Source organism: Rathayibacter sp. AY1F8 (genome assembly GCF_002932165.1).
Lineage (GTDB): Bacteria > Actinomycetota > Actinomycetes > Actinomycetales > Microbacteriaceae > Rathayibacter.
On record NZ_PSVB01000005.1, the window covers coordinates 1 to 56416 of the forward strand.

A 56416-nucleotide genomic window follows, 5' to 3' on the forward strand; every position below is an offset into this window, starting at 1 on the left:
CCTGCCCGCGCGAGGACACCCAGCCCGCGTAGACGCTGACCTGGGTGTCGTAGGAGCGGTAGGCGCTCTGCACCGCCAGCGAGAGGCCGGCCTCGGAGCGGGCGGCGGCGAAGAGCGGGACGAGGGCGTCCGCGGTCGCCTGGCGCATCGGCTGCCGATTGACGTAGGGCACGTCGGGGAAGGTCAGGTCGGCGGGGACGTAGTCGACCGGCGCGAGCGTCCGCAGCTTGTTGACGACGACCCAGGTGCTCGCCGGGTCGTCGACGGACTGCGCGGTGAGGTCGATCCCGGAGGCGGTGGGAGTGGGTGTGGGAGTCGGAGTGGCGGTCGGCTCCGCTGTGGGCGCCGAAGTGGTCGCGGCGGCGGAGGGCGACGGAGCGGGCGGCGCCGTCGAGGGGGTCGGCGAGGGCGCCGGCGCTCCGTTCCCGATGGCGGCTCCGACCCCCAGCGCGGTCAGGCCCGCCGCGGCGGCCACACCCCCGATGACCAGGGCTCGGCGGCGGACGGGGCGCCCATCGGTCGGCTCGTTCTCGTTCGACGTCATCCTCCGAGCCTAGACAGACCCGTTCCTGCGCATCTGCTGAAGCACCGGCGATCGGTTCTGTCCACCCGTGCCCCTCCACGCGGGTCGCGCATATCCTCTAAGGATTCACATAAGCAGACCCCCTAGCTTGAGTGACAGCCACGACTCCGCGTGCGACCGCCCCCTCGGCTGCACGGCCCCCCACGGAGCCGTCGATGGAAGGACCCCATGCTCCGACCCCTCACCGCACCCTCCGTCCCTCTCGCCGCCCTCGCTCGGACGCTCGAGATCGGCGACGAGGGCGGCCTGACGGCCGAGATCAGCGGAGTGACGCTGATCGCCTCCGACGTCGAGCCCGGTGACCTCTTCGTCGCCCTGCCCGGGGTCAACCGTCACGGGGCCGAGTTCGTCGAGCAGGCCGTGGCCCGCGGCGCCTCCGCCGTGCTGACCGACGCCGCGGGCGCCGACGCCGCGCGCGCGACCGGTCTGCCCGTCCTCGTGGTCGACGACCCCCGCTCCCGCCTGGGCGCCGTCGCCGCCGCCGTCTACGGGACGGCCGAGCGCTCCCCCGTGCTGCTCGGCGTGACCGGCACCAACGGCAAGACGTCGACCGTCCACATGCTCGAGGGGATCCTCCGCCAGCTCGGCGTCGTGCCCGGCCTCAGCTCGACCGCGGAGCGCCACATCGGCGACACCTCGGTGACCAGCGGCCTGACCACCCCGGAGGCGACGGAGCTGCACGCGCTCGTCGCCCGCATGGAGGAGGAGGGCGTCGGCGCGGCCGCGATCGAGGTCAGCGCCCAGGCGCTCACCCGCCACCGCGTCGACGGCGTGGTCTTCGACGTCGCCGGCTTCACGAACCTCAGCCACGACCATCTCGACGACTACGGCGACATGGACACCTACTTCGGCGAGAAGGCCCAGCTGTTCCAGCCCGATCGCGCGCGCCGGGCCGTCGTCTCGCTCGACTCCCCCGCGGGCGCGCGCCTCGTCGAGGTCGCCGGCGTGCCGGTCACCACGATCACCTCCCTCCCGGGCGTCGACGCCGACTGGACCGTGACGGTGCTCGAGCAGGAGTTCGGCCGCACCCGCTTCCGGATCGGCAACCGCGAGGGCCGTGCCATCACGACCTCCGTCCCGATCATCGGCACCCACATGGCCGCCAACGCCGGACTGGCGATCGTGATGCTTATCGAGTCCGGTCGGCCGATCGGCGAGATCCGCGCCGCGCTGCACCGCGACGGCGGAGTGGACGCCTCCCTCCCCGGCCGCACCGAGCGCGTCTCGGGCGAGCGCGGCCCCACGGTGTACGTCGACTTCGGACACAGCGCCGACGCCTTCGCGCGCACACTGGAGGCCGTCCGCGAGGTCACTCCCGGCCGCGTGGTCATGGTGTTCGGCGCCGACGGCGACCGGGACGCGCTCAAGCGCCCGGCGATGGCCGAATCCGCCGTCCTGGGCAGCGACGTGCTGGTCGTCACCGACCACCACCCGCGCTTCGAGGACCCGGCCTCGATCCGGCGCACCCTCGTCGAGGCCGCCCGCGCCGCACGTCCGGACGCCGAGATCCACGAGGTCGACGACCCCAAGCGCGCCATCCGCGTCGCCGTGTCCCTGGCGCACGAGGGCGACGCCATCCTCTGGGCCGGCCCCGGGCACCAGAACTACCGCGACATCCTCGGCGTGCGCACGCCGTACTCGGCCCGAGCCGAGGCCCGCGCAGCGCTCCGTGAGGCCGGCTGGGCGGACGAGGCGGTCCCCGCTCCGGCCTGATGCACGGCCCCGGCACGGCGGCCCTGAGATCCCGTTCAGGCTCGCCGGACGCTCTGTCGCGCTCTCCGCACGCGGTGTAACTTTGCGCAGCACGCAACGTTTGCGGCGGATCGCCGTGCCTGGACGCGTCCGCCAGACAAGGGGACCACCGTGGCCGACTCCGCCTCCGCTCCATCCGCTCCGACCTCGACGCCGTCCGGCGCCGTGATGTCGCACCGGCAGATCCTGTTCGTCATCTTCGGCCTGATGGCGGGGATGTTCCTCTCCTCGCTCGACCAGACCATCGTCGGCACCTCGATGCGCACCATCGCGGACGACCTCGACGGCCTCTCGCAGCAGGCGTGGGTGACCACCGCCTACCTGATCGTCTCGACGATCGCGACGCCGATCTACGGCAAGCTCTCCGACATCTTCGGACGCCGCCCGCTCTACCTGATCGCGATCGTGCTGTTCCTGATCGGCTCGACGCTCGCCGGATTCTCGACCTCGATGCTCGGCCTCGCGGGCTTCCGCGCCGTGCAGGGCCTCGGCGCCGGCGGGCTCATGTCGCTCGCGCTCACGGTGATGGGCGACATCCTGCCCCCGCGCGAGCGCGCCAAGTACCAGGGCTACTTCCTGGCCGTCTTCGGGATCTCCAGCGTCGTCGGACCGCTCATCGGCGGCCTGCTCGCCGGCACCCCCGAGATCCTCTTCATCACCGGCTGGCGCTGGGTCTTCCTGATCAACCTCCCGATCGGCGCCGTCGCGCTCTTCATCGTCGTGCGGTTCCTCCACCTGCCCAAGCCCGCCGGCAAGCGCTCGGTGCGGATCGACTGGTGGGGCGCCTCCCTCGTCGTCATCGCCGCGGGACCGCTGCTGCTGATCGCCGAGCAGGGCCGCGAGTGGGGCTGGGGCTCGCCGGTCGCGTGGGTCTGCTACATCGTCGGCGCGCTGGGCGTCATCGGCTTCATCGCGGCCGAGCGGATGATGGGCGACGACGCGCTCATCCCCCTCAAGCTCTTCCGCTCGCCGACCTTCTCGATGGCGACCGTGCTGGGCGTCCTCGTCGGCTTCGGCATGTTCGGCGGCATGATGGCGATCCCGCTGTACCTGCAGCTGGTGAACGGCGCCACGCCGACCGAGTCCGGCTTCCTGATGCTGCCGATGATCCTCGGCCTGATGATCGCCTCGATCGTCTCGGGTCAGATCATCTCGCGCACGGGCCGCTACCGCGCCTTCCCGATCGTCGGCACCTTCCTGATGTCGGCCGCGTTCTTCTACTTCACCTTCGTGACGATCGACAAGCCGGTGATCTTCATGATGGGCGGGATGCTGATGCTGGGCCTCGGGCTCGGGCAGATGATGCAGACCCTCACCCTGGCCTCGCAGAACTCGGTCGACGTGGCGAACATGGGAGTCGCGACCAGCGCCTCCACGTTCTTCCGCCAGATCGGGGGCACCCTGGGCACCGCCGTGATCTTCTCGGTGCTCTTCAGCCGCATCCCCGACACCATCGCCGCGGCCTTCAAGAACCCGGCGCTCGCGGCGGATCTGCAGCGGGCCGCCACCGACCCCGCCGTCGCCGCGGATCCGGCCAACGCCGGGATCCTGAAGCTGCTGCAGTCGCAGGACACCGCCGCGATCGGCTCCGCGCTCGACGGGGACACGTCGTTCCTGAACACCGCGGACCGCGCCCTGTCGGCCCCGTTCCTGACCGGGTTCAACGACGCGACCGTGACCGTGTTCCAGGTCGCGCTGGGCGTGGTCCTGCTGGCCTTCGTGCTCTCGTGGTTCCTCAAGACCCCGCCGCTGCGGGCGAAGTCAGCCATGCAGGAGGCGCACGACCTCGCGGCCGAGGACAGCGCGGAGGAGCTGCGCCGCACGGACCCGCAGCTGGCCGCGCGCGCCGGGGCCGACCTGGCCGCGGGCAGCATCGAGCCGGACGTCCGGACGGACTCGATCCGCACCGCTCCCCCCCGCGACGGGCACGGCGCCCACCGGGCCTGATCGGGAAGCGCCGGCCGACCGCGCCTGCGCTCCGCTGCTCTCCTCCGAGGCGCCGCCTCCGCCGCCCGGACACCGCCCTCACCGCGGTGTCCGGCCGGGGAGGCGGCGCCTCGCGGTCGTCCGGGGCACGATGTCCCGCGTTCCAGGGAGAGAGCGCTCCACCGGGGCTCTAGGATGGTCGGACCGCTGCCGAAGGAGTCCGCAATGAGCGCCGCCCCCACCCCCTCCCCCGCGACCCCGAGCCTCTCGGAGCAGGTCGCCCGCGCCGACCGGCTCGCCGTCCGCGACTGGCCCGCCGGCTTCCTCTGGGGATCCGCGACCGCCGCCGCCCAGATCGAGGGCGCCGGCCACGAGGGCGGCAAGGAGGACAGCATCTGGGACGCCTTCTCCCGCGTCCCCGGAGCGGTCGCGAAGGGCGACACCCCCGAGGTCGCGGTGGACCACTACCACCGGATGCCCGCGGACGTGCGGCTGATGAAGGAGCTGGGGCTCGGCTCCTACCGCTTCTCGGTCAGCTGGGCGCGCGTGAAGCCGGGCGACCGCGCCGTGAACCCCGAGGGCCTCGACTTCTACTCCCGCCTGGTCGACGAGCTGCTCGGCGCCGGCGTGCTGCCGTGGCTCACCCTCTACCACTGGGACCTCCCGCAGGCCGTCGAGGAGACCGGCGGCTGGGCGAACCGCGACACCGCCGAGCGATTCCGGGACTACGCCGAGGCCGTCTACGAGAGCCTCGGCGACCGGGTGCAGCACTGGACGACGTTCAACGAGCCGTTCTGCTCGACCCTGCTCTCCTACGGCGCGGGCGTGCACGCCCCCGGCGTGATCTCGCAGCAGAAGGCCCTCGCCGCCGTGCACCACACGCACCTCGCCCACGGGCTGGCCGTCTCGACGCTCCGGCAGCTCGGAGCGCAGAACCTCGGCATCACGCTCAACCTCTCGAACGCCGTCCCCGACGACCCCGAGGACGAGGCCGACCTCGACGCCGCACGCCGCTTCGACGCCCTCCAGAACCGGATCTTCCTCGACCCGCTGCTGCGCGGCGAGTACCCCGGGGACCTGCTCGAGGACGTCGCCGGGCTCGGGCTCGACGAGCTGATCGTCGACGGCGACCTCGATCTCATCTCGCTCCCGCTCGACTTCCTCGGCGTGAACCACTACCACGACGACAACGTCTCTGCGCATCCGCTGCCGGCCGGAGCCGACGACTTCGCCCAGGCGACCGACCGCGAGGTCGGCTCCCCCTGGGTCGGCTCCGAGTTCATCACCTTCCCGTCGCGCGGGCTGCCGCGCACCGCGATGGACTGGGAGGTGAACCCCGACGGGCTGCGCTACCTGCTGACCCGCCTGGGCCTGGAGTACGAGAACCTCCCTCCGCTCTACGTGACCGAGAACGGCGCCGCCTACGACGACGACGTCGAGGACGGCCGCGTGCACGACGCGGACCGCACGCAGTACGTGCTCGACCACGTCGAGAAGGTCGCCGACGCGATCGACCAGGGCGCCGACGTCCGCGGCTACTTCGTGTGGTCCCTCCTCGACAACTACGAGTGGGCCTGGGGCTACGAGAAGCGCTTCGGCGTCGTGCGCGTCGACTACGGCACGCAGGAGCGGATCGTGAAGGACTCGGGCCTGGTCTACTCCCGACTGCTCGGCGGCAGCGCCGCGGCGATCCTGGACTGACCCGTGAGCGAGCCGACGGGCGTCCGCGGCGGGGGCCGCTCCCCCACCCTCGAGATGGTCGCGGCGCGGGCCGGAGTCTCGCGCGCGACGGTCTCGCGGGTGGTCAACGGCGCCCCGCAGGTGGCGGCCGAGATCGTGGCCGCCGTCGAGAAGGCGATCGGCGAGCTCGACTACGTGCCCAATCACGCGGCGCGGATGCTCGCCTCGCGGCGCACGCAGTCGATCGCGCTGATCGTGCCGGAGTCGACCGCGCGCGTCTTCGCGGACCCGTTCTTCGCCTCGATCGTGCAGGGCGCCGCGATGCGCCTGGCCGACACGGACTACACGCTCTCGATGCTGATCGCGTCCGAGACGGACGGCGAGAAGACGCGGCGGTACCTGCTCGGCGGCAATGTCGACGGCGCGCTCGTGGTCTCGCACCACTCCGGCGACCACTCCTACGCGGCGCTCTCGGGCACGCTGCCGATCGTCTTCGGCGGCCGGCCGCTCTCGCCGGACGAGCGCGGCTCCTACTTCGTCGACGTGGACAACACGGAGGGGGCGGCCGTCGCCACCGCGCACCTGATCGAGCGCGGCCGGCGCCGGATCGCCACCATCGCGGGCCCCGCCGACATGCCGCCGGGCGTCGACCGCCTGATCGGCTGGCGCGGAGCACTCACCGACGCCGGCCTCGCCGACGACCTCGTCGAGTGGGGAGACTTCTCGCCGGCCAGCGGCACCGAGGCGATGCGCCGCCTCCTCGCCCGCGACCCCGACCTGGACGGCGTCTTCGCCGCGAACGACCAGATGGCGGTCGGCGCCTACGCCGCCCTCCGCGAGGCCGGCCGCCGGATCCCCGAGGACGTGTCCGTCGTGGGCTTCGACGACGATCTCTTCGCGCGGAACGCCGTCCCCGCGCTGACCACCGTTCGCCAGCTCCCCGACGAGCTCGGCGCCCGCATGGTGGAGCTGCTGACCGCCCGCATCGAGGGGCTCCCCGTGGAGCACCGCACGCTGATGCCGACGTCGCTGGTCGTCCGCGCCAGCAGCTGACGCCGGCCCGCGACTGTCCAGGAGTCGTCGCAGTCGACGCCGAGTGCGACGACTCCTGGACAGTCGGAGAACTCCGCGTGCTCGATCGGATGCGGACGGGCGAACGGATCCGGACGGTGAGGCGGACGCGGGCGGCGGGGCGGGGATGGACGAGCGGGTCGATCCGTCGACGGGGTGCATCACGGTCGCCAGCCGTGGGCCACGAGAGCGGCACGGAGCTCGGCGATCGTGCGCGCCCTGCCCCGGGTCAGACCCTCCGCGCGGACGACCACGACGATCCAGCCCGCGAGGTGCAGGGCCAGGAGCCGTTCACGATCGCGTGAGAACTGCGCGTCGTCCGTCCGGTGCTGGCCGCCGTCGTACTCCGCCACCACCTTCCACCGTTCGAAGACCAGATCGCCGACCGCGAGCAGTCGGCCGCCGATCCTGATCTCGGCGTTCACGTCGGGCGCGGGCAGTCCCGCCTCCTCGACGAGAGCGCGGAGCCAGGTCTCCCTCCGCGAGGCGGCTCCGGTCGATGCCAGCCGCAGAGCCTCAGCCAGGCCGCGTCGGCCCCGGCCCCGATGGGAGGCCAGGCGGTCCTGCAGCTCGTGAAGCCGGACATGGGGACGCGGATCGTCCCGGCGCGGGTAGCGCGGCTCGAACAGGAGGTGGTCCGTCGCCGCGAGGAGATCGCGGGCGGACAGCAGTGGCGCGAGCGCGATCCACGTCGACACCGCTCCCGTCACCGGCAGGCCGTGCCGCTCGACCCTGTCCGTCTCCGTGAGGGTGTGGCCGATCACACCCCGGGTCCTGGGGGGCCGGTGCGGCGTCGTCGCCGACACGTGGATCGGATCGTCCTCGCCGGGTCGCGCCGGGAGCGGCACTCCCCAGGCTTCGGCCGCGGTCAGGTGGGAGAAGAGCTGCCAGGGCCGCAGCCGCGGCAGGTAGGCGGCGGCTCGTTCCAGGTGCGTCACGGGCGCCACCCGGGTGCGCACTCCGTGGAAGGGGCTGGCCAGGGCGGGAGTGCGCAGTCGGGCGTCCGTCACCCCTGCGCGGAGTGCCGCTCGCCGGGTGAAGGCTCCGAGGTCGGTGCTGGACATGCCGCGATTCTGGCGGTCCGTGATCCTCGTCCGACTCCCGCGATCCGCATTCTGTGGACGAACCCCTGATCCCGCACCTGGGGAGGCGCGCCTCCCACCACGACTGTCCAGGAGTTGTCGCAGTCGGCGTCGAGTGCGACAACTCCTGGACAGTCGGAGCGATCGATGTCGAGTGCGACACCTTCTGGACAGTGGGAGCGACCGACCTCGACACGTCTGACGAGTCGAGAGGGCCCGCGTCAGAGGAAGAGCGGCGCCGGGTCGAGGGCGGCGAAGCGGCGGCGCATGACGGCGACCGCGTCGGCGTGCTCGTCGACGAGGACGAAGCGGCGGCCGAGAGCGTGCGCGACGGCGCCGGTCGTGCCGGAGCCGGCGAAGAAGTCGAGGACGGCGTCGCCCTCGCGGCTGGACGCCTGCACGATGCGGCGGAGGATCCCCTCCGGCTTCTGCGTCGGGTACCCGGTCTTCTCGCGGCCGGTCGGCGAGACGATCGTGTGCCACCACACGTCGGTCGGCCGCTTGCCGCGCTCGGCCTTCTCGGGGGTCACCAGGCCCGGGGCCATGTACGGCTCGCGGTCCACGGCGGCGGAGTCGAAGTGGTAGCCGCGCGGGTCCTTCACGTAGACGAGGATCGTGTCGTGCTTGGTCGGCCAGCGGCGCGTGGCCTTCGCTCCGTAGTCGTAGGCCCAGATGATCTCGTTGAGGAAGCACTCGCGGCCGAAGAGCGCGTCGAGCAGCACCTTCGCGTAGTGCGCCTCGCGGTAATCGAGGTGGAGGTAGAGGGTGCCGTCGTCGGCGAGGAGCCGCCACGCCTCGGCCAGACGCGGCTCGAGGAACGACCAGTAGTCGTCGAAGCGGTCGTCGTAGCGGAGGAGGTCGCCGCGGATCCGCTCGTAGCTGCGCCCCTTGAAGCCGGCGATCGTGCCGGTGGTGGAGCGCACCGAGGTGGTCGAGGTGCGCACCTGCGCCCGGCCCGTGTTGAACGGCGGGTCGAGGTAGACGACGGTGAAGGCCCCGTCGGCCAGCTGCGGCAGGACCTCGAGGTTGTCGGCGTGGAACACCGCGCTCCGCGACTCCGGGACGCCGTCCGCGATCTGGATCGTCCTGGGCACCCGGCAATTGTGCCAGTGCGTGTGAGCCCGGCGACACGCTCCGCACCTCGCACCCGGGCTCGACGGGTGCCGGGAGGCTCCGGCGTAGAGTGGCGCGATGATCTCCGAGGTGCGCCACGACGAGGACTCGTCCCGCTACACGCTCTGGCTCGACGGCGAGACCGTCGGAGTCGCGGACTACGCGGTCCGCGGCCGCGACGTGGTCTTCCTCCACACCGAGATCGCGCCCGAGCACCGCCACGAGGGACTCGGCGACACCCTCGTCGAGGCGGCCCTCGACGACGCGCACGAGCGCTTCGGCGGGCGCATCGTCCCGGCCTGCCCGTTCGTCGCCGAGTTCATCGCCGAGCACCCGGACTACCAGGAGCTCCTCGCGAGCTGACGGGAGCCCGCCGGACCGGCCCGCCGCGTACCGCTCCGGGTCCACGGGCCGGCGACCGCCGCCCCGGACCCGCCGGTCAGGGGACGCGCCGCAGCCACTCCGGAGTCGAGTACTTCGTCCGCACCAGCTCCTCCGCCGCCGCGTACTCCTCCTCGGTCAGCGTCCCCGCCTCGCCGCCGTGCAGCTGCACGAAGGTCGCCTTCATCCGCTCGATGATCTCGGCTCGGCTGAGCCCGGTCTGGCTGCGCAGCGGGTCGACGCGCTTCACGGCGGAGGCGATGCCCTTGTCCGAGAGCTTCTCGCGGCCGATCCGCAGCACCTGCACCATCTTCTCGGCGTCGATGTCGTAGCTCATGGTCACGTGATGGAGGACGGCGCCGGAGCCCAGGCGCTTCTGCGCGGCGCCGCCGATCTTGCCCGAGGGCGAGGTGATGTCGTTGAGCGGCTGGTAGACCGCGTCGATCCCGAGCGACTGCAGCGCGCTGACGGCCCACTCGTCGAGGAAGGCGTAGGAGTCGGCGAAGGTCAGCCCCTGGACGAGGTCGCCGGGGACGTAGAGCGAGTACGTGACGACGCTGCCCGCCTCCATGAACATCGCGCCGCCGCCCGAGATGCGGCGGACCACGTCGACGCCGTACTTCGCCGCGTTGTCGAGGTCGACCTCGTTGCGGAGCGACTGGAAGCTGCCGATGACGACGGCGGGCTGGTCCCACTCCCAGATCCGCAGCGTCGGCTCCCGGCGGCCCTCGCCGACCGCGGCGGTCAGCACCTCGTCGAGCGCCAGGTGGGTCGCGGGAGGGACGGCCCGGTCGTGCACGATGCGCCAGTCGTAGTCGCGCCAGCTGGTCGCCTTCTGCAGCGAGCGGCGGATCGCGACCGCGACGGCCTCGGGCGTGAAGCCGAGCAGGACCGCGTCGGCCGGGAGCGCCTGCCGGATGGCGGCGGCGATGGACTTCGCGTCGGTCTCGGCCGGGAGGCCCACGACCGCGCGGTCGATGTCGTCGAGGGCCGTGTCGGGCTCGAGGAAGAAGTCGCCCGCCAGGCGGAACCCGGCGAACCTCCCGTCGACCACGTCGAGGTCGACGACCACGAGCTTTCCGCCGGGGACCTTGTACTCGCCATGCATGACGCCAGCCTAGGCGCGAGCCGGGGCGGGGAAGCGCTCGCCCAGCCACTCCACGAGATCGGCCGTGACCTCGGCCCGGTTGAGCTCCTGGAACAGCTCGTGCCGTGCCTCCGGGTACACCCGCACCGAGACGTCCGTGTACCCGGCCCGCCGCCGGTAGGCCTGGGCGAGCGCGCGCACCGACCGCTCGCCGCCGAGGGTGTCGTCGGCGCCCACGACCAGCAGCAGGGGCAGTGGATGCTCGGGCCCGCGCTTCGGGCGGCCGACCAGCCGCAGAGTCTCGACCAGCCCGATCCGCTTCGCGAGCGGCGTGGTGAAGGTGAGGGGGTCGTCGTGGAACCGCTGCCAGACCTCCGGGTCGCGGGAGAGCCACTCGAGGCCGAGACCGCCGGCGACGCGGTGCCGCTTCGCCAGGTCGCCCGCGTTCATGTGCCCCGGGAGGCGGTAGGCGGTGCCGCTCAGCACGAGCGCGGCGTAGGCGCCGGAGTGGCGGTCGACGATCCGCTGCGCCATGAGCGACCCCCAGGAGTGGCCGAGCAGCACGATCGGCACTCCCGCGCTCTCCTCCGCGAGCAGCTCCGTCAGCCGGAGGATCGCCGCCTCGGTCGCGCGCAGGCCGCCCGGCCCCAGCAGTCCGAGCCGGGAGGAGTCGCCGCCGTGCTGCTCGAGGCCGGTCCGGCCGTGCCCGCGGTGGTCGTCCGCCGCGACCGCGTACCCGGCGGCGACCAGCGCCTCCGCCAGCTCGACGTAGCGCCCCGAGTGCTCGCCGACCCCGTGGGCCAGCTGCACGATCGCGCGGGGCGAGGGGTGCGGCCACCAGCGGTAGTGGATGACGACGCCGGAGGCGTCCTGGAAGGTCCTGTCGACAGCGGCGCCGGTCATGGTGACCAGTGTGGCGCCCCGGCCGCTGGGCGCGAGGGACGCGCGGAGAACTGAGAAGATACTCACGATCCATCGGCGGGCACCCTGCTCATCACGGTGCCTCGCTACCTTTTCCCTTGACGAGCGACCCCCGCGACCGTCCCCCGACCCCCCCTTCACGAGCGAGGCCAGCCCCTTCATGACCGTATCGCCCCTGATCTGGACCCTGACGATCGTCTTCATCGTCCTGCTCCTGCTCTTCGACTTCTTCTTCCACGTCCGGAAGGCCCACGAGCCCACGCTGAAGGAGTCGTCGATCTGGTCGGCGCTCTACGTCGGCATCGCCGTGCTCTTCGGGCTCGGCGTCCTCGTCTTCGGCGGAGCGACGCCCGGATCGGAGTACTTCGCGGGGTACATCACCGAGAAGGCCCTCTCGGTCGACAACCTGTTCGTCTTCCTCATCATCATGGCGAGCTTCAAGGTGCCCCGCGCCGACCAGCAGAAGGTGCTCCTCTTCGGCATCGTCTTCGCGCTGATCGCCCGCACCGGCTTCATCTTCCTCGGCGCCGCGCTGATCAACTCGTTCGCCTGGGTCTTCTACATCTTCGGCCTGATCCTGCTGCTGACCGCGTTCAACCTGGTCAAGCCGGGCGACGACCACTCCAGCGACAACGTGATGGTGCGCCTGGCCAAGCGGATCTTCAAGACGAGCGACCAGTACGACGGCGACAAGTTCTACACGCACATCGACGGCAAGAAGGTCCTCACGCCGATGATCCTCGTCATGGCGGCGATCGGCGGAACGGACATCCTGTTCGCCCTCGACAGCGTGCCGGCGATCTTCGGCCTCACCAGCGACGTGTACCTCGTCTTCACGGCGACCGCGTTCTCGCTTCTGGGCCTGCGCCAGCTGTACTTCCTCATCGACGGTCTGCTCGACCGCCTCGTCTACCTCAGCATCGGCCTCGCCGCGATCCTCGCCTTCATCGGCGTGAAGCTGATCCTGCACGCGCTCCACGAGAACAACCTGCCGTTCATCAACAACGGCGAGCACGTGGAGGTCTTCGAGATCGGCACCGGACTGTCGCTCTCGGTCATCATCGGCGTCCTCGTGATCACGGTGATCGCCTCCCTCGTCAGCCCCAAGGGCCGCCGCATGGCCGCCGAGGCCTCCGAGCGCCGCCGCGTGGCCGAGGCCGCGGGCGCGGACGTCGACGCGACGCACTGAGTCGTCTCGTGCGCCGCGAGGCGGCGCACCGCAGTCGGCTCTCCTAGGCGGTCGGTTTCCCGAGAGCGGGTCCCGACCGCCTAGAACGATCCGCTGACACGCGGATCGCTCGTTCGACGGGCCGTCTCGTGCGCCGCAGAGCGGCGCACCGCAGTCGGCTCCCACGGGCGGTCGGGTTCCCGAGAGCGGGTCCCGACCGCCTAGGAGGATCCGCTGACACGCGGATCCCTCGTTCGGCTCGACCGAGCACCGCACGCCGGTGCTCCGCAGTCAGCTCCCCTAGGCGCTCAGGTCCCCGAGAGCGGGTCCCGACCGCCGAGAACGTCCCGCCGGCTCGAGCGCGGACTCCGCTCGCGGAGGGTCAGCGGGCGCGGTAGCGGTGCTCCGGACGGCCGGTGGTGCCGTAGCTGAGGGTCATCTCGACGAGGCCGCGGCCCGCGAGACCCGAGAGGTAGCGCTGGGCGGTGGCGCGCGAGATGCCGGCGCGCTCGGCCACCTCGAGGGCCGACAGCTCGGCGCCCGACTCGGCCAGGCGCGCCAGGACGAGCTGCTCGGTCGCCGAGCGCGAGGGCTGCGCGGCGGTCGCGTCGCCCGAGTGCAGGATGCGCAGCGCCCGCTCCACCGCCTCCTGATCGGCCGCGCGGTCCTCCCGCAGCACGTTCCGGAACCGCACGTACGCGTCGAGGCGCTCGCCGAGCAGGCGCGCCTCGAACGGCTTGATGAGGTACCCGAGCGCCCCCGCGTGCAGGGCGCGCCGCACCGTCGCCCCGTCGGAGGCGGCGCTCACGATGAACGCGTCGGTGTCGAGCTCGCGGAGCAGCGCGATCCCGCTCTGGTCCGGCAGGTGCACGTCGAGCAGGAGCAGATCGGGCGCGTGCTCGGCGACGGCCGCCCGCGCCGCGCGCGCCGTGTGCACCGGAGGAAGGGCCGTCAGCCCCTGCCGCGCCTCGACCAGGTCCGCGTGCAGCTGGGCGACCCGGAAGTCGTCGTCCACCACCAGCACCGTGCGCTCCCGCGCCGTGTCCGCGCTCATGACCGGTCCCCGTCCTGCTCCGGCGGCCGCACCGCTCCGGGGAGGCGCGCGCACAGCACGGCCCCCGACTCCGCTCCGCCGGCGTCCGCCAGCCAGACCTCGCCGCCGCGCCGGGCGGCCACCTCGCGGCAGAGCGGCAGGCCGAAGCCGCGGCCGTGCACGCGACCGTCGTCCTCGACGGGGTCGCCCGCGCCGGCCCGGTCGAACAGCGAGTCCGGATCGAGCACTCCGTCGCCGGAGTCGGCGACCGTCACGAAGAGCGCGTCGCCGTCGTCGAGCAGCTCGACCTCGACGAAGCGCACGTCGCGCCGCCCCTCGACCGCCGCGCGCACCGCGTTGTCGACCAGGTTCCCGACCACCGTGGCGACGTCCTCCGGCTCGACGACGGTGCCGCGCACCAGCGTCTCCTCGCCGAGCGTCAGCAGCACACCGCGCTCGGCCGCCTCGATCCCCTTCGCCCCGACGAGCGCCTGGAGGTACGGCTCCTGCAGCCGGTCGGCGTGCTGCACCGGGTACTTGAGCGGGCCGCGAGTCAGCACCTCGTCGAGGTAGTCGCGCGCCGACGCGGTCCGCCCCGCATCCAGCAGGCCCGCGACCACGTGCAGGCGGTTGGCGAACTCGTGCCGCTGCACCCGGAGCGCGTTGGTCATCGCGCCGACCGCGTCGAGGCGCCGGCTCAGCGCGGCGAGGTCGGTGCGGTCGCGCAGCACCACCACCACGCCCAGGTCGCGGTCGCCGCGGGTCACCCGGCGGATGTCGACGTAGACGATGCGGGAACGGACGACGAAGCCCTCCTCGCCTCCGGGGCGGGGCGGTTCGACGGAGTCCAGCGCGGCGCCGATCGCGTCGGCCAGTGGAACGGGCAGGTCGAGCTCCGCGAGCGGCCGCCCGTGCAGCGCCCGCCCGGTCGGGTCGTCGGAGCCGAGGATCGCGGCGGCCCGCGCATTGCAGACGCCGACGCGCCCGTCGCGGTCGAGCGCGAGCACGCCCTCGTCGACCCCGTCGAGCACGGCGGCCTGGTCCTGCACGAGCGAGGTGAGCTCCTCCGGGGCGAGGCCGAGCGTCAGGCGCAGCAGGCGGCGGCGGATGAAGACGGAGGCGACGGCGGCGAGCACCAGCCCGGCGAGCGCCGCGGCGAGGACGCCGAGCAGCGCGGTCGGCAGGTCGGTGAAGACGCTGGAGCGCGCGAAGCCGATGCTGACCTCGCCGACGACCCGCTGCTCCCCCGCGGCGAAGACCGGGACCTTGGCCCGTGCCGACTCGCCCAGCGTGCCGGTGCCCCACGAGACGCTCTCGCGCCCGGCGAGCGCCTCGTCGGGGCTCGTCGAGACCCGCTCGCCGAGGCGGTCCTCGTCGGGGTGGGCGAGGCGGATGCCCTGATCGTCGGTGATCACGACGAAGAGCGCGCCGGTGCGCTGCTCGACGGCGGCGGCGACGTCCTCGAGCGGTCCGCCGCGCAGCTCCGAGGCGGCGGGCGCGCCGGGCACCGCGGAGGACTCGGCGACCGCGTCGCGCACGTCGGGGTCCTCGGCGACGGTGCGGGCGATGGCGAGCGCCGTCCCCTCCGCCTCGCCGCGCAGCTGCTGGACGCTGAGCGCGGTGACGAGGCCGGCGCAGACCAGCACGGCGGCCGACACCGTGGCGAGCTGCAGGACCAGGACGTGGGTCGCGAAGCGCATCGGGGCCTCCTCGCCGTCGTCGTGCGCAGAATGCGCAGAAGCCACACTATGCGCAGATGTCGCCGTAATGAGCGATACCCCGGCGCCGGACGCGGAGCTGCCTAGGGTTTCCACCATCTCCCGGCCGGCTCTCCCGCCGAGCGCGGGCGGAGGCACTGGACGAAGGAGTCAGCTGTGTTGGTAGTACTCGGTTTCACCATGATCCTGGCCTTCATGGCCCTGATCATGACCAAGCGGCTGACGCCGATGGTCGCCCTGATCGTCGTGCCGACGATCTTCGGCCTCTTCGCGGGCGCCGGCCTCGGCATCGGCGACATGGTCCTCGAGGCGATCGGCAGCCTCGCGCCCACGGCAGCGCTGCTGATGTTCGCGATCATGTACTTCGGGATCATGATCGACGTCGGGCTCTTCGACCCGCTGATCCGCTTCATCGTCCGCGCGCTCGGCGACGACCCGGCGAAGGTCGTGCTCGGCACGGCGCTGCTCGCGGGTGCGGTCTCGCTCGACGGCGACGGCTCGACCACCTTCATCGTCACCACCGCCGCGATGCTCCCGATCTACCTGCGCCTGGGGATGAACCCGGTCGTGCTGACCTGCGTCGCGGGCCTGGCCAACGGCACGCTCAACATCGTCCCCTGGGGTGGACCGACGGTGCGCGCCGCCGCGGCCCTCCAGGTCTCGCCGAGCGAGATCTTCGTGCCGATGCTCCCGTCGCTCGCGGTGGGCCTGGCCGTCACGCTCGTCTTCGCCTGGTTCCTCGGGCTCGGCGAGCGCCGCCGCCTCGGCTCGCTCGCACTGGCCGAGCCGATGCTCGAGCAGGAGCTCGTCGGCGCCGGCCGCGGCTCCTCCTCCCGCTCGGGCGGCGCCCGCACCGGCGGCCTCGCGGCCCTGACCGGGGGCATCCGCACCGTCGCCCGGGAGCGCTTCTCCTTCCTCCGCGGTCCCCAGGCCCTGCGCGGAGCCCAGGTGGCGGTCGCCGCCCGCGTGCAGGCCGACGACGCCGACACCGCGATGGCCGACACGATGCTCGACCCCGAGCGCGAGACGCTGCGCCCGAAGCTGATCTGGGTGAACCTGGTCCTGACCCTCGCGGTGATGACGCTGCTGGTCGCCGACATCCTGCCGCTGCCCTACGTGTTCATGGTCGGCTCCGCGGTCGCCCTCCTGATCAACTTCCCGAAGATGAAGGACCAGGCGGCCGAGATCGTCAAGCACGCGCCGAGCATCGTGGGCGTCGTGTCGATGGTGCTGGCGGCCGGCGTGCTGATCGGCGTCCTCAACGGCACCGGCATGGTCGACGCCATGGCGGAGTGGGTCGTCGCGGTGATCCCGCCGGCGCTCGGACCGTTCCTCGCCGTGATCACCGGCGTGCTCAGCATCCCGATGACCTTCTTCATGTCGAACGACGCGTTCTACTACGGCATCCTCCCCGTGCTCTCCGAGAGCGCGGCGAACTACGGCATCTCGCCGGTCGAGATGGCGCGCGCCTCGATCACCGGGCAGCCGGTGCACCTCCAGAGCCCGCTGGTCCCGGCGATCCTCCTGCTCGTCTCCCTCGCCGCGGTGAACCTCGGCGACCACCACCGCAAGGTGCTGTGGCGAGCGGTCGTCGTCTCGCTGGTCATGCTCGCCGTCGGCGTGCTGGTCGGCTCGATCCCCTTCGGCTGAGCCAGGCGAAGCCGAGCGCCGGAGCGCGAGCGATCGGAACGAGGACGGGACCCCTTGCCGCGGCAGGGGGTCCCGTCCTCGTTCCGCGGCTCGGTCCCGCAGCCCGCGCTAGCGCAGCAGCGGCGCCAGGTTCTCGGTCCAGACGTCGGAGCCGACCTTGAGGATGAGGGCGCCGACCACGACGAGGAACGCGACCCGGATGAAGCGGCTGCCACGAGCGACGGCCATCCGCGAGCCGAGGTACGCGCCCGCCACGTTGGCGGCGCCCATCAGGAGGCCCAGCAGCCAGACCACGTGCCCGCCCGGCACGAAGTAGAGCAGGGCGCCGAGGTTGGTCGCGACGTTGACGATCTTCGCCTTGGCGCTGGCGAGCAGGAAGTCGTAGCCCAGCGCGGTGATCAGGGCGATGATCAGGAAGGTGCCGGTGCCCGGTCCGATCAGGCCGTCGTAGAAGCCGATCAGGAGTCCCAGCACGGCCGCGGTGACGAGGTGGCGCCGGCCCGCGTGCTTGAGCACCGTGACGCTGCCCAGTGCCGGGCGGGCGATCGTCACGACGGCGACCACGATCAGCGCGACGACGATGATCGGCTTGAACACCGCGGCCGGGAGGAGGCCGGCGAGTGTCGCGCCTCCGTAGCTGCCCGCGAGGGCGACTGCCGCCATCGGCAGTGCGGTGCGCAGATCGGGCTTCGCACGCCGGTAGTAGGTGATCGCGCTGGTGGTCGTGCCGAAGATCGAGGCCAGCTTGTTCGTGGCGAGCGCCTGCACGGGCGAGATCCCCGGCACGAGGAGCAGGGCGGGGAGCTGGAGGAGTCCGCCGCCGCCCACGACCGCGTCGATCCAGCCGGCCGCGAAGGCGGCGAGGATCATCAGCGCGAGGACGGGGAGTCCGAGATCCTCTGTGAAGGTCAGCATCGGTCGGAAGCGTACGCGAGCACCGCGACCCCCTCGACCTCGGGGGGCGGGCCGCCCTAGGGTCGGCGGCATGCGATTCGGACTCTTCATCCCCCAGGGCTGGCGCCACGACCTCGTCGGCGTCCCGGCCGCCGACCAGTGGCGCACCATGAGCGACCTCGCCCGGCACGCCGACGACGGCGCCTGGGAGTCGATCTGGGTCTACGACCACTTCCACACCGTCCCGCAGGTGACGGAGGAGGCGACGCACGAGGCGTGGTCGCTGATGAGCGCGTTCGGCGCCACCACGTCGCGCGTACGGCTGGGCCAGATGTGCACCTGCATGGGCTACCGGAACCCCGCCTACCTCGCCAAGGTCGCGACGACCGTCGACATCGTCTCGGGCGGGCGGGTCGAGATGGGCATCGGCGGCGGCTGGTACGAGCACGAGTGGCGCGCGTACGGCTACGGCTTCCCGCCGATCGCCGAGCGGCTGCGCCGGCTCGACGAGGGCGTGCAGATCCTGCAGCAGGCCTGGACGACCGGGTCCGCGACCCTCGACGGCCGCTACTACCAGGTGGACGGCGCGCAGAACCGACCGCTGCCCCTGCAGGAGGGCGGCATCCCGCTGTGGGTCGCCGGCGGCGGCGAGAAGGTCACGCTGCGGATCGCGGCCCAGTACGCGCAGTACACGAACTTCGCCGGGACCCCGGAGGCGTTCGACCACAAGAGCTCGGTCCTCCGCGGGCACTGCGAGCGCCTGGGCACCGACTTCTCGGCGATCACCCGGAGCTCGAACTACAACGTCGTGATCGGCGAGACGGAGGCGGAGGTCGAGGCGGCGCTGCAGCGTCTCGAGGAGCGCGTGGTCCCGTACCTCGGCGCGGAGGGAGCGGCGTCCTTCGTCGCCGAGTACCGCAGCCCCGACGCGCTCGCGGTCGGCACTCCCTCGCAGATCGTCGACCGGCTCGCCGGCATGCAGTCGCGCGGGATGGACTACGGCATCCTCTACTTCCCGGACGCCGCCTACGACCGGTCCGGCATCGAGCTGTTCGAGCGCGAGGTGCTGCCGGCGCTCTCCTGAGCGCGGAGCGGCGGGGGCTCCTACGCCTCCCGCCCCCCGCCCGCAAGTCCTTGGGGCGCCCCGGCCCCGCGCCTACGGTCGGAGCATGGACGCACAGGACATCCGCTGGAACGACGAAGCCCGCGACAAGATCCTCGAGGACTCGGACAGGGTCCTCCGCGAGGCGGTGCTCGACCTCGCGACGAGCAAGAAGGGCGAGCCCTGGGAGGACGTGTTCGCGGAGCTGAACGCGCGCCTCAAGGACCGCTTCATCGACTTCGAGCCCGGCCCGGACCTCCGCAAGTACGCCGAGGCCGTCTCCGCCGGGGAGATCGAGACCGGCTCGTGAGCGAGCACGACCGCGACGCCGCGCTCGAGGACGAGATCACCTCGATCCACGCCCTCGGCGAGGGCCGCGTCGGCGAGACGGCCGGCCCGGAGGACGAGGACCACGAGCTCTCGCCCGAGCAGGACGCCCGCATCGAGTCCGAGCTGAAGAGCCGGGGCAGCGAGAGCTGATCCCCCCGGTACGCGGAAGGCCCGCTCCCTCTCGAGGGAGCGGGCCTTCCGCGTGAGTCGCGACTACGCCGAGAGGGGCTCGTAGTCGGTGTAGCCCTCGGCTCCTCCGCCGTAGACCGTCTCCTGGACGACCTCGTTCTCGGGGTGCCCGCCCTGCCAGCGCTCGACCAGGTCGGGGTTGGCGATCGCCGGGCGGCCGACGGCCACGGCGTCGGCGTGGCCCTCGCTGATCAGCTCGGTCGCCTCCTCGCGGCTGGTCGGCGAGCCGAAGCCGCTGTTGGCGATGAAGACGCCGTCGAAGCGCGAGCGGAGGTCCTGGACCAGCTCGCCGGCGGGCTCGGCGTGCAGGACGCTGAGGTAGGCCAGGCCGAGCGGGGCGAGCCCGTCGACGACGGCCTCGTAGGTGGCGCGCACGTCGTCGCCGTCGGTCTCGACGACGTCCTGGATGTTGTGGGCCGGCGAGAGGCGGATGCCGACGCGGCCCGCTCCGACCTCGTCGACGATCGCGCGGGTGACCTCGAGCGGGAACGCGGCGCGCTCGGCCGGGGTCCCGCCGTACTGGTCGGTGCGCACGTTGGAGACGGGCGAGAGGAACTCGTGCAGCAGGTAGCCGTTGGCGCCGTGCACCTCGACTCCGTCGAAGCCGGCGTCGATCGCGCGGCGGGCGGCGGCGACGAACTCGTCGCGGACGGTCGCCAGCTCCTCGGTGGTCAGCGCGTGCGGCACCGGGAAGGGCTTCTTGCCGGCGGGGGTGTGCACCTCTCCGTCGATGGCGACGGCGCTCGGGGCGACGATGCGGTCGGTGCCGGTGATCTCGGTGTGCGAGACGCGGCCCGCGTTCATCAGCTGCATGACGATGCGTCCGCCCGCGGCGTGCACGGCGTCGGCGACGGCGCGCCAGCCCGCGGCCTGCGCGTCGGTCTCGATGCCGGGCTGCCCGGCGTAGCCCTTGGACTCGGCGCTGGGGAAGACGCCCTCGCTGATCAGCAGGCCCATGCTCGCGCGCTGGGCGTAGTACTCGGCGACGATCGCGCCGGGCACGCCCTGCTCGTCGGAGCGCAGTCGCGTCATCGGTGCCAGGACGATGCGGTTGGGGAGGTCGAGGTCGCCGGCGGTGAGGGGGGAGAACGGATCCACGGGATCGCCTTTCTACGGAGCTGTCTCAGGGGCTGCCCTGAGGGGGGAGGCACGTGCACCTGCGGCGCACTCCGGTCGGCAACCGCGAGCGGAGCACGGTCATTCCTCCTCCCGGCGTTCTCCCATCCCCCGCGCCCCGGGCACGCGGTCGACGGCCTGCCGCCTCCCGACTCCTGCTCGGACATCCGGGCTGTCTACACTCGGGAGGCGACGACGAAGGAGTGTGCGCGATGCCGGCGAGACCCCACCACCCCGTGAGCTCCCGGCTGCTGCCGGCGCTCGCGGCCCTCCTGATCGCCGCGGTCCTCGCGCTGGTCCCCGCGACCGCGGCGACGGCCGAATCGCCCGTCTCCTTCTCCTCCTCCACCGTCCTCGACTCGGTCGGGGTGCTGAGCTCCGGAGAGACCGCCGAGATCGAGCAGGCCTCGCGGGCCCTCTACGACCAGCACCGCGTGCAGCTGTTCGTCACCTTCGTCGACTCCTTCACGGATCCGTCCGACCGCGCCGCGTGGGCGGACGAGACCGCGACCCGCAACGGACTGGGCACCGACGACGTCCTCCTGGCCGTCGCGGTCGACGCCCGCCAGTACCAGGTGTCGGTCGCGCAGGGCTTCGCCCTCGACGACGCGCAGGTCTCCTCGCTCCAGTCCGACGACATCGAGCCGAGGCTCGCCGACAGCGACTGGGCCGGAGCCGCGGTGGCCGCCGCCGACGGGATCGGGCAGCGCCTCGACGCGCCCAGCGCCGGCGAGTCCCTCGGCTCGGGGCTGCTGATCGCGCTCGGCGTGCTCGCGGCCCTCGTCGTGGTCGGCCTCGTGGTGCTGCTGCTCGTCCGCCGCGCGCGGAAGCGCCGCGCCCAGGAGGCGGTGGAGGCCTCGATCGACGAGCTCGCCACCCGTGCCGGATCGGCCCTCGTCCACGCCGACGACGCCGTCCGCACCAGCGAGCAGGAGGTCGGCTTCGCCGAGGCCCAGTTCGGCGCCGACGCGACCGGCGCGTTCCGCGAGGCGCTCGTCACCGCGAAGCGCCTGCTCGGCGAGGCCTTCACCCTGCAGCAGCGCCTCGACGACGCCGAGCCGGAGACCGATCAGGAGCGCCGCGACGGCTACCAGCGCATCCTCCAGCTCTGCGCCGACGCCGAGCAGACGCTCGACGAGCGCGCGAGTGCGTTCGAGGAGCTGCGCGACCTCGAGAAGAACGCGCCGCAGGTCGCCGCCGCGCTCTCGGCTCGCGCCGCCGAGGTCGGCAACCGCCTCCCCTCGGCCCGCGCCCGCCTCGCCGAGCTCGCCTCCCGCTACGCGCCGACCGCGATCGACGACGTGGGCGACGACGCCGACCAGGCCGAGGACCGCCTCCGCTTCACCCGCGACCAGCTCGCCGGCGCCCAGCAGGCGCTGCAGGCCGGCGACTCCGGCCGCGCCGCCGTGCTGCTGCGCGCCGGGCAGCAGGCCGCCGAGCAGGCCTCCGGGCTCGTCGACGCGGTGGCGACGCGCGGCGACGAGCTGCAGAAGGCGGAGGCGTCGCTCGCCGGCCGCATCGCCGAGATCCGCGCCGACGTGGCGCAGGGACGAGCGCTCGCCGCCTCCCAGGACGCGGAGTCCGCCGCCCAGGCGCAGAACGTCGCCGCGGCGGTCGCCTCGACCGAGGCCGCCCTCGACGACGTCGAGCGCGCCGCCTCCGTGCGGCCGAACGACCCGCTCGCCCTGCTCGAGGCGCTCACCGCCGCCGACGCCACGATCGATGCCGCCGTCGGCGGGTTCCGCGACGCGCAGGCCCAGCGCGAGCGCGAGCGGGCCGCCCTCGGCGCCGAGCTCACCTCCGCCCGCAGCCGCGTCTCGGCCGCCGAGGACTTCATCGCGGCCCGCCGCGGCGCGGTCGGCTCGGAGGCGCGCACCCGCGTCGCCGAGGCCGCCCGCTCGGCCGAGTACGCCGAGCGCATCGCCGCCACCGACCCCCGCGAGGCTCTCGCCTCCGCCCAGCGCGCTTCGCAGCTCGCCCAGCAGGCGCTCGAGCGGGCGCGGGCCGACGCCGGCTCCTACTCCGCCCCGAACGCCGTCGGCAGCCCCTACGGAGGCGACACGACCGGCGCGTTCCTCGGCGGGATCCTGGTCGAGTCGCTCCTGGGAGGCGGACGCCGCAGCGGCTACCGCTCGGGCGGCTTCGGCGGAGGCGGGTTCAGCGGCGGCTTCGGCGGCGGCGGCTCGTCCCGGCGCTCCGGCGGCGGCGGCTTCGGCGGCGGGCGCAGCAGCGGCGGAGGCGGACGACGCGGCGGCGGCGGGCGCTTCTGAGCGCCCCGGGCATCCGCGCACGACCGACGACCACCACCTCCCCCACGACTCCGGCACCACCTCCGACATCCGGCACCACCCACGACGCAAGGAGAGACACCCATGGCACAGAGACAGTCGATCTTCGGCCGCATCGCGCAGCTCGCGAAGGCCAACATCAACGCGCTCCTCGACCAGGCCGAGGACCCGCAGAAGATGCTCGACCAGATGGTCCGCGACTACACCGACAGCATCCGCGACGCCGAGGCGGCGATCGCCACCACGATCGGCAACCTGCGCTTGCTCGAGGACGACTACCGCGAGGACGTGCAGAACGCCCAGGAGTGGGGCGGCAAGGCCCTCGCCGCGAGCCGCAAGGCCGACGAGCTGCGCACCGGCGGGAGCGCCGGCGACGCCGACAAGTTCGACGCGCTGGCCAAGGTCGCTCTGCAGCGCCAGATCCAGTCCGAGAAGGAGGCGAAGGACGCCGAGCCGACCATCGCCTCGCAGACCGAGGTCGTCGACAAGCTCAAGTCGGGCCTGAACCAGATGCGCGAGAAGCTGCAGCAGCTCTCGAGCAAGCGCGACGAGCTGATCGCGCGCTCGAAGACCGTCGAGGCGCAGAGCCAGGTCCAGGACGCCGTGAAGAGCATCGACCTGATGGACCCGACGAGCGAGGTGAGCCGTTTCGAGCAGAAGATCCGCCGCGAGGAGGCGCGCGTCCGCGGCGCGGAGGAGCTCGCCTCCTCGAGCCTGGACGCGCAGTTCGAGTCGCTCGAGGACCTCGGCGAGATGACCGAGGTGGAGGCGCGCCTCGCCGCGCTCAAGTCCGGCCGCCCGCAGGACTCGATCGGCTCCTGAGCCCGTGCGCCTCCGGCGGCGGTCCCGCCGGAGGCGCAACCCACCCTTCCCGACACGCGCGGGGCGAAGGCTGGCAATCGCCATGGTGCGGTGCCGCCGCCGTCCCCGTAGTGTTCACACCAGGTTGCCCTTGACCCCGGTCGCCCTGATGCCGCGTCCGGCCCCTACCGACGCGGTGAACCATGAGCGGACCGCCCCCGTCGGGATCGCTCACCGAGAGACCGTCGACGCCGACGGTCACCACGAAGAGCGAGGCGCCGATGAGCACCCCCACCACCACGTCCGTCACCGGAGGCGCCCCCCGCGTCGTCCGCACCCGTCCGCGCGCCGACGGCCGCGTCAACCCGACGACCGAGTACTCCGGTCTCCTCAGCACGGTCCGCGACGCGGGGCTCCTCCGCCGCCGCACCGGCTTCTACTACACGATGTTCGGCGCGCTGGTCCTCGCGCTCGGCGGCATCGTCACCGGCTTCGTCCTGCTGGGCGACTCCTGGTTCCAGCTCCTGCTCGCCGCCGCCCTCGGCATCGTGCTGACGCAGTTCGCCTTCCTCGCCCATGAGGCCTCGCACCGCCAGGTGTTCGAGTCCGGCAAGGCCAACGACGTCGCCGGCCGCACCCTCGCGAACCTCTTCGTCGGCATCAGCTACTCCTGGTGGATGACCAAGCACAGCCGCCACCACGCGAACCCGAACGTGCTGGGCAAGGACCCGGACATCGAGCGCGACGTCGTCTCCTTCACCGCCGAGGACGCGGCCCGCTCGCGCGGCCTCTACGCCTGGCTCACCCGCCGCCAGGGCTACGCGTTCTTCCCGCTCCTGCTGCTCGAGGGCCTCAACCTGCACCTGCACGGCTTCCGCACCGTGTTCGGCAAGGGCAAGGTCGACAAGCGCTGGGTCGAGATCACCATGCTCGTCACCCGCGTCGGCCTCTACCTCGCCGTCGTCTTCTGGGCCCTCCCCCTCGGCATGGCGTTCGCCTTCGTCGGCGTGCAGCTGGGCGTCTTCGGCCTGTACATGGGCGCCTCGTTCGCGCCGAACCACAAGGGCATGCCGCTGCTGCCGAAGGAGGCGCGCGTCGACTTCCTCCGCCGCCAGGTCCTCACCTCGCGCAGCATCCGCAGCACCTGGTTCACCGACCTCTACATGGGCGGACTCAACTACCAGGTGGAGCACCACCTCTTCCCGAACATGCCCCGCCCGGCGCTGCGCCGCGCGCAGGTCATCGCCAAGGAGTACTGCACCACCCACCAGATCCCCTACACCGAGACCTCGTTGATGGAGTCGTACGCGATCGTCGTCCGCTACCTCAACAAGGTCGGCCTGTCGGCCGGCGGCGACCCGTTCGACTGCCCCGCCGCCTCCGCCTACGGACGCTGAGCACTCCCCCTTCGGAGGCCCCTCGCACCTTCCCGGTGCGGGGGGCCTCCGTCGTTCGCGGGAGCGCAAGGGGGTGCCCCCGCGGGCGGCGGAGTCGTAGCGTCGGGGCATGAGCAGCTCCGACTACGACATCGAGCCCACCCCCGCCGACACGACCGACGGCACCGACACGACCGACGGCGCCCGCACGCCCGACCCCGCCACCGAGACCGGCACCTCCGCGGGCCTCGACGAGGTCGGCGGCGCGGCCTCCCCCCTGGCCGACGGCGTCGGCGCCGACGGCGAGGAGCAGAACCCCCCGCTGCCCGACTGGGGCCCCACCGACGGCGTCCACGGCACCGACGCCGAGACCGACGCCTCGGGCACCGAGCAGCACTGACACGGCTCCGCGAGGGACCTCCCCGGCCGGTCGGCGAACGTTCCGACCGCGTTCCGAGGAGGTCCCTCCGTGTTCGCCGGAGGGTCGGCCGGCGCTCGGGCGCCGCGCCCTACACTGGCGAAATGCAGCCGACCGAACGCGCCCTCCGCGTGATCTCCTACAACCTCCGGGAGCACCGAGCGCACGCCGAGATCGCCCCCCTCGCCGCCCGCCACGACATCGACGTCCTGTGCCTGCAGGAGTGCGACACCACGAAGCTGCCGCAGGAGGTGGGCTCGCTCCGGCTCGCGTCCGTCACGGCCCGCAACCGCCTGGGCCTGGCCGTCTACTACTCGCAGGACCGCTTCGAGCTCTCCGGCAGCGCCGCGTTCGAGCTCAGCAAGTCCATGCACGACCGCGTGATGTCCCCCGCTCACGAGCGCCTGCTGGCCGTCCGCCTCGACGACCGCGACGGCGGATCGATCGCGGTCTCCTCCTTCCACGCCGCTCCGCTGTCGGCAGGCAACGCCCTGCGCCGCAAGCAGATCGACGAGGCGCTGAACCGGCTGCGCGAGTACGCGCCGGACACCCCCTCCCTGATGGTCGGCGACTACAACTACCCGTGGTTCTTCCGCGGACTCGACCGCCGGATGACCCGGAACGGCTACCTGGTCTCGCGGAGCGACTCCCCCACCTACGCGCGCTACCGCTACTTCAGCGGCCACTTCGACTTCGCGATCAGCGACTCCGTGCGGATCGAGCGGGTCTCCACGCTGCCCCAGGGCGTCTCGGACCACCTCCCGGTGATGGTCGACGCGCACTACGGCGTCCCCGCCGCCTGAGCGCGGGGCCCACTGGCCCGCACGGTCGGTAGGCTCAGGGGGTGACGACCCTGATCCTCGCCCGGCACGGAGAGACTGTCTGGCACTCCGAGAACCGCTTCGCGGGCTCCTCCGACATCGCGCTGACCCCCCGGGGCCAGGACCAGGCGGCGACTCTGGCCGCCTGGGCCGTCGACGCCGACCTCGAGGCGGTGTACTCCTCCACCCTGGTCCGGGCCGTGCGCACCGCCGTGCCCGCCGCGCGGGCGGCCCACCTCGAGCTGCAGCCCGACCCGGCGCTGGTCGAGGTCGACTTCGGCCGCGGCGAGGGGCTGACCACCGACGAGATGGAGAAGCGCTTCCCGGACGAGTACCACGCGTGGGTCGCCGCTCCGGCCATCCAGCCGATGCCCGGCGGCGAGTCCGGCCTCGACGCCGTCGCCCGCGCGAACACCTCGCTCGCCCGCATCCACCGCGAGCACCCCGACGGCCGCGTGCTCGTCGTCGCGCACGGCACGCTCATCCGCCTCCTGCTGTGCGCCTACCTCGGCATCAACCCCGAGACCTACCGGCACACCTTCCCGGTGGTCGACAACGTCTCGCTGACCACACTGCGCTGGGACGCGACCGGCGTCGGCCTGCTCGGCTACAACGTCCCGCCCGTCCAGACGCAGCGGCGCTCCAGCTGAGCGCAGCGGCCGCTCCGGAGCGGCGCCCGGCGAGCGCGGGCTCGATCGGCCTGGTGCTCGGGTCGGTCGCGAGCGTGCAGCTGGGCGCCTCCTTCGCCGTGCTGCTCTTCCCCGCCGCGGGGCCGATCGGCACCGTCACGCTCCGGCTGGTGTTCTCGGCCGTCGTTCTGCTCCTGGTCTGCCGTCCGCGGCTGCGCGGCCACAGCCGGAGCGACTGGGCCACCGTCGCCGCCTACGGTCTCGCCCTCGGCGGGATGAACGCCTGCTACTACGAGGCCATCGCCCGGATCCCGCAGGGCGCCGCCGTCACCCTCGAGGTGCTCGGGCCGCTGACGCTCTCGGTGATCGCCGGGAGGAGCGTGCTGAGCCTGGTCTGGGCGGTGCTCGCGCTGGCCGGAGTGGTGACCCTGTCGCAGGGCGGGTTCTCGGCGCTGGACCCGGTCGGCGTCGGCTTCGCGCTGGGGGCCGCTGTGCTCTGGGCCGCGTACATCGTCTTCGCCGGCCGCACCGGCGGGCGGTTCCAGGGGATCGACGGGCTCGCGCTGGCGCTGGCGGCCGGCGCGATCGTGTCGCTGCCGTTCGGCATCGCCTCCGCCGGACCCGCCCTGGTGGTGCCGCCGGTGCTGCTCCTCGGGCTCGCCGTCGCGGTGCTCTCCTCCGCGGTGCCCTATGCGCTGGAGCTGCTGGCGCTGCGGCGCCTGCGCTCCTCCACATTCTCGATCCTGATGTCGCTCTCCCCCGGGGCGGCCGCGCTCTCGGGCTTCCTCGTGCTCGGTCAGCGCCTCAGCGCCGTCGAGGCCGTCGGGATCGCGCTCGTGGTCGCCGCGAGCATCGGAGCGGTGCGGACCGCGCGGACCTCCGCCTGAGCGGCAGTTCTTTTGTTAGGCTAACTATGTGCCATCGACCGAGACCCTGCAGACCGATCTCCCGCTGACCTCCCTCGCGGGCGAGGTGCGGGCAGCGGTCGGCCGGCTCGGACGGCGGCTCCGGCAGGAGAAGGCCCAGCACGAGCTCAGCGATCCGCAGTTCAGCGTGCTCGCACTCCTGCACCGCGAGGGCGCCAAGACCCTCGGCGAGCTGGCCGAGGCGGAGCGGGTCCGCCCGCCCTCGATGACCCGCACGGTCGGCTGCCTGGTCGACGAAGGACTCGCGGAGCGCCTCGCCGACCCCGCCGACGGCCGCGTCACCCGCATCCGCCCCACCGGGGCCGGCACCGCACTGGTGCTCGACGTGCGCCGCAGCCGCGACGCGTGGCTCGTGGCGCGCCTCGAGGAGCTCCCTCCCGAGGACCTGCGCCTGCTCCACGACGCGGCGGCGGTCCTGCGCGCGGTGGCCGACCGATGAGCGCGATGTTCCGCTCCCTCGCCGTGCCGAACTACCGCATCTGGTTCGCGGGCGCGATGGTCTCGAACGTCGGCACCTGGATGCAGCGGACGGCCCAGGACTGGATCGTGATCAACGACCTGACCGACCACGACGCGACGGCGCTCGGCGTGACCATGGCACTGCAGTTCGGACCGCAGCTCGTGATGGTCCCCTTCTCCGGCTTCATCGCCGACCGCTTCGACCGGCGGAAGCTCCTGATGGCCACCCAGGGCGCGATGGGCGCGCTCGGGCTCGGCCTGGGACTCATCGTCGTGACCGGGGTCGTCCAGCTCTGGATGGTCTACCTCTTCGCCCTGCTGCTCGGCTTCGCCGCGGCGATCGACGCGCCCGTGCGCCAGACGTTCGTCTCGGCGCTGGTCGAGGAGCGCGACCTCACCAACGCCGTCTCGCTGAACTCGGCCTCCTTCAACTCGGCGCGGATGATCGGACCGGCCCTCGCGGGCGTGCTCATCGCCGCGGTCGGCTCCGGCTGGGTCTTCCTCCTCAACGCCGCGAGCTTCCTCGCCGTCCTGCTCTCGCTGCGCGCGCTGCACCGCGACCAGCTCCGCAGCGCCCCGCGGGCCACCCGCGGCCCGGGTGCGCTGCTGGAGGGGTTCCGCTACGTCTCGAAGCGGCCGGACATCCTCGTGGTGCTCGCGATCGTGTTCCTGATCGGCACCTTCGGCCTGAACTTCCCGATCTTCGCCTCGACGATGGCGACGGTCGAGTTCGACATGGGGGCGAGCGAGTTCGGCCTCCTCTCCTCCGCGATCGCCGTCGGCTCGGTGCTGGGGGCGCTCCTCTCGGCTCGCCGCGATCGCCCGAGGCTCCGGCTCATCGTCGGCGCCTCCGCCGCGTTCGGCGTCGCGCTCGCGCTGGCCGGCGTCATGCCGACGGTCTGGGCGTTCGCGATCCTGCTCCCCTTCGTCGGCATCGCGGCGCAGACGCTGATGACCTCGGCCAACGGCTACGTGCAGCTCTCGACCGCCCCCGAGATGCGGGGCCGGGTCATGGCGCTGTACATGGCCATCTTCGTCGGCGGCACCCCGATCGGCGCACCGCTGATCGGCTGGGTCGCGAACGCCTACGGTCCGCGCCAGGCGATGCTGGTCGGTGCCGCCTCCGGGATCGCGGCGGCCGCCATCGGACTCGCCTTCCACCTCCGCCTGCGCCGCGCCGCCCGGCTCGCGGCCCCCGGGCCGGAGGCTCTGCCCGCCACCGGCGGAGTCCCCCTGCTGCGCCCGCGCGCCTAGGCTCCGTCGGCCGGTCCGCACGCCGGGCGGATCCGCGGACCGCCCACTCGACGGGTCTCCCCCGACGCGGGGCGCGACCGCCGCCCGCCCTCAGGCCTCGCGGGTGATCTCGACGCGGACGAAGAGCTTCGACGAGCGGGGCCCGGCGAACACCCCGCGCAGCGGCGCGATGTCGTTGTAGTCGCGGCCGCGGCCGACGATGACGTGGCGGTCGCCGATGTCGATCAGGTTCGTCGGGTCGTAGCCGCGCCAGGCTCCTCCGCAGAACCACTCGACCCACGCGTGGGACTCCCCCACCACGGTCTCGCCGATCTCGGCGTGCGGCTTGGGGTGCAGGTAGCCCGAGACGTAGCGCGCCGGGATGCCCACCGAGCGCAGCGCCCCGAGGACGATGTGCGTGATGTCCTGGCAGACGCCCTCGCGCGCGGTCCACGACTCCGTCGCGGTGGAGTGCACGCCGGTGACGCCCTGCCGGTAGGTCATCGCCCGGCCGATCGTCTCGGCGATCGTGAGCGCGGCCTCGCACGGGCCGGCCGCCTCGTCCGCGAGCGACCGCGCCATCGCCGCGAGGTCCTCCGGCGGCGCGGTGCGGTGGGTCTGCTTCGACTGCTCCACGTACTCGGTGCGCGTCTCGACCTGCTCGGACAGCTGATCCCACCCGGTCGGGTGGTCGGGGTGCTGCTTCGGCCGGATCTCGACGAGCGAGGTCGCCGTCAGCGAGAGCTCGCGGTGGGCGTCGAGCACGTCGAACGACGAGACGCGGGTGCCCCAGTAGTCGGTGTAGGCGTGGACCGAGGTCACCGGCCGGATGTCGAGGTTCGAGAACAGCACCAGCTGCCCGTCCGAGGAGGCGGGGAGCATCCGCGCCTCGTTGTAGGACGCGACCACGTCCCCCGCGTAGGTGAAGCCCGTGGTGTGCCTGATGCGCAGCCTGCTCACAGCGCCTCCCCGATCCAGCTCGGCATGACGTTGGTGGGGAAGTACCGCTGGCGGATCGCCTCGGACGCGGCCGAGGTCGCCTCCTGCACGCTGTCCATGTGCCGCGGCAGGTCCTCGAGGATGTCGGTGATCGGCCGGAACTCCAGCTCGCTGCGGATCCGCCCGAGGACGCGCTGCGCGTCGCCGGAGTGGCCGATGCGGCCGGTGCGCGGCTCGATGTCGCGCATGCACGCCTCCGCCCGCGAGACCGAGAAGAGGATCGAGCGCGGGAACAGCCGGTCCAGGAGGAGGAACTCGGCCGCGTTCCGCGCGCTCGGCACGCCCCGGTAGGTGCGCAGGTACGCCTCGTAGGCGCCGCAGGAGCGGAGGATCGTGGTCCAGGAGGGGCCGCTCGCCTCGGTCAGCGAGCGGGTGGCGAGCAGGCGGGCGGTCATGTCGGCGCGCTCGATCGAGCGGCCGAGGGTGAAGAACTGCCAGGCCTCGTCGCGCGAGGTCGCCGACTCGATGATGCCGACGGCGAGGGCGGAGCGCTCGCGCACCCAGCTGAAGAACTCCGACACCCGCTCGCCCGAGACGCGGCGCGGCATCCGGGTGCGCGTGGTGTTGAGGCACTCCCAGAGCTCGGTCGAGACGATCTCGCGCGCCCGGCGGGCGTTCTCGCGGGCCGCGCCGAGCGAATAGGCGATCGAGGCGGGGTTCGTGCGGTCGATCGCGAGGATCGCCAGCACGTCGGCGCGGGTGATCTCGCGCATATCGTCGGGCGGGGTCGAGCCCATCACCGACAGGAGCGAGCGGCAGGCCGTGTCCTCGTCGATCCACGGGTCCTCGAGCAGGAGCTGGAGGTGGACGTCGAGGATGCGGGCGGTGCCATCGGACCGCTCGATGTAGCGGCCGATCCAGAACAGCGACTCGGCGATCCGGGAGAGCATCAGTCGTCCTCCCCCGCCGCGAGCGTCTGCTGCTGCTGCTGGTCCTGGTCGGTGTTCGGCGCGTCCTGCGGCGAGTGGTCGGGCGTGTGGTTGAGCGGGTAGACGATCGGGATGGAGCTGGTGACCGCGGCCTGCTCGGCGACGAGCGCCTGGATGTCGCGCGCCTCGGGATCGGCGCTGCGCGCCTCCTCGAGGCCGACCACCCAGGTGTCCTTCGATCCGCCGCCCTGCGACGAGTTGACGACGAGCTGCCCCTCGGGGAGCGCGACGCGGGTCAGGCCGCCGGGCAGCACCCAGACGTCGGTGCCGTCGTTCACGGCGAAGGGCCGCAGGTCGGCGTGCCGGGGGCGCATCCCGTCGTCGACGAGGGTGGGGATGGTGGAGAGCTGCACGACCGGCTGCGCGATCCAGCCGCGCGGGTCGGCCTGGAGGCGGGAGCGCAGCTCCGCGAGCTCCTTCGCCGAGGCGGCCGGCCCGACGACCAGGCCCTTGCCGCCGGAGCCGTCGACCGGCTTCACGACGAGCTCGTCGAGGCGGTCGAGCACCTCCTCGAGCGCTCCCGGATCCTCGAGCCGCCACGTGTCGACGTTCTTGATCACCGGCTCCTCCGAGAGGTAGTAGCGGATGAGGTCGGGCAAGTACGTGTAGACGAGCTTGTCGTCGGCGACGCCGTTGCCGACCGCGTTGGCGATCGTGACGTTCCCGAGCCGGGCCGCGAGCATCAGCCCGGGCGAGCCGAGCATCGAGTCGGCGCGGAACTGCAGCGGATCGAGGAACTCGTCGTCCACGCGGCGGTAGATCACGTCGACCCGGGTCGGGCCGGAGGTGGTGCGCATGAACACCTTGCCGCCCGTGCAGAACAGGTCGCGGCCCTCGACCAGCTCGACGCCCATGAGGCGGGCGAGGAGGGTGTGCTCGAAGTAGGCGGAGTTGTAGACGCCCGGGGTGAGCACGACCACGGTCGGGTCGTCGACGCCCTCGGGGGCGGAGGCGCGGAGGGCCTGCAGCAGCTTGTTCGGGTAGTCGCCGACCGGGCGCACCCGCATCGAGACGAACAGCTCGGGCAGCGTCTGCGCCATCACCCGGCGGTTCGAGATGACGTAGGAGACGCCGGAGGGCACGCGGACGTTGTCCTCGAGGACCCGCCAGCCGCCCTTCTCGTCGCGGATCAGGTCGATCCCGGACACCTGGATCCGCACGCCGTTCGCGGGGACGATGCCCGCGGCCTGCCGGTGGAAGTGGCTGGAGCTCGAGATCAGCCCGGCGGGGATGACGCCGTCGGCCACGGCGTTCTGCGGGCCGTAGACGTCGGCGAGGAACGCCTCGAGAGCACGGACCCGCTGCTTGATGCCGGTCTGCACCTCGTTCCACTCGGCGCGCTCGATCACCCGGGGGACGGCGTCGAGGGGGAACGGCCGCTCCTCCCCCGCGAAGTCGAAGGTGACGCCCTGCGCTAGGTAGGAGGAGGCGAGCGCGTCGGTGCGGCCGCGCAGCTCCTCCTGGGTCATCCGCGCGAGCGAGGAGTAGATGTCGCGGTAGGCGCCGCGGACCCCGTCGGGGCCTCCAGTCGACGCCACGTCGGCGAACATCTCGTCCCAGGGGGTGGCGCCCGTGTCGGGCCGCTCGACCTTCTGGGACCCGTATCCGTCGAAGAGGTCACCCATGGCACGACTCTAGTGCGGGGCGTATTGCGGGGATGTTTCGGGCGGCCGCGGGGCGAGCGGGGCGGGTCGGCGACGTCCGGGCACGGCACCGGCGCCGTCCTCCGACAGGCCGGCGGAGGCCCGGGGATCCACGGGAATAGATCCGGCCGCACGTGGTTGAATGAGGATGTACATGCAAACGCATGGACCAGGCCCCACCGGGCCGGAGGACAGAAGGAGCGCCTGATGCAGTTCGGCATCTTCACGGTCAGCGACATCACGACCGACCCCACGACCGGACGGACCCCGTCCGAGTCCGAGAAGATCCAGGCGACCCTCGCGATCGCGCTGAAGGCGGAGGAGATCGGCCTCGACGTCTTCGCCCTGGGCGAGCACCACAATCCGCCGTTCTGGTCCTCCTCCCCCACCACCACGCTCGGCTACCTCGCGGCGAAGACCGAGAGGATCACGCTCTCCACCGCGATGGCCCTCATCACCACGAACGACCCCGTGAAGCTCGCCGAGGACTACGCGATGCTCCAGCACCTCGCCGGCGGCCGCGTCGACCTGATGCTCGGCCGCGGCAACACCGGCCCCGTCTACCCGTGGTTCGGCAAGGACATCCGCCGCGGCATCGAGCTGACGATCGAGAACTACGACCTGCTGCACCGCCTGTGGACCGAGGACTTCGTCGACTGGGAGGGCCAGTTCCGCACCCCCCTCCAGGGCTTCCAGTCGACCCCGCGCCCCCTCGACGGTGTCGCGCCGTTCGTGTGGCACGGATCGATCCGCTCCCCGCAGATCGCCGAGCAGGCCGCCTACTACGGCGACGGCTTCTTCGCGAACCACATCTTCTGGCCCGCCTCGCACACCCAGAAGATGGTGCAGCTCTACCGCCAGCGCTTCGAGCACTACGGCCACGGGACCGCCGACCAGGCGATCGTCGGCCTCGGCGGGCAGATCTTCCTGGCGAAGAACTCGCAGGACGCGGTCTCGCAGTTCCGCCCCTACTTCGACAACGCCCCCGTCTACGGCCACGGCCCCTCGCTCGAGGACTTCACGGAGCAGACCCCGCTCACCGTCGGCTCCCCGCAGCAGATCATCGACCGCACCCTCGGCTTCCGCGAGTACGTCGGCGACTACCAGCGCCAGCTCTTCCTGATGGACCACGCGGGACTCCCGCTGAAGACCGTCCTGGAGCAGATGGACATGCTCGGCGAGATCCTCCCCGCCCTCCGCGCCGGCTTCGCCGAGGGCCGCCCCTCGCACGTGCCCGACGCCCCCACCCACGCCTCCCTCGTGGCCGCGCGCGACGCGCAGCCCGCGGCCGAGCCCGTCACCGTCTAGTCAGGAGCTCTCCATGGACACCCGCAGGATCACCGTCCTCTCGGCCGGCCTCAGCCAGCCGTCCTCGACCCGGCTGCTCGCCGACCGCCTGGCCGACGCCGCCGAGTCCTCCCTCACCGAGCAGGGCTTCGCCGTCGAGCGGAGCGTCGTGGAGCTGCGCGACCTCGCGCACGACGTCACGAACAACCTCCTCACCGGCTTCGCGAGCCCCGCACTGCAGACCGCGCTCGACGCGGTCGCCGGCGCCGACGGCCTGATCGCCGTGACGCCGATCTTCACCACCAGCTACAGCGGGCTCTTCAAGTCGTTCGTCGACGTACTCGACACCGAGGCGCTGCGCGGTCTGCCCGTGCTGCTGGCGGCCACGGGCGGGTCCCCCCGCCACTCCCTGGCCGTCGACTACGCGATGCGCCCGCTCTTCACCTACCTGCACGCGGCGCCCCTCGCGACCACCGTGTTCGCGGCGACGGACGACTGGGGCGGCGCGACCGAGGACGGACGGGCGCTGCCCTCGCGCATCGAGCGCGCCGGACGCGAGCTGGCCGATCAAGCCGCCCGCTCCTCCCGCTCGGGCTCCACGCCCGACCCGTGGGCGCTCGACGGCTCGTTCGAGGGGATGCTCGGCCGCCGCGGCTGAACGCCCGCCGCGCGGATCGGCCGCTCCTCTCATGGATCGGCCGATCCGTCCAGCCGCGATTCCCGCGGCCCTGCCGGAATAGCCTGCCCCCGGGAGCCTGCCGCTGGCCCCCGGAAGGAGGCCGTCATGGGCCTGACCAGCAAGGGGCTCCCCGCGGGGGCTCTCGACCTCTCGCAGCTCGGACGCGCGGTCCTCGACCGCCGCCGCTTCCTCGGAGCGCTCGGCGTCGCCGCCTCCGTCCCGGTCCTCTCCGGCTGCGGCTTCGCCCCCGCGGGCCCCGCGGCGAGCGCCGGCAGCGACACCCTCACCTTCACCACCTGGGGCACCGACGCCGAGCTGGCCGGCTTCCAGCGCGCGATCGACGCGTTCCAGACGGCGAACGCCGGCGCCACCGTGAGCCTCAACGCGGTCCCGTACGAGCAGATGTTCACCAACATCGACGCGCAGCTGCAGGCGGGGAACCCGCCGGACGTCTTCCGGGTCCCGTACTACACGTTCGGCAGCTACGCCGGCCGCGACCAGCTCCTGGACCTGTCGGGCTTCCTCGACTCCGACGTCGCCGAGCGGTTCACCGATCCGGCCTGGGCCGCAGTGCAGAGCGGCGGGAGCCCCTTCGGCGTCCCCCACCACACCGACACCTCGCTGATCCTCTACAACACGCAGGTGCTGGCCGACGCGGGCGTCACCTCCTTCCCCGCCTCGCCCGAGGAGGCGTGGACCTGGGAGGAGTTCACCGAGGTCGGGCGGAAGCTGCGCGCCTCGCTCCCCGCCGAGCGCTACCCCTTCGCCTACAACTGGCAGGGCAACGGCGTCACGCGCTGGCTCAGCCTGCTCTTCCAGGCCGACGGCCGTTTCCTCACCGAGGACCTGTCCGGGCCCGCGATCGACTCCGCCGCCGGCCGCGCCGCGATCGACTTCAGCCGCAGCTTCTTCACCGACGGCCTCGTGCCGCCAAGCAGCTCTGTGCAGGCGACCACCTACGCCAGCGACCTCTGGTACTCGCAGACCACCGCGATGACCTTCGCCGGCGCGTTCCTCATCCCCGACGCCGACTCCACCCTCGACTTCGAGTGGGGCGCCACCTACTCCCCGCGCAACGTGCGCGGAGGCGGCGACTTCGGCGGCAACGCCCTCGTCGCGACCAAGGCCGCGAAGAACCCGGAGCTGGCCGCCTCCTTCCTCGCGTTCGTGACGGAGGAGGAGGCGATGCGCGACTTCTGCGCCGGCGCCTCCCTCCTCCCCACCCGTCGCGACCTCACGGAGTCGGGCATCGAGTTCGCCGTGCGCCCCGAGCTCGCCGAGGTGTTCCTCGGCCAGGCGGGCACCGTCCAGGCGTCCGACTCGGCGCAGGTCGCCTCGCCCGACATGGCCGCGATCATCACGGTGCTCAAGGAGCAGCTGGAGCAGGCCTTCGTCGGCGGGCGCAGCACCGAGGACACCATCGCCGGCCTCACCTCCGGCATCGCGGCCGCGACGAAGTGAGCCGGTCGGTCCTCGCGCCGGAGGCGGTGACCGCCCGCCCCCGGCGCACCTCCCGCGCCCCCGCCCGCGAGACGGCGGCCGCCTACGCGTTCCTCGCGCCGAACCTGCTGATGCTCGGCCTGTTCGTGTTCGTCCCCCTGGGCGGCGCGTTCCTGATCGGCTTCCAGCGCACGAACGGCTTCGGCGACGGCGTCTTCGTCGGACTCGACAACTACGCGCGGCTGCTCGGCGACGGCCTCTTCTGGCGCTCGACGTTGAACACGGCGCTGTTCACCCTGATCGTGACCCCGCTCTCGATGGCGCTGGGCCTCGGCGCGGCGGTGCTGATGAACTCGGTGCTGCCCGCGCGGCCGGTGTTCCGCAGCATCCTCATCCTGCCGATGGCGGTCTCCGGAGTGGCGACGGCGCTGATGGGCGTGCTGATCTTCGACGAGAACAGCGGCGTGCTCGACGGCATGCTCCAGACGATCGGCCTCCCCCGCATCGCCTGGCAGTCGGGCGGAGCGGCGGCCTTCGCCTCCGTGGTGCTCGTCACCCTGTGGTGGCGCACCGGCTTCAACATGCTGATCTACCTGGCGGGGCTGCAGGGGGTGAACCCGGCGCTCTACGAGGCGGCCCGGCTCGACGGAGCGAACGCGTGGCAGCAGTTCCGCCACGTGACGCTGCCGCTGGTCGGCCCGTCGTCGTTCTTCCTGCTCATCCTCAACGTCATCTACTCGTTCCAGGTGTTCGACATCGTCTTCGTGCTCACCGGCGGCGGACCGCAGAACGCGACCTCGGTGCTCGTGACCTACGCCTACGACACCGGTTTCGTCACCCGCGACCAGGGCTACGCCGCGGCCATCGGCATCGTGCTGCTGATCCTGACCATGATCTTCACCGCGGTGCAGTGGCGCACCAACCGCTCGAGGGACCTCGTCGAATGATCCGCACGTCGCGCACCTCGCGCCTGCTCCGCCTCGCCCTCGCCCTCGCCGTCTCGGTGGTCATCGTCTTCCCGCTGTACTGGATGGTCGTCGTCGCGTTCTCCTCGCGGTCCGAGCTGCTCGGCGGCACCCTCCGCCTCTGGCCGCGCGAGCTGACGCTGGTGAACTTCGAGCGGGTGTTCTCGTCGTTCCCCGTGGCGACCTGGTTCGGCAACTCCCTCGCGATCAGCCTGGTCACCGCGCTGATCACCGTGACGATCAACCTGCTCGGCGGCTACGCCTTCGCGCAGCTGCGGTTCCGCGGATCCGGAGTGCTCTTCCTCCTGGCCCTGTCGACGCTCACCCTGCCCGTGCAGGTGATCATGGTGGCGCTGTTCCGGCTCGTCACCGACCTCGGCCTCTACGGGAGCTACTGGGCGGTGATCCTGCCGACGGCGGCCTCGGCGTTCGGGCTGTTCCTGGCGCGGCAGTTCATCCTCGCGATCCCGCGGGACCTGATCGAGGCGGCCCGGATCGACGGCGCCGGGCACTTCCGCGTGTTCACGGCCATCGTCCTCCCCCTCTCGAAGCCGCTCATCGCCGTGCTCTTCTTCATGTCGCTGCTCGGCTCCTGGAACGACTTCGCCTGGCCGCTCATCGCCCTGAAGGAGAACGCGCTGTTCACGCTCCCGATCGGGCTGCTCTTCCTCCAGGGGCAGTTCGGCAGCGACTACGGAGCGACCATGGCGTTCGCCCTGGTGAACGTCGTGCCGATGGTGGTGCTGTTCCTGGTGTTCCAGCGCTACTTCGTGCAGGGCTTCGCGCGCAGCGGCCTCCGCTGACCCCGCGGCCGGGGGTGCGGATCGGTGCGCTGAGCGGCCATTCGTCCCCCCGTCCGGGGCCGGGAGTGTCAATCCCCCCGTTCCGCCGACCCGGCCGGCGCCGCCCCGCGGTACCGTCGTCGCAGGCGCCCACCTCGTGCGCTCCGGAGCGCACCGTTCGAGCGGAAGGCGGGATCGCCATGAGTACCGTCGCCGCGAACGCCGCCCAGCAGAAGGTGGCCGGCCGCTACTACCTGATCGAGCGCATCGGCTCCGGCGGGATGGGCTCGGTCTACCGGGCCCGCGACGAGACCGTGCAGCGCGAGGTCGCCGTGAAGGTGTTCCGCGCGGAGGCCTCGAACCCCGAGGACGTGGCCCGCCAGGAGCGCGAGGTGCGGATGCTGAGCTCCTTCGCCCACCCCGGCATCGTCAACCTCTTCGACGCGGGGCTGCACAACTTCGGCGGCGAGGTCCGCCGCTACGTCGTGATGGAGCTCGTCGCCGACCCCACGATGGAGGCGCGGCTCGAGTCCGGCCCCCTCCCGGCGGCGGAGGTCGCGGCGATCGGCACGCAGCTCGCCGAGGCCCTGGCCTACCTGCACGAGCGCGGCGTCGTGCACCGCGACGTGAAGCCCGCGAACATCCTGGTCAGCGAGGTCGCCTCCAGCGGCTACGCCCGCACCGCCAAGCTCACCGACTTCGGCGTGGCCCACTTCATGGACGGCTCCCGCCTCACCAGCGACGGCGTCGTGATCGGCACCGCGAGCTTCGTCAGCCCGGAGCAGGTCGCGGGCGAGCCGATCAGCGGAGCGAGCGACGTCTTCTCCCTCGGCCTGGTCCTCCTCGAGGCGATCACCGGACACCGGGAGTACTCGGGCACCGTCCTCGAGGCGGCGATCGCCCGCCTCCACCGCAGCCCCTCCGTGCCCGACACCCTGCCGGCGGAGTGGCGGGCGCTGCTGACCTCGATGACACAGAGGGACCCGGAGAAGCGGCCGACCGCCGACGAGGTCGCGCACCGGCTCCGCGGCGGGATGACGACGGGCTCGGCTTCGGGCCCGCCGACCGCCTCGGACTCGCGCGCGGCACGGATCCGGCGCTCCGTGATCATCGGCTCGAGCGTGGTCGGCGTCGGCGCGATCGCGGCGCTGTCGTGGATGCTCGGAGCGCTCGCCGGTCGCTGACCGACCGGGCGCGGGGCCCTAGGCCTCGCCGGGGAACGCGGGACGGAGCACGATCCGCGTCCAGGCGCCCACGTAGATCCGGTCGCCCTCCTCGACCTCGCGGCGCTGCCCGGCGGCGATCGGCGACTGCGGGAGCGGCGCCCCGGCCGGGGCGAGGTACGTGCCGTTCGCCGACTGCAGATCCTCGACCCACCAGCGGTAGCCGTCGGTGCTCAGCTGGCAGTGGCGCCGCGAGACACCGGAGTCGGAGCCGCAGTCCACCTGCGGCGAGATGCCGCGGGAAACGGACGGGCGGCCGACGAGCAGGGTGCGCTCGCGGAGGACGACGGTCGCGGGCGGGCCGGGCGAGGGCATGGGGTCGTCGGCGCGCTGCTCGGCGTACCACTCCGGGTCGACCCAGAGCTCGGCGATCCACGGGCGGTCCGGGTCCGCGGAGGCGGCGGCGGGGCGGGCGGAGCCGGTGGCCGGCGCGGACGCAGCCTCCTCCTCCGACGCTGAGGCCCCGGGTGCCGGGTCGGGGGCTGCGGCCTCGGGTGCAGGGGCCTCCGGGATCACCTCGGTCGGCGGAGCGGCGGGCGGCGCGGTCGCGACGGGGGTGTCGAAGCCGGCCTCCTGCTCCGGGACCAGCTCGGTCGGAGCCGCGGGATCGGCCTGCGGCGCGGGCGCCTCGCCCAGGTGCTGGGCCGGGTCCCCCGACGGCGTCGCGGAGCCGCCGACCTCGCCCGGAGCGCGGACGGCGCCGGAGGAGGTGAACGGATCGGCCTCGGGGAGGGAGCCGGTCGTGAAGTCGTAGCCGCAGTTCTCGCAGAACAGGGCGCCGGGCTCGTTCGGGAACGAGCAGTGCGGGCAGACCGAGGGGCCGGTCGGGATCGCGGTGGTCGGCGCGGCGGGAGCGGGCGACGGGGCCGCAGCGGCACCGATGGGCGCCCCGCAGACGTCGCAGTAGTCCCCGGACTGCGAGGTGTGCCCCTCGGGGCAGCGGAAGCTCACTTGCGCACCCGCGTGGTCTTGGTCGACGCGGTGTCCAGCGCCATCTCGTCGAGGCGGTCCACGCCGCGCTTGAGCCGCACGGTGCCCTCGTTCGGGTTGTCGATCTCGACGACCTTCCGCAGCTTCGCGGTCGCCTCGTCGTTCCCGGTGACGGAGGCGAGCTGCACCGCCCGCCCGAGCTTGACCGTGGCGGTCGCCTCGTCGCCCCGCGCCTTGGCCGCGAGCCCATCCTGGATCGCGGAGGCGAGCTCGGTCTGGCCGGTGTAGTGGGCGACGGCGGGGTCGATGCGGGCGGTCAGGGCGGAGTCGTCCGTCCAGCGCGCCTTCACCAGGGCGGAGGCGACCACCTCGTCGCGCACGCTGAGCTGCACCCGCGCGGCGAGCTGCTCCGAGCCGACCGGCTTCGACGCGACCCGGACCGCCACGTGGTACTCCCGCGACTCGTCGCCCCAGGCGCCGGTCGGGTAGGCGCCGGTGAGCGGGTTCACGGCGTTCCGCCGGGAGCTGAGGTCCTCGAGGTTCGGAGCGACCTGGCGGACGAAGAGCAGCTGCGCGCCCTGCGGAGTCCAGACGCGGAGCTCGCCGTTGGCGACTCCCCGGCCCATCGACGCCCGCATCAGCGACTCGAAGTCGGCAGCCATGTCGGCCGGGTTCGCGATCAGGCCCACGGTGCCCAGCAGGGCGCTCGCGATGGTGCGCGCCTCCTCGACGATCCAGCGGGAGCCGACGCCGCGCACGTCGCACTGGAAGTCGCCCGACGCCGCGCGGATCGCCGCGTCCAGCTGCATCCGCGACTCGTGCTCGTTCTTGCCGTCGGTGAGGAGGATCGCGTGCCTCTGCGTCGCCTCCGGCACGGTCGCGAACAGCTGGCGGGCGAGGGTCAGCCAGGTGCCCATCGCGGTGCCGCCGTCGGCCTGGAGGTAGCCGATCGCCTCCTTCGCCGCGGCCCGCGCCCCCGGCTCCATCCGCACCATCGAGACGGTGGCGTTGGGGTACGGGAAGGCGCGGTCGGCGCGCTCGGATCCGGCCACGACGGCGAAGAAGGTGCCGTCCAGGATCTGGTCGACGGCCACGGCGGCGGCGCGCTTCGCGGCCGTCATGTTCTCGCCGGTCATCGATCCGGAGCAGTCGACGATGATGATCTCGGCCGCGGCCCCGTCGGACCCGGCGACCCCCGTGCCGGACGCGGTCACCGTGACGATGGCGTGCACGTCGGTGGCGCCGTCCGAGAGGAACTCGTTCTGGAAAACACTCGCGCTGAACTCCGCCATTCCGGCAGTTTACGGGGACGCCCGGCCCGAGCGGCCCTCCATCGCCGAGGATCGGCCGGGCATCGCGGCCCGACGCCTGCACGACAGCTGTCGGGGCGGGCGGAGGCGGGTCGAGCGCCGCCGGAGCGCCCCCGTCAAGCCCGCCGCGGCCGGACACCGCCGGTGCCAGGGTGGAGCCGTGCCTCCCTGGACCCTCGCCCTCGCCAGCGGCGCCATCGGCGGCGCCACCCTCCTGATCGGCGCCGCGCTCGCCTGGTTCGTGCGCGTGCCCCCGAAGCTCACCGCCGCGATCTCCGCGTTCGGAGCAGGGGTGCTGATCTCGGCGCTCGCCTACGAGCTCGTGCAGGAGGCGGCGGACGACGGAGGACTGCTCCCGACGATCCTCGGCACGCTCGCGGGAGCCGTCGTCTTCGTCGGCGCGGACGCGCTGCTCACCCGCGCCGGCGCGGGGAACCGCAAGAGCGCGAAGGGGTCGGGCGGAGGAGGAGGCGCGGCCATCGCGGCCGGCGCCCTGATCGACGGGGTCCCCGAATCGATCGTGCTCGGCCTCTCAGTCGCCCAGGGCGGAGCGGGAGCGGCGATCAGCGTGCCCATCGTCGCCGCGGTCGCGATCTCGAACCTCCCCGAGGGCCTGTCCTCGACCGTCGGCATGAAAGCCGACGGCCGCTCCGCCCGCTACGTCTTCACCGTCTGGGGCGGAATCGCCGCGATCTCGGCCGCCGCGGCGCTGGTCGGCTTCCTGGTCTTCGCCACCGCACCGGGCGCGGTCGTGGCCTTCGTGACGACCGTCGCCGCCGGCGCGATCCTCGCCATGATCTCGAACACGATGATCCCCGAGGCGTTCGACCGCGACGACGTGCTCACCGGGCTGTACGCGGTCCTCGGGTTCGTGACGGCGTTCGCCTTGCACAGTGCTGGTTAGGACGCCGCTCCCCGCGCGGCGTCCCGCAGTCGGCTCCAGCGCGGGGCCGGGTCCCGAGGAGCGGGTCGCGCACGGCGACGCGGATCCGCTGGAACGCGGATCCCCGGATACGCCTCGCGAGGACGCCGCTGGTTAGGACGCCGCTCCCCGCGCGGCGTCCCGCAGTCGGCCCGAGCGCGCGGCCGGGTCCCGAGGAGCGGGACGCGCACGGCGACGCGGATCCGCTGGAACGCGGATCCCCGGATACGCCTCGCGAGAACGCCGCTCCCCGCGCGGCGTCCCGCAGTCGGCTCCAGCGCGCTGCCGGGTCCCGAGGAGCGGGACGCGCACGACGACGCGGATCCGCTGGAACGCGGATCCCCGGATACGCCTCGCGAGAACGCCGCTCCCCGCGCGGCGTCCCGCAGTCGGCTCCAGCGCGCTGCCGGGTCCCGAGGAGCGGGACGCGCACGACGACGCGGATCCGCTGGAACGCGGATCCCCGGATACGCCTCGCGAGGACGCCGCTCCCCGCGCGGCGTCCCGCAGTCGGCCCGAGCGCGCGGCCGGGTCCCGAAGAGCGGCAGGCGCACGGCGACGGGGATCCGCTGGAACGCGGATCCCCGGACACGCCTCGCGAGGACGCCGCCGCCTGCGGAACGGAGTGCGGTCAGCCGCTGAAGGCGGTGAGGGCGTCGTCGAGGATGCCGAGGCCGCGGGCGACCTCAGCGGGGGTGATGACGGCCGGCGGGACCACGTGGATCCGGTTGTCGGCGGTGAAGGGCAGGAGACCGTGAGACAGCAGGTCGGTCTTGAGGCGGGCGACGGAGGCCGCCGGCAGCGGGGTGCGCGCGGCCCGGTCGGTGACCAGCTCCAGGGCCCAGAACACTCCGGAGCCCCGGACCTCGCCGATCAGGTCGTGCTTCGCCTCGAGCGCCGCCAGGCCGGGGGCCAGGTGCTCCGAGCCGATGGTGCGCGCGTTGTCGACGATCCCCTCCTCCTCCATCGCCTCGAGCGTCGCGACGACGCTGGCCGCGGCGAGCGGGTGGCCCGAGTAGGTGAGACCGCCGGGGAAGACGCGCTCGTCGAAGTGGTGGGCGATCGGATCCGAGATGACGACGCCGCCGATCGGGACGTAGCCCGAGTTGACGCCCTTCGCGAAGGTGATCAGATCGGGGCGCACGTCGAAGGCGTCGAAGGCGAACCACTCCCCCGTGCGGCCGAAGCCCGCCATGACCTCGTCGAGGATCAGCTGGATGCCGTACCGGTCGGCGATCTCGCGCACACCCGCGAGGTAGCCGGGCGGCGGGGTGAGCACGCCGGCGGTGCCGGGGATGGTCTCGAGGAGGAACGCGGCGATCGACTCCGGCCCCTCCGCCTGCACGACGCGCTCGAGGTGGTGGAGGGCGCGCTCGCACTCCTGCTCGAGGGTCTCGGCCCAGAACTCGCTGCGGTACAGGTAGGGCCCGAAGGCGTGCACGTGCCCGCGGGAGTACTCGTTCGGGATGCGGCGCCAGTCGCCGGTCGAGACGATCGCCGCTCCCGTGTTGCCGTGGTACGAGCGGTACAGCGAGACGACCTTGTCGCGGCCGGTGAACAGCCGCGCCATGCGGATCGCGTTCTCGTTCGCGTCCGCGCCGCCGTTGGTGAAGAAGACCTTCTCCATGCCCTCGGGCGCCCGCTCGGTGATCAGGCGGGCCGCCTCGGCGCGGGTCTCGTTCGCGTAGGCGGGGCCGACGGTGGTGAGGACGCCCGCCTGCTCCTGGATCGCGGCGACGACCTTCGGGTGCTGGTAGCCGATGGTGACGTTGACGAGCTGGCTCGAGAAGTCGAGGTAGCGGGTGCCGTCGACGTCCCAGACCTCGGCGCCGAGACCGCCCGCGATCGGCAGCGGGTTCAGCGCGCCCTGCGCCGACCAGGAGTGGAACACGCGGGACCGGTCGGCGGCGGTGACCGAGGCGTTGTCGCGGACGGTGGGGGCGGTCGAGGACGTCATGCTCCCCATCGTGCCGCGCGCACCTCGGAAGCGGGCGTGCGGATCCGTCGATCCGCGGACCCTACAATGGACGGAACGTCGAAGGGAGCCGCGCATGCCCGCGACCGTCCGCGATCTGCTGGCCGAACCGGCCTTCCGCCTCCGCGTGCTCGCCGGCGTCCACGACGAGGCCGACCTCGACGCCCCTCTGGTGTGGGCGCACTCCTCGGACCTCGTCGATCCGACGCCCTGGCTCGAGTCGGGCCAGCTGCTGCTGACCGACGGCGTCCACTTCACCGGGCACGACAGCGCCGAGTTCTCGGAGGAGTACGTCGCCCGGCTGCGCGGCCGCGGCATCCGCGCGCTCGGCTTCGCCACCCGCATCGTGCACGACGAGGTGCCCGCCGCTCTCGTCACGGCGTGCGAGCGCCAGGGCCTGCCGCTGCTGGAGGTGGCGGACCTGACTCCGTTCATGGGGATCATCCGCTTCGTCGCCGACGTGATCTCGCGGGAGCAGCGCGAGCGGCTGGAATGGTCGCTCGAGGCGCAGCGGCGGGTCGCCCGCGCGGCGCTGCGGCCGGACGGGCTCGCGGCGATCCTCACCGAGCTGGAGCGGCAGCTGGACTGCTGGGTCGCCCTCTACGACGCCGCCGGGCAGAGGGTGCACCTGCCCACCCGGCTCGACGTGCCGGCGGAGGAGGCGGTCGCCGCGGCCGCGAGGCACGCCCTGACCCGCGGCAGCCGAGCGGGACTCCGACTCGACGACGGCGGCGGAGTGACGCTGCAGACGATCGGGCGCCGCGACCACCTGCGCGGGGTGCTCGCCGTGGGCACCGGCACGCCCCTGGACCCGGCGGGCAGCGACCTCGTCGCGAGCGTCATAGCCCTGGCGAGCATCGCGCTGGAGCAGCGGCGCGCGCTGGACTCCTCCCGCCGGCAGCTGCGCTCCGGACTGCTCGAGCTGCTGGCCGCGGGAGCCTTCGACGTCGCCGAGAGCACCGCACGGCGCCTGGGGAGCCCGCTGCCCGCCGAGCCCGTGCGGGTGGTCGTGCTGAGCACGCCCGTGCACGGCGACTCGCTCCTCGACGAGCTGGAGGTCGTGGCGGAGGAGGACGGCGCGCGCCTGTTCTTCGCCGAGAGGGACGGCTCGCTCGTCGCCGTGGCCGCCGCCGACGGACTCGGGCCGCTGACCGCCGTGCTGGAGCGGCACGGCGCGAGCGCCGGCGCCTCCGCCCCGATCGGCTGGTCCGACCTGGACCGGGGCCTCGAGGAGGCGCGGCGCGCCGCCGAGCGGACAGGAGACAGGACGGTGGTCCGCTTCGAGGACGTCGCCGCCGAGGGGATGATCGGGCTTCTCGCCGCCGCCGGAGCAGCACCGCTCGCCCGCCGGATGCTCTCACCGCTGCTGACCCCCGAGGGAGCCGTGCTGCTCGAGAGCGCCCGCGTCTGGCTCCGCCGCAACGGCGCCTGGGAGCCCGCCGCCCGCGACCTCGGCGTGCACCGTCACACCCTCCGCAACCGCATCACCGCCGTCGAGCGCGCCCTCGGCCTCGACCTCGACGACGTCTCCGCCCGCACCGAGCTCTGGACGGCGCTGCGGCTGCACTCATAGCCTCTCTCCTCCTTCGTCGTCGGTCGGCCGCGGTCGGCCTCAGAAGGTGGGGACGATGGGAAGAGCGGGTCGCGTACCGCGCACGACGATCCGCTCCCACGCGGATCGCCGGTTGCGCGGTGCTCAAGAGCCTCTCTCCTCCTGCGTCGTCGATCGGCCGCGGTCGGCCGGGGAGGTTGGTCGCGTTCCGCAGAGCGGGTCGCGTACCGCGCACGACGATCCGCTCACACGCGGATCGACGGTTGCGCTCGGCGGTGCTCAGGAGCCTCTCCGGTCGACCGAGCGCGTCCCGCCGGCGCGGAGCGCAACCGGCGATCCGCGTTCCAGCGGATCGTCGTGCGCGGAACGTTCGACGCCCTCGAAAACGGAACCACCCTCCCACGCCGACTGCGGGCGATCGACGACGAAGGAGGAGAGAGGCTCACCAGCGCCGCGACTGCGGGCGATCGACGACGCCAGGAGGAGAGAGCCTCACGAGCGCCGCGGAGCGCAACCGGCGATCCGCGTCTCAGCGGATCGACGTGCGCGGAACGCAGGACGCTCTGCGAGACGCGACCACCCTCCCAGGCCGACTGCGGGCGATCGACGACGCCAGGAGGAGAGAGCCTATGAATTCTGCGGGAACCCGAGGTTGATGCCGCCGTGGGAGGGGTCGAGCCAGCGGCTGGTGATGGCCTTCTGCTGGGTGAAGAAGCGGACGCCTTCTGCTCCGTGGGCCTTGGTGTCGCCGAAGAGGGACGCCTTCCAGCCGCCGAAGGAGAACGTGGCGACGGGGACGGGGATGGGGACGTTGATGCCGATCATGCCGACCTCGACCTCGTTCTGGAAGCGACGGGCCGCTCCTCCGTCGTTGGTGAAGATGGCCGTGCCGTTGCCGAACGCGCCGTTGTTGATCAGCGCGACGCCCTCCTCGTAGGAGGCGACGCGGACGATGGAGAGCACCGGGCCGAAGATCTCCTCCGTGTAGGCGCGGGAGGTGGTGGGGACTTTGTCGAGCAGGGTCGGGCCGAGCCAGAACCCGTTCGCGTCGCCGTCCACCTCGATGCCGCGGCCGTCGATGACGACCTCCGCGCCGTCCTCCTCCGCGATCGCGATGTAGGAGGCGACCTTGTCGCGGTGCGCCTCGGTGATCAACGGGCCCATGTCGCAGCCACGGCGGCCGTCGCCGATGCGCAGCTTCGACGCCCTGTCCTGGATCCTGGTGATGAGCTCGTCGGCGACGGGCTCGACCGCGACGACGACCGAGATCGCCATGCACCGCTCCCCCGCCGAGCCGAAGCCGGCGTTGATGGCGGAGTCGGCGACGAGGTCCAGGTCCGCGTCGGGGAGCACCAGCATGTGGTTCTTCGCCCCGCCCAGCGCCTGCACCCGCTTGCCGTGCTTCGTGCCCGTCTCGTAGACGTACTGCGCGATCGGGGTGGAGCCGACGAACGAGATCGAGCGCACGTCGGAGTGCTCGAGCAGCCCGTCGACGGCCTGCTTGTCGCCGTTGAGCACCGTGTAGACGCCGTCGGGAAGGCCGGCCTCCTTCCAGAGGGCGCCGAGCCAGATCGCCGGGGACGGGTCCTTCTCGGAGGGCTTCACCACGACGGTGTTGCCGGCGGCGATGGCGATGGGGAAGAACCACATCGGCACCATCGCCGGGAAGTTGAAGGGGGAGATGATCCCGACCACGCCCAGCGGCTGCTTGGTCGAGTAGACGTCGACGCCCGTGGAGACCTGCTCCGAGTACTCGCCCTTGAGGTGGTGCGCGAGCCCGGTCGCGAACTCCACGACCTCCTGGCCGCGAGTGATCTCGCCGAGCGCGTCCGAGACGACCTTGCCGTGCTCCGACGTGATCAGCTCGGCGAGCTCCTGCTTCTTCGCCTCGAGGAGCTCGCGGAAGCGGAAGACGATCTGCTGCCGCTTCGCGAGCGACGTGTCGCGCCAGGCGGGGAAGGCGGCCTTCGCGGAGGCGACGGCGGCGTCCACCTCGGCGGAGTCGGCGAGCGCGACCTCCTTGGTCGCGACTCCCAGCGCCGGGTCGTAGACGGGAGCGGTGCGGCCGGACGAGGAGGCCGAGGGAGCCCCGTCGATCCAGTGGCCGACGACGGACAGGGCGGTGGCGGGCTCGGCGATGCTCATGGCGACGACTGTAGGGGCGTGATCACGGCCGCGGGGGTGCCGATCCGTCCAGCGGTGGAGGGGTGGTCTGGACGGATCGGCGCGCTCAGTCGGTGGGACGGGAGGCGTCGGGCGAGGGCGTCGCCGAATCGGGGCTCGAGGCGGCGGGGTCGGCCGCGCTCGGGCCCGCAGCGCCGAGGTCGGCGGCGCCGGCGCCGGCAGCGTCCGGCTCCGCGGTGTCCGGCTCCGCACCATCGGGATCGGCACCGGAGTCGGCAGCATCCTGCTCGGCTGTACCGGTCTCCTCACCGTTCACCTCGGCAGCGGACGCTTCAGCCGCAGTCTCCGCCGCACCCGCCGGGTCGAACCGCGCCAGCGCGGCCGTGATGTTGTCGTGCCCGCCGCGCTCGTTCGCCCAGGCGACCAGCGCCTCCGCGAGCGTGACCGGATCCGCGCCCACCCTCTCCTGCGCCTCGCGCAGCACGCGCGCGAGGTCCTCGGCGGCGGACGCGTAGTTCCAGAGCCCGTCGGAGCAGACCAGCACCCAGCCCGGCTCGGTCAGCTCCTCGGAGGCGACCCGCGGCTCCTCGTCGTGCGCGTCGGCGCCGAGCCAGCGGGTGATGGCGTGAGCGTCGGGCGCCGTCTCGGCCTGCTCCCGCGGCACTCCCGAGGCGATCTGCTCCTGCGCCCACGAATCGTCGACCGTGAGCTGCCGCGGCTCGCCCGCGTCCGGCATCCAGTAGCTGCGGCTGTCGCCCACGTTGCCCGTGACGAGCAGCGCGCCGTCCAGCACCGCCGCGGTGAAGGTGCACGAGGGCGGATTCGACCGCTTCTCGGGCACGGCCGCGTCGATCGCTCCGGAGGCGCGCGCGGTGGCCATCTGCAGCAGCGCGCGCCAGCGGTCCGCTCCCGCGCTCTCCCCGCCGACCTCGGCCTGCAGCGCACTGAGTGCCGCACGGGCCGCGGCGAGCGACGCCTTGTCGGAGTCGGGGGTCGAGGAGACCCCGTCGCAGACCACGAGCAGCGCCGTCCTCAGAGAGCCGTCGGCGCCAATGACCGCCCCGAGCGCCATCGCGTCCTCGTTGGCCGGGTGCCGGAGCCCGCGGTCGCAGACGCCGCCGACCAGCGGGTGCGGCGCTTCGGCCCAGTGCTCGCGCTCGGTCGGAGCGGGGCGTCCGCACTGCTCGCAGTAGCCGTCCTCGGCGACCGCTCCCCCGCAGTAGACGCAGGTGGCAGATCCTCCTACGGCGACGGGCGGAGCGGAGGGGGCGGCCGCGACGATCAGCGGCGTCCCGCAGGCCTCGCAGAAGGCGTCGCCGGTCGTGACCGGCTCGCCGCAGTTCGGGCAGGGAGTCGACAGCGCGCCGCTCATGTCAGCGTCCAGCGTCGGACCTCGTTGGCCCGGTCGACGAGGCGCAGGCGCTCGTCGCGCTCGCGAGTGGAGGCGGCGAGCGCGCGGTAGGAGGCCTCGAGGCCGTCGCGGATGGCGGCCTCGTTCGCCTCGACCCCGCCGAGGGTCGCTCCCTCGGCCGGGCCGTCGCGCCGCACCAGCTCGAGGGCGGAGGCGAGGACCTGAGTCGTGAGCTCGAGGCGGGTCCGCTGATCGATCGACACGGAGTCGACGCTCGCGAGGGCGGCCGAGAGCGCGGGCAGCCCGCGGCCCGACTCCGCCAGCAGCTCCGCCCGGCGGCGGCGCGCGTCGGAGTAGGAGGAGCGCGTGGGCGCGACGATGTCGAGCGCGTCGAGCGCCCCGTCGAGGTCGGAGCGCAGCTGCCGCACCCGCGCGAGACCGAAGGCGGCGGGTGCCGTGTAGTTCGCGTCGGCGCGGGCGCAGATCACGTAGAGGGACTCGGCGACCTCGGGCTCACCGCTCGCCTCGCACGCCGCGGCGAGCGCGAGCTTCGGGGCGAGCTCGCCGGGGACCTGCCCGTAGACGGTGTTGAAGGAGGCGCGGGCCCCGATGTCGTCGCCGCGCGCGAGCTGCGCGAGACCGCTCATCCAGACCGCCCGCCACTCCCACGGGTCCTCCGTGAGGATCTCGCCCGTCGCGCGGGCCGCCTCCTCCCAGCGCTGCGCCTCGATCGCCGCCCGGGCGCGGGCGAGCCGCACCTCGACCGTCACGGTGGGCGCGAGCGCGAGAGCGCGCAGGCGCACGATCGGGTCGGCGACGTTCACGCCCGCGAGCCACGACCGGGCGGGATCGGACTCGTCGCGGCGGAGCGCCGGCAGCGCGTCCCACGGCGGGACGCGGTCGACCACGTCGGCCACGGGCGCCTCGAACAGGGCCGACTCCGTCGAGTGCAGCGCGGGGTGTCCGGGACCGCGGTCGGTCGCGACGACCTCGCGCAGCACTCCGAGCAGCTGGCCGCGCATCTCGTCCACCGTGGCGAAGCGGTCCTGCGGGTCGGGAGCGCATGCCTTCGCGATCAGGCGGTAGAAGGAGTCGTAGCGCTGGAACAGCGGCGTCTCCGACACGGGCGGCAGCGAGGCGACGAAGGTCGTCTGGTTGCCGCGGAAGTCGAGCACCAGCGAGGCCAGCGTTCGGCCGATCGTGTAGACGTCGGAGGCGACCGAGGGACCGAGGTCGGCGACCTCCGGAGCCTGGTAGCCGACGGTGCCGTAGATGGCGGAGTCCTCGTCGTCGATCCGGCGCACTCCGCCGAGGTCGATCAGCTTGACCTGGTCGCCCACCTGGATCATGTTGTCCGGCTTGAAGTCGCAGTAGAGCAGGCCGTGGTCGTGCAGGTAGGCGAAGGCGGGCATGACCTCGAGCACGAAGGCGAGCGCCTGGTCCACCGGCAGCGGATCCGCGGCGCCGCCGTTGGCGTCCAGCCGCTCCTTCAGGATCTGCTTGAGGCTCGGCCCGCCGACGTACTCCATCACGATGTAGCCGGCGCCGTCGTGCAGGACGAAGTTGTAGATCTCGACGATCAGCGGGTGCTCGACCTCGGCCAGGAATCGGCGCTCGGTGACGGCCGCCGCGTACGCATCGGGGTCGCCGGAGTTGAGCAGGCCCTTGAGCACCACCCAGCGCCCCGAGACGTTCCGGTCGCGCGCGAGGTAGATCCAGCCGAGGCCGCCGTAGGCCAGGCAGCCGACGACCTCGTACTGGCCGCCGACCACGTCGCCCTTCACCAGCTGCGGTGTGAACGAGAACGGCGTGCGGCAGTTGGGGCAGAACCCCTCGGTGCGGCCGGGCCGACCGTCGCGCCCGCGGCCGACGGCGGTGCCGCAGTGCGAGCAGAAGCGCTTGCGCTCGGGGAGGACCGCCTCGGTCATCAGAGCGGCCATCGGGTCGGCGGCCGGGCGGGACGGGACGGTGGTGAGCCCGGCGCCGAGCCTCGGGCCGCGCAGTCGGGTCGAGGTGGTGCCGACGCGGCGGGTGACCTTCGAGCCGGTCTGCGCCGTGCGGGCGGAGCCGAGGGCGGCGGTGGCGAGGCGGGCGGAGGAGGTGCGCGTGCTGCGCGCGGTGGCCGACTCCTCCGCGGGCCCGGGTGCCGTGGCGCCGGGGGTGCCCTCGACGAAGCCGGTGCCGAAGGCGGCGGAGGCGGTGGCCGGCGGGGAGGCCGGAGCGGCGCGGCGCGCGGTCGGCGTGGAGGCGGCGGCGCCCTCCTCGGGCGGGAGGCCGCAGACGTTGCAGTAGCCGTCCTCGATCGTCCCGGTGCAGCCGGGAGTCGCGGTGCAGGGGGCGCCGTTCATGGGGTGGCCTTCCGGTGGTGCGCGGGGTCGGGGTGCGGGAGGTCGCGGGTGACGACGTCGTACTGCTCGACCAGGTGGCGGGCGAGCGGGACGGAGCACGGCACCGTGTCGAGGGCTGCGCGCACCTCCTCCTCGGCCGCGACGCCGACGGCGGTGGCAGCGCGGCCGTTGCCCTCGGCACGCTCCCGCAGCGCCCGGAGGCGGAAGCCGAGGGCGGCCCGTTCGCGCAGCGGCGAGGTGTAGGCGGCCTCGACCGCGTCGAACGCGCGGCCGACGGCGGTGAGCCGGGCGAGGTGCGCGTCGAGCGCCTCGCGGTCGGACGGAGGATCGCCCAGCCGGGAGACGTCGGGCACGGCCAGCCGCGGCGGGTCGGCGATCTCGCGGCGGCAGCGGGCCACGAGCTCGCGCAGCGGCGCCTCGCGGCGCTCGGCCGCCTCCGCCAGCTCGCGCGCCCGACGGCGGTCGCGCTCGAGTCCGCGCCGCTCGGACGCGGCGATGATCAGGTCGCGCTCGAGCCGGGCGGAGTCGCTCTCGAGCTGGCCGAGCGGCCCCGACACGTCGGCTCCCCGACCCGCCCGCTCGGCGAGCGCGTCGAGGCGGGAGCGCAGCACGGCGACCCGCTCCGCCCGCTCGCGGTCGACCGTGCCGCCGCCGTCACGGGTGAGGTCGCGGCAGCGCTCGATCTCGGCGCGCACCCCCACGATCCGCCCGGCGACGTCGGTGCCGCTGGGGTCGAGCTCGAGCCGGGAGCGCAGCTGGCCGACGACCGCGTCGCAGAGGCGCACCGCCTCCACCAGCGAGACCGCGCCGCTCCCGGAGGCGTCGAGACGGCCCCAGATCAGCTGCGACATCCGCTCGCGCGCCACGACGTCGACGCGGCCGGAGTCCCAGACCGCCTCGAGCTCGGCGAGGCGCCGGGTGACGGACTCGCGGAGCGACTGGGCGAGCACCACGTCGGCCGTGTAGTTCTCGGCCTGCGGCGACGCCAGCGCGGCGGCGTCCAGCCGCGAGAGCTCGCGCGTGGTCCGCTGGAGCCAGCGGGTGAGAGCGGCGAGGTACTCGAAGAGCTCGCGCTGCGGCGCGGCCTCCCCCAGCCGGCCCGGAGCGACGGGGGTCCCCTCCGCGAGACCGGTGCTCATCGGCCGTACACCGGGGCCGGCGGCGAGGCCTCGCCGAGGACCCCGAGCCAGCGCTCGTAGATGCTCTGCCAGCGGCCGTCGCTGCGGATGCTCTCGAGCGAGGCGTTGACGAAGCGCACGAAGTCGGGGTCGTCGGCGGGCAGGCCGAGGCCGTAGGGCTCCGAGCTCAGGGCGTCGCCGACGACCTTCGCGTAAGGGTCCTGCGCCACGAAGCCCGCGAGGATCGTGTCGTCGCCCGCGATGGCGTCGACCTCTCCTGCCTGGAAGAGGGCGAGGCACTGCGAGTGCGTGGCGGCCTCGACGGCCTCGACCTCCGGGTAGTCGTTCTGCAGGCGGCTGAGCGTCGTGGTGCCGCTGGGCGCGCAGACCCTCTCGCCGTCGAGGTCGCCGATGCCCGTGATCGGGACGCCGTCGGGGTCGTCGGAGACGAGCACCTTGAGGCCGGCGTCGTAGTACTCGGACGAGAAGGCGATCGAGCTCCAGCGATCGCAGGTCATCGTGAGGGTGCGAGCCACCATGTCGACCTGCGGGGCGCCGTCGCCGCCGGTGAGCGCGGGGAGGCGCTGAGCGGAGGTGATCACGACGTAGTCGATGGAGTCGCTGCCGAGGATCGCCCGGGCGACCTCGCGGGCGATGTCGACGTCGAAGCCCTCGATCGCCCCCGTGATCGGGTTGCGGGCGCTCATCAGGAGGGTGTCGGCCGAGACGCCGACGCGCAGGGTCCCGCGCCCGCGGATCTCCGCGAGCCTGGTGCTGTCGGTCACGCCGGTCGGCGCGTAGGAGGTGACCGCCGAGGGCGAGCAGTCCGCCGCGGCAGGAGCGGCGGGAGCGGACGCGCTCGCCGTCGGAGTCGGGGTCGCCGCGGCGAGGGGCGTGCCGAGGTCGTCCGCCCCCGTCGTGCAGCCGGTGAGGGCGAGAGCCGCGGCGGTGGCCAGGGCGAGGGCGGCGGCGCGCAGGCGGTTCATCGGTACTCCTCCAGTCGCTGGGCGATGCCGCGCCAGGCGAACACGGCTCCGGCGAGACCGGCCGCCAGCAGGATCCACGAGACGAGGGTCGCGAACTCCGCACCTCTGTCGAGCGTGGTGGCGGCGGCCAGTGCCTTCTCCTGCACCACGTCGCGGGCGTCGTCGGAGAAGGTGGTGAAGAGGTCGTTCGGCGTGCCGTTCCCGGTGATCGTGGCGACGCGGACGGCCTGGTCCCAGTTCCCGGCGTCGTCCGCCTGCCGGATCTCCTCGTGGAACGACTGCCACTGCCCGAACTCGTCGACGAGCCGTGTCCTCGCCAGCTCGTCCTGCAGGTCGCCCGAGAGCTTCTCCCGGGCGGAGTCGACGGCCTGGGTGTAGCGCTCCTCGAGGGCGGCGCCGGAGCCGCGCTTGATCAGCGTGAAGCTCTCGAGCGACTTGGCGTCGCTCGCGGCGATGAGCGCGTTCGACACGGTGAGCGCCTCGCGGTAGGACTCGACCCGCGCCGTCCCCGCGTCCGCCGCGACCGATCCGTAGGCGAGCGCCCCGCCGACGCCGACGACCAGCAGGAGGGCGGTCCCCGTGGCGAGCGGGCGGTTGAGGTAGCGGTGCGTACGGCGGGCGAGCCAGAGCTGCGCCGCCAGGAGGAGGACCAGCATCACGAGCGAGCCGATCATGAGCAGGACGCTCCAGCGGACGGCGTCGTAGGCGGCCGCGACCCGGTCGGCACCGGAGTCGACGAGCCCGTCGAGGTCCTCGAGGATGCCGCCGTCTCCCGAGAGGGCAGTCGACGCCTGGTCGAGGTACGCCGAGGCAACGGGGAAGCCCTGCCGGTTGTTGGCTCGCGCCTGCTCGATCAGCCCGCTGTAGGTCGTGATGCTGCTGGCGACCCGGGCGAGGGCCCGGGTGTCCGCCGAGTCGGCGGCCGAGAGCCCCGCGATCGCGGAGGCGGCGCCGGTGAGGCTCGAGACGTACGACGCCCGCAGCTCGGTCGGCTCCAGTCCGCCGACGAGGAAGGTGTTGGCCGCGATCGCGTTGGCGTCCACCAGCAGCGTGCGGACGTTCTGCACGCCGAGCAGCTGCGCCGACTGCTCCCGGGCCGTCGTCGCGGCGCGCGCCTGCATCGCTCCTGCCTGCTGCGCGAACACGCCGAACAGCACGGCCGCCAGCGCCGTCAGGGCGAGCAGGAGGCGCAGGGTGGCCGGAGTGGTCGCGGTCGCGCGGGCCAGCAGCGACGGCTTCCGCTGCGCCGGCCGGTTGGCGACCTGGACGAGGGGCGGCTCGGGGATCCTCTGCGCGGGCGGCGCGGCGGGTGCGGTGCTCAACGGCTCTCCTCCTCGGGGTCGTCGGTGACGGGGACGGCCGTGCCGCTCGGGGCGGCGTCCGCCTGCCCGAAGGCCTCCTCAGAGCCGTCGACCGCGCCCTCGTCGTCGTCGCCGGCTCCGTCCGGGCTGCTCGAGGCTTCGGGGCTCTCCACCACGTCCTCGGGGAGCAGGATGCGCAGCTCGTCGAGCGTCGGCTCCTCCACGTCGCGGAGGCGCCAGGCGTGCCGGGCGATCGCCGCGTCGAGGACGTTGCGGACCCAGCGCCCGTTGCCGAACGCCTCCGTGCGCTGCTGCGCCGAGGCGAGGCCCGCGAACGCGGCGAGCGCCTCCTCCGTCGGCTCGAAGTCCGCGGAGGCGGCGAGGCGGCCGAAGATCGCCGAGAGCTCGTCGTCGGAGTAGTCGGCGAAGTCGATCGTGGTCGAGAAGCGGCTGGCGAGTCCCGGGTTCGTGTCGAGGAAGCCCTGCATCGGCCCGGAGTAGCCGGCGACGATCACGACGAGGTCGCCGCGGTGGTCCTCCATGTCCTTCACGAGGGTGGTGACCGCCTCCGCGCCGTACTGGTCGAGCGCGAGCGCGTAGGCCTCGTCGATGAAGAGGACGCCGCCGCGCGCGGAGGCGATCACCTCCGCGGTCTTCGTCGCGGTCTGCCCGAGGTAGCCGGCCACCAGCTCCGATCGGTCGACCTCGACGAGCACGCCCTTCGAGAGGATGCCGAGCGAGCGGTAGATCCGCGAGACCAGCCGCGCCACCGTCGTCTTGCCCGTGCCGGGGTTCCCCGTGAAGA

48 protein-coding genes and 1 pseudogene (1 of these 49 cut by a window edge) are annotated in these 56416 nt (G+C 73.0%); 27 read left to right on the forward strand and 22 right to left on the reverse strand.

The genetic code is table 11. The features are described 5' to 3' along the window. Positions 1 to 544, reverse strand: a pseudogene (locus tag C5C35_RS05550) (D-alanyl-D-alanine carboxypeptidase family protein); the annotation flags it as partial. Between the two features lie 207 nt (positions 545 to 751). On the opposite strand from C5C35_RS05550, the gene C5C35_RS05555 reads away from it, so the two are divergent. The 4 genes from C5C35_RS05555 (at position 752) to C5C35_RS05570 (ending at position 6994) form a co-directional block, all read left to right on the forward strand. Next, positions 752 to 2296: a Mur ligase family protein gene (locus C5C35_RS05555; protein ID WP_104262722.1), complete on the forward strand. Its 1545-nt coding sequence runs from the start codon at positions 752 to 754 to the stop codon at positions 2294 to 2296. A gap of 207 nt (positions 2297 to 2503) precedes the next feature. Next, the gene (locus C5C35_RS05560) at positions 2504 to 4282 is read left to right on the forward strand and encodes an MDR family MFS transporter (RefSeq protein ID WP_104262793.1); all 1779 of its coding nucleotides are present in this window, start codon (positions 2504 to 2506) and stop codon (positions 4280 to 4282) included. 204 nt (positions 4283 to 4486) lie between these two features. Beyond that, on the forward strand, positions 4487 to 5962 hold the full coding sequence (locus C5C35_RS05565; RefSeq protein WP_104262723.1) for a GH1 family beta-glucosidase: 1476 nt from the start codon (positions 4487 to 4489) through the stop codon (positions 5960 to 5962). Positions 5963 to 6016: 54 nt separating this feature from the next. Continuing rightward, positions 6017 to 6994 carry a LacI family DNA-binding transcriptional regulator gene (locus C5C35_RS05570; RefSeq protein WP_104225165.1) on the forward strand — a complete coding sequence of 326 codons (978 nt, stop codon included), beginning with the start codon at positions 6017 to 6019 and terminating at the stop codon, positions 6992 to 6994. Between the two features lie 179 nt (positions 6995 to 7173). Here the strand turns inward: C5C35_RS05570 and C5C35_RS05575 are convergent, their stop codons facing one another. Then, entirely contained in the window at positions 7174 to 8076 is a 903-nt protein-coding gene (locus C5C35_RS05575; RefSeq protein WP_104225159.1) for a hypothetical protein, read from the reverse strand. Positions 8077 to 8315: 239 nt separating this feature from the next. Next, complete coding sequence (locus C5C35_RS05580) at positions 8316 to 9188, reverse strand: site-specific DNA-methyltransferase (protein ID WP_104225160.1); 873 nt, start codon at positions 9186 to 9188, stop codon at positions 8316 to 8318. A gap of 97 nt (positions 9189 to 9285) precedes the next feature. Here C5C35_RS05580 and C5C35_RS05585 point away from each other — a divergent pair, with 97 nt between their 5' ends. Further along, the gene (locus C5C35_RS05585; protein ID WP_104262724.1) at positions 9286 to 9570 is read left to right on the forward strand and encodes a GNAT family N-acetyltransferase; all 285 of its coding nucleotides are present in this window, start codon (positions 9286 to 9288) and stop codon (positions 9568 to 9570) included. A gap of 76 nt (positions 9571 to 9646) precedes the next feature. Here the strand turns inward: C5C35_RS05585 and C5C35_RS05590 are convergent, their stop codons facing one another. Next, positions 9647 to 10696: a biotin/lipoate A/B protein ligase family protein gene (locus C5C35_RS05590; RefSeq protein ID WP_104225162.1), complete on the reverse strand. Its 1050-nt coding sequence runs from the start codon at positions 10694 to 10696 to the stop codon at positions 9647 to 9649. A gap of 9 nt (positions 10697 to 10705) precedes the next feature. Further along, on the reverse strand, positions 10706 to 11578 hold the full coding sequence (locus C5C35_RS05595) for an alpha/beta fold hydrolase (protein ID WP_104262725.1): 873 nt from the start codon (positions 11576 to 11578) through the stop codon (positions 10706 to 10708). A gap of 178 nt (positions 11579 to 11756) precedes the next feature. On the opposite strand from C5C35_RS05595, the gene C5C35_RS05600 reads away from it, so the two are divergent. After that, the gene (locus C5C35_RS05600; RefSeq protein WP_104262726.1) at positions 11757 to 12785 is read left to right on the forward strand and encodes a TerC family protein; all 1029 of its coding nucleotides are present in this window, start codon (positions 11757 to 11759) and stop codon (positions 12783 to 12785) included. A 361-nt stretch (positions 12786 to 13146) separates the two neighbouring features. Here the strand turns inward: C5C35_RS05600 and C5C35_RS05605 are convergent, their stop codons facing one another. After that, positions 13147 to 13818, reverse strand: a complete 672-nt coding sequence (locus C5C35_RS05605) for a response regulator (protein ID WP_104262727.1) — start codon at positions 13816 to 13818, stop codon at positions 13147 to 13149. Beyond that, positions 13815 to 15497, reverse strand: coding sequence for a sensor histidine kinase (locus tag C5C35_RS05610; RefSeq protein WP_104262728.1), 1683 nt, complete (start codon positions 15495 to 15497; stop codon positions 13815 to 13817). Before C5C35_RS05610 ends, C5C35_RS05605 begins: the two co-directional genes overlap by 4 nt. 198 nt (positions 15498 to 15695) lie before the next feature. Between C5C35_RS05610 and C5C35_RS05615 the strand changes: the two genes are divergently transcribed. Beyond that, positions 15696 to 17165, forward strand: a complete 1470-nt coding sequence (locus C5C35_RS05615; RefSeq protein ID WP_104233156.1) for a CitMHS family transporter — start codon at positions 15696 to 15698, stop codon at positions 17163 to 17165. Positions 17166 to 17273: 108 nt separating this feature from the next. On the opposite strand, the gene C5C35_RS05620 is transcribed toward C5C35_RS05615, so the two are convergent. Further along, positions 17274 to 18080: a TSUP family transporter gene (locus tag C5C35_RS05620; protein WP_104262729.1), complete on the reverse strand. Its 807-nt coding sequence runs from the start codon at positions 18078 to 18080 to the stop codon at positions 17274 to 17276. Between the two features lie 70 nt (positions 18081 to 18150). Between C5C35_RS05620 and C5C35_RS05625 the strand changes: the two genes are divergently transcribed. The 3 genes from C5C35_RS05625 (at position 18151) to C5C35_RS16920 (ending at position 19641) form a co-directional block, all read left to right on the forward strand. After that, positions 18151 to 19143 (forward strand): LLM class F420-dependent oxidoreductase, encoded by a 993-nt coding sequence (locus C5C35_RS05625; protein WP_104262730.1) that lies wholly within the window; start codon positions 18151 to 18153, stop codon positions 19141 to 19143. Positions 19144 to 19228: 85 nt separating this feature from the next. Next, a complete protein-coding gene (locus tag C5C35_RS05630) occupies positions 19229 to 19471 on the forward strand; it encodes a hypothetical protein (protein ID WP_068251275.1) in 243 nt (80 codons plus the stop codon). Continuing rightward, on the forward strand, positions 19468 to 19641 hold the full coding sequence (locus C5C35_RS16920) for a hypothetical protein (protein ID WP_160035225.1): 174 nt from the start codon (positions 19468 to 19470) through the stop codon (positions 19639 to 19641). Before C5C35_RS05630 ends, C5C35_RS16920 begins: the two co-directional genes overlap by 4 nt. Before the next feature lie 63 nt (positions 19642 to 19704). Here the strand turns inward: C5C35_RS16920 and C5C35_RS05635 are convergent, their stop codons facing one another. Next, positions 19705 to 20778 (reverse strand): alkene reductase, encoded by a 1074-nt coding sequence (locus C5C35_RS05635; protein ID WP_104226205.1) that lies wholly within the window; start codon positions 20776 to 20778, stop codon positions 19705 to 19707. Between the two features lie 230 nt (positions 20779 to 21008). Between C5C35_RS05635 and C5C35_RS05640 the strand changes: the two genes are divergently transcribed. The 9 genes from C5C35_RS05640 to C5C35_RS05680 all read left to right on the forward strand — a co-directional run bounded on the left by C5C35_RS05640 (position 21009) and on the right by C5C35_RS05680 (position 29768). After that, positions 21009 to 23066, forward strand: coding sequence for a TPM domain-containing protein (locus tag C5C35_RS05640; RefSeq protein WP_104262731.1), 2058 nt, complete (start codon positions 21009 to 21011; stop codon positions 23064 to 23066). Between the two features lie 102 nt (positions 23067 to 23168). Continuing rightward, positions 23169 to 23906 (forward strand): PspA/IM30 family protein, encoded by a 738-nt coding sequence (locus C5C35_RS05645; protein WP_104223858.1) that lies wholly within the window; start codon positions 23169 to 23171, stop codon positions 23904 to 23906. Between the two features lie 260 nt (positions 23907 to 24166). Then, complete coding sequence (locus C5C35_RS05650) at positions 24167 to 25282, forward strand: acyl-CoA desaturase (protein ID WP_104226226.1); 1116 nt, start codon at positions 24167 to 24169, stop codon at positions 25280 to 25282. 109 nt (positions 25283 to 25391) lie between these two features. Beyond that, complete coding sequence (locus C5C35_RS05655; protein ID WP_104258105.1) at positions 25392 to 25661, forward strand: hypothetical protein; 270 nt, start codon at positions 25392 to 25394, stop codon at positions 25659 to 25661. Positions 25662 to 25783: 122 nt separating this feature from the next. Further along, complete coding sequence (locus tag C5C35_RS05660) at positions 25784 to 26482, forward strand: endonuclease/exonuclease/phosphatase family protein (protein ID WP_104223855.1); 699 nt, start codon at positions 25784 to 25786, stop codon at positions 26480 to 26482. A gap of 41 nt (positions 26483 to 26523) precedes the next feature. After that, complete coding sequence (locus C5C35_RS05665; protein ID WP_104223854.1) at positions 26524 to 27150, forward strand: histidine phosphatase family protein; 627 nt, start codon at positions 26524 to 26526, stop codon at positions 27148 to 27150. Between the two features lie 53 nt (positions 27151 to 27203). After that, the gene (locus C5C35_RS05670) at positions 27204 to 28016 is read left to right on the forward strand and encodes a DMT family transporter (protein ID WP_244230592.1); all 813 of its coding nucleotides are present in this window, start codon (positions 27204 to 27206) and stop codon (positions 28014 to 28016) included. A gap of 28 nt (positions 28017 to 28044) precedes the next feature. After that, positions 28045 to 28494 carry a MarR family winged helix-turn-helix transcriptional regulator gene (locus tag C5C35_RS05675; protein ID WP_258063346.1) on the forward strand — a complete coding sequence of 150 codons (450 nt, stop codon included), beginning with the start codon at positions 28045 to 28047 and terminating at the stop codon, positions 28492 to 28494. Next, positions 28491 to 29768 carry an MFS transporter gene (locus C5C35_RS05680; RefSeq protein ID WP_104223853.1) on the forward strand — a complete coding sequence of 426 codons (1278 nt, stop codon included), beginning with the start codon at positions 28491 to 28493 and terminating at the stop codon, positions 29766 to 29768. Before C5C35_RS05675 ends, C5C35_RS05680 begins: the two co-directional genes overlap by 4 nt. A gap of 90 nt (positions 29769 to 29858) precedes the next feature. Here the strand turns inward: C5C35_RS05680 and C5C35_RS05685 are convergent, their stop codons facing one another. The 3 genes from C5C35_RS05685 to C5C35_RS05695 are packed head-to-tail and all read right to left on the reverse strand — an operon-like array spanning position 29859 to position 33300. Further along, positions 29859 to 30707 (reverse strand): transglutaminase family protein, encoded by an 849-nt coding sequence (locus C5C35_RS05685; protein ID WP_104223852.1) that lies wholly within the window; start codon positions 30705 to 30707, stop codon positions 29859 to 29861. After that, positions 30704 to 31636, reverse strand: a complete 933-nt coding sequence (locus C5C35_RS05690; protein WP_104223851.1) for an alpha-E domain-containing protein — start codon at positions 31634 to 31636, stop codon at positions 30704 to 30706. Before C5C35_RS05690 ends, C5C35_RS05685 begins: the two co-directional genes overlap by 4 nt. After that, entirely contained in the window at positions 31636 to 33300 is a 1665-nt protein-coding gene (locus C5C35_RS05695) for a circularly permuted type 2 ATP-grasp protein (protein WP_104258103.1), read from the reverse strand. The genes C5C35_RS05690 and C5C35_RS05695 overlap by 1 nt, the downstream gene beginning before the upstream one ends. Before the next feature lie 225 nt (positions 33301 to 33525). Between C5C35_RS05695 and C5C35_RS05700 the strand changes: the two genes are divergently transcribed. The 6 genes from C5C35_RS05700 (at position 33526) to C5C35_RS05725 (ending at position 39655) form a co-directional block, all read left to right on the forward strand. Next, the gene (locus tag C5C35_RS05700; protein WP_104223849.1) at positions 33526 to 34626 is read left to right on the forward strand and encodes an LLM class flavin-dependent oxidoreductase; all 1101 of its coding nucleotides are present in this window, start codon (positions 33526 to 33528) and stop codon (positions 34624 to 34626) included. Between the two features lie 13 nt (positions 34627 to 34639). Next, a complete protein-coding gene (locus C5C35_RS05705; RefSeq protein WP_104249848.1) occupies positions 34640 to 35263 on the forward strand; it encodes an FMN reductase in 624 nt (207 codons plus the stop codon). 126 nt (positions 35264 to 35389) lie between these two features. After that, the gene (locus tag C5C35_RS05710; RefSeq protein ID WP_104258102.1) at positions 35390 to 36745 is read left to right on the forward strand and encodes a sugar ABC transporter substrate-binding protein; all 1356 of its coding nucleotides are present in this window, start codon (positions 35390 to 35392) and stop codon (positions 36743 to 36745) included. Further along, positions 36742 to 37671 carry a carbohydrate ABC transporter permease gene (locus C5C35_RS05715; RefSeq protein WP_258063347.1) on the forward strand — a complete coding sequence of 310 codons (930 nt, stop codon included), beginning with the start codon at positions 36742 to 36744 and terminating at the stop codon, positions 37669 to 37671. Before C5C35_RS05710 ends, C5C35_RS05715 begins: the two co-directional genes overlap by 4 nt. Further along, on the forward strand, positions 37668 to 38492 hold the full coding sequence (locus tag C5C35_RS05720) for a carbohydrate ABC transporter permease (RefSeq protein WP_104233145.1): 825 nt from the start codon (positions 37668 to 37670) through the stop codon (positions 38490 to 38492). Before C5C35_RS05715 ends, C5C35_RS05720 begins: the two co-directional genes overlap by 4 nt. A gap of 179 nt (positions 38493 to 38671) precedes the next feature. Beyond that, the gene (locus C5C35_RS05725) at positions 38672 to 39655 is read left to right on the forward strand and encodes a serine/threonine-protein kinase (protein ID WP_104258101.1); all 984 of its coding nucleotides are present in this window, start codon (positions 38672 to 38674) and stop codon (positions 39653 to 39655) included. 18 nt (positions 39656 to 39673) lie between these two features. Here the strand turns inward: C5C35_RS05725 and C5C35_RS05730 are convergent, their stop codons facing one another. Both C5C35_RS05730 and C5C35_RS05735 read right to left on the reverse strand, forming a co-directional pair. Then, positions 39674 to 40645, reverse strand: coding sequence for an FHA domain-containing protein (locus tag C5C35_RS05730; protein WP_104258100.1), 972 nt, complete (start codon positions 40643 to 40645; stop codon positions 39674 to 39676). Further along, positions 40642 to 41916, reverse strand: coding sequence for a VWA domain-containing protein (locus C5C35_RS05735; RefSeq protein WP_104238603.1), 1275 nt, complete (start codon positions 41914 to 41916; stop codon positions 40642 to 40644). Before C5C35_RS05735 ends, C5C35_RS05730 begins: the two co-directional genes overlap by 4 nt. Positions 41917 to 42094: 178 nt before the next feature. Between C5C35_RS05735 and C5C35_RS05740 the strand changes: the two genes are divergently transcribed. Beyond that, positions 42095 to 42838, forward strand: coding sequence for a ZIP family metal transporter (locus C5C35_RS05740; RefSeq protein WP_104223842.1), 744 nt, complete (start codon positions 42095 to 42097; stop codon positions 42836 to 42838). Positions 42839 to 43487: 649 nt separating this feature from the next. Here C5C35_RS05740 and C5C35_RS05745 read toward each other — a convergent pair. Further along, positions 43488 to 44813, reverse strand: a complete 1326-nt coding sequence (locus C5C35_RS05745) for an aspartate aminotransferase family protein (RefSeq protein WP_104262732.1) — start codon at positions 44811 to 44813, stop codon at positions 43488 to 43490. A gap of 94 nt (positions 44814 to 44907) precedes the next feature. On the opposite strand from C5C35_RS05745, the gene C5C35_RS05750 reads away from it, so the two are divergent. Beyond that, on the forward strand, positions 44908 to 46404 hold the full coding sequence (locus C5C35_RS05750) for a PucR family transcriptional regulator (RefSeq protein WP_181134138.1): 1497 nt from the start codon (positions 44908 to 44910) through the stop codon (positions 46402 to 46404). A gap of 606 nt (positions 46405 to 47010) precedes the next feature. Here the strand turns inward: C5C35_RS05750 and C5C35_RS05755 are convergent. The 7 genes from C5C35_RS05755 to C5C35_RS05785 all read right to left on the reverse strand — a co-directional run. After that, a complete protein-coding gene (locus tag C5C35_RS05755) occupies positions 47011 to 48528 on the reverse strand; it encodes a CoA-acylating methylmalonate-semialdehyde dehydrogenase (RefSeq protein ID WP_104262734.1) in 1518 nt (505 codons plus the stop codon). Between the two features lie 85 nt (positions 48529 to 48613). Beyond that, positions 48614 to 49879 carry a PP2C family serine/threonine-protein phosphatase gene (locus C5C35_RS05760; RefSeq protein WP_104262735.1) on the reverse strand — a complete coding sequence of 422 codons (1266 nt, stop codon included), beginning with the start codon at positions 49877 to 49879 and terminating at the stop codon, positions 48614 to 48616. Beyond that, complete coding sequence (locus tag C5C35_RS05765; protein ID WP_104223838.1) at positions 49876 to 52206, reverse strand: serine/threonine-protein kinase; 2331 nt, start codon at positions 52204 to 52206, stop codon at positions 49876 to 49878. Before C5C35_RS05765 ends, C5C35_RS05760 begins: the two co-directional genes overlap by 4 nt. Beyond that, the gene (locus C5C35_RS05770) at positions 52203 to 53345 is read right to left on the reverse strand and encodes a hypothetical protein (RefSeq protein ID WP_104226189.1); all 1143 of its coding nucleotides are present in this window, start codon (positions 53343 to 53345) and stop codon (positions 52203 to 52205) included. Before C5C35_RS05770 ends, C5C35_RS05765 begins: the two co-directional genes overlap by 4 nt. Continuing rightward, positions 53342 to 54310 carry a glutamate ABC transporter substrate-binding protein gene (locus tag C5C35_RS05775; RefSeq protein ID WP_104233136.1) on the reverse strand — a complete coding sequence of 323 codons (969 nt, stop codon included), beginning with the start codon at positions 54308 to 54310 and terminating at the stop codon, positions 53342 to 53344. Before C5C35_RS05775 ends, C5C35_RS05770 begins: the two co-directional genes overlap by 4 nt. Then, on the reverse strand, positions 54307 to 55632 hold the full coding sequence (locus C5C35_RS05780; protein ID WP_104262736.1) for a hypothetical protein: 1326 nt from the start codon (positions 55630 to 55632) through the stop codon (positions 54307 to 54309). The genes C5C35_RS05775 and C5C35_RS05780 overlap by 4 nt, the downstream gene beginning before the upstream one ends. Further along, positions 55629 to 56416: the 3' portion of an AAA family ATPase gene (locus tag C5C35_RS05785; protein ID WP_258066325.1), read on the reverse strand. 775 nt of this gene lie beyond the right edge of the window; only the last 788 of its 1563 coding nucleotides appear in the window; its start codon lies off the right edge, out of view; the stop codon is at positions 55629 to 55631. The genes C5C35_RS05780 and C5C35_RS05785 overlap by 4 nt, the downstream gene beginning before the upstream one ends.

What these genes read in the sequence shown, in the direction of transcription:
- C5C35_RS05770 (WP_104226189.1), bottom strand. Translation starts at nt 53,345, where the DNA reads ATGAGCACCGGTCTCGCGGAGGGGACCCCCGTCGCTCCGGGCCGGCTG.
- C5C35_RS05585 (WP_104262724.1), top strand. Translation starts at nt 9,286, where the DNA reads ATGATCTCCGAGGTGCGCCACGACGAGGACTCGTCCCGCTACACGCTC.
- C5C35_RS05620 (WP_104262729.1), bottom strand. Translation starts at nt 18,080, where the DNA reads ATGCTGACCTTCACAGAGGATCTCGGACTCCCCGTCCTCGCGCTGATG.
- C5C35_RS05680 (WP_104223853.1), top strand. Translation starts at nt 28,491, where the DNA reads ATGAGCGCGATGTTCCGCTCCCTCGCCGTGCCGAACTACCGCATCTGG.
- C5C35_RS05600 (WP_104262726.1), top strand. Translation starts at nt 11,757, where the DNA reads ATGACCGTATCGCCCCTGATCTGGACCCTGACGATCGTCTTCATCGTC.
- C5C35_RS05630 (WP_068251275.1), top strand. Translation starts at nt 19,229, where the DNA reads ATGGACGCACAGGACATCCGCTGGAACGACGAAGCCCGCGACAAGATC.
- C5C35_RS05595 (WP_104262725.1), bottom strand. Translation starts at nt 11,578, where the DNA reads ATGACCGGCGCCGCTGTCGACAGGACCTTCCAGGACGCCTCCGGCGTC.
- C5C35_RS05695 (WP_104258103.1), bottom strand. Translation starts at nt 33,300, where the DNA reads ATGGGTGACCTCTTCGACGGATACGGGTCCCAGAAGGTCGAGCGGCCC.
- C5C35_RS05590 (WP_104225162.1), bottom strand. Translation starts at nt 10,696, where the DNA reads ATGCATGGCGAGTACAAGGTCCCCGGCGGAAAGCTCGTGGTCGTCGAC.
- C5C35_RS05760 (WP_104262735.1), bottom strand. Translation starts at nt 49,879, where the DNA reads ATGAGCGGCGCGCTGTCGACTCCCTGCCCGAACTGCGGCGAGCCGGTC.
- C5C35_RS05725 (WP_104258101.1), top strand. Translation starts at nt 38,672, where the DNA reads ATGAGTACCGTCGCCGCGAACGCCGCCCAGCAGAAGGTGGCCGGCCGC.
- C5C35_RS05565 (WP_104262723.1), top strand. Translation starts at nt 4,487, where the DNA reads ATGAGCGCCGCCCCCACCCCCTCCCCCGCGACCCCGAGCCTCTCGGAG.
- C5C35_RS05575 (WP_104225159.1), bottom strand. Translation starts at nt 8,076, where the DNA reads ATGTCCAGCACCGACCTCGGAGCCTTCACCCGGCGAGCGGCACTCCGC.
- C5C35_RS05765 (WP_104223838.1), bottom strand. Translation starts at nt 52,206, where the DNA reads ATGAACGGCGCCCCCTGCACCGCGACTCCCGGCTGCACCGGGACGATC.
- C5C35_RS05735 (WP_104238603.1), bottom strand. Translation starts at nt 41,916, where the DNA reads ATGGCGGAGTTCAGCGCGAGTGTTTTCCAGAACGAGTTCCTCTCGGAC.
- C5C35_RS05700 (WP_104223849.1), top strand. Translation starts at nt 33,526, where the DNA reads ATGCAGTTCGGCATCTTCACGGTCAGCGACATCACGACCGACCCCACG.
- C5C35_RS05650 (WP_104226226.1), top strand. Translation starts at nt 24,167, where the DNA reads ATGAGCACCCCCACCACCACGTCCGTCACCGGAGGCGCCCCCCGCGTC.
- C5C35_RS05570 (WP_104225165.1), top strand. Translation starts at nt 6,017, where the DNA reads ATGGTCGCGGCGCGGGCCGGAGTCTCGCGCGCGACGGTCTCGCGGGTG.
- C5C35_RS05660 (WP_104223855.1), top strand. Translation starts at nt 25,784, where the DNA reads ATGCAGCCGACCGAACGCGCCCTCCGCGTGATCTCCTACAACCTCCGG.
- C5C35_RS05755 (WP_104262734.1), bottom strand. Translation starts at nt 48,528, where the DNA reads ATGAGCATCGCCGAGCCCGCCACCGCCCTGTCCGTCGTCGGCCACTGG.
- C5C35_RS05640 (WP_104262731.1), top strand. Translation starts at nt 21,009, where the DNA reads ATGCCGGCGAGACCCCACCACCCCGTGAGCTCCCGGCTGCTGCCGGCG.
- C5C35_RS05745 (WP_104262732.1), bottom strand. Translation starts at nt 44,813, where the DNA reads ATGACGTCCTCGACCGCCCCCACCGTCCGCGACAACGCCTCGGTCACC.
- C5C35_RS05720 (WP_104233145.1), top strand. Translation starts at nt 37,668, where the DNA reads ATGATCCGCACGTCGCGCACCTCGCGCCTGCTCCGCCTCGCCCTCGCC.
- C5C35_RS05555 (WP_104262722.1), top strand. Translation starts at nt 752, where the DNA reads ATGCTCCGACCCCTCACCGCACCCTCCGTCCCTCTCGCCGCCCTCGCT.
- C5C35_RS05610 (WP_104262728.1), bottom strand. Translation starts at nt 15,497, where the DNA reads ATGCGCTTCGCGACCCACGTCCTGGTCCTGCAGCTCGCCACGGTGTCG.
- C5C35_RS05775 (WP_104233136.1), bottom strand. Translation starts at nt 54,310, where the DNA reads ATGAACCGCCTGCGCGCCGCCGCCCTCGCCCTGGCCACCGCCGCGGCT.
- C5C35_RS05605 (WP_104262727.1), bottom strand. Translation starts at nt 13,818, where the DNA reads ATGAGCGCGGACACGGCGCGGGAGCGCACGGTGCTGGTGGTGGACGAC.
- C5C35_RS05645 (WP_104223858.1), top strand. Translation starts at nt 23,169, where the DNA reads ATGGCACAGAGACAGTCGATCTTCGGCCGCATCGCGCAGCTCGCGAAG.
- C5C35_RS05750 (WP_181134138.1), top strand. Translation starts at nt 44,908, where the DNA reads ATGCCCGCGACCGTCCGCGATCTGCTGGCCGAACCGGCCTTCCGCCTC.
- C5C35_RS05625 (WP_104262730.1), top strand. Translation starts at nt 18,151, where the DNA reads ATGCGATTCGGACTCTTCATCCCCCAGGGCTGGCGCCACGACCTCGTC.
- C5C35_RS05705 (WP_104249848.1), top strand. Translation starts at nt 34,640, where the DNA reads ATGGACACCCGCAGGATCACCGTCCTCTCGGCCGGCCTCAGCCAGCCG.
- C5C35_RS05690 (WP_104223851.1), bottom strand. Translation starts at nt 31,636, where the DNA reads ATGCTCTCCCGGATCGCCGAGTCGCTGTTCTGGATCGGCCGCTACATC.
- C5C35_RS05615 (WP_104233156.1), top strand. Translation starts at nt 15,696, where the DNA reads ATGATCCTGGCCTTCATGGCCCTGATCATGACCAAGCGGCTGACGCCG.
- C5C35_RS05655 (WP_104258105.1), top strand. Translation starts at nt 25,392, where the DNA reads ATGAGCAGCTCCGACTACGACATCGAGCCCACCCCCGCCGACACGACC.
- C5C35_RS05560 (WP_104262793.1), top strand. Translation starts at nt 2,504, where the DNA reads ATGTCGCACCGGCAGATCCTGTTCGTCATCTTCGGCCTGATGGCGGGG.
- C5C35_RS05710 (WP_104258102.1), top strand. Translation starts at nt 35,390, where the DNA reads ATGGGCCTGACCAGCAAGGGGCTCCCCGCGGGGGCTCTCGACCTCTCG.